A 57671-nucleotide genomic window follows, 5' to 3' on the forward strand; every position below is an offset into this window, starting at 1 on the left:
AACGAACCCTTCGGGGACGACCCTTACCGAAACGCCCCCCGATCAGTGCCCCACATCAGCCGCCGCAGGCGCCTCCCGTGCCGGCGGACGCCGCTCCCCCACCGGTGCCGGGAGGGCCGACAGCCAGTCGGACAGTTCGGCGGGCGTCAGCCGCTCGGTGCGGTGGATGGCGGCTCGTGACGCGGTGAGCCACGCGTCCGACTTGGTCTCGAAGGAGATGCCGAACAGCGGGGTCTCCTCGGCCACGGCGTAGATCTGCGCGTGCAGCCGCATGGCCACGACGCCGGACGCGGAGCCGGCCAGTGCCTTGGCCACCGCGGGGTGCAGTCCCGGGCCGGCGAGCCGGGCGCGGGAGCCGGGTGCCGTGAGGTCGAGGCCCGCGCGTTCGGCCACCCGGCGGGCGAGCGACGCGTCGGACACCGCCTCGCCCAGCCCGTAGTCGCCGCGGTCGGACAGGCACAGGAAGACCACCGGCCGGTCGTCCTGCCACGCTCGCAGGGCGGCGGCGACCGTGTCGGTGACCCGGTGGAGCGCCGCCAGGTCGGGCATCGCCTTGAGGCTGACCACCAGGGGCCGGCGGGCGGGGTCGACGCCGGTCTCGGCGCGGACCCGGTCGGGCGGCGCGGCGGTGAGGGACTCGGCGGGGTCGGCGACCAGCGAGGGCCGCGTCCAGCGGGCGGGACCGCTGGACAGCACCTGCCGGGTGCGCGGATCGCGTACGGTCACGCAGGCCGCGCGACGGCAGACCGACTGGAGCAGCCGGCGGGTCGGCTGCGGCGTGTCGGGGTACGCCCCGATGGCCACGATGTGGATCTCCTTGCCGAGCAGCCGGGCGGCCAGCAGGACCGCGGGCAGCACGCGCACCAGTGGAGGCAGGCCGCGCCCGAACATCCCGCCGCCGCCCACCGCGATCGCGTCGGTCCGCAGGAAGGCGCGGACCCCTTCGGCCGACAGGGTGCGCACCGCGGCCAGGCCGTGCAGCCGGGCGATGGTGTCCGGGTCACGGCCGACGACGGTCAGCCGGTCGCGCCGGTCGCCGGCGAGTTCGGCGAGCCGGGCCAGGATGGACTCGTCGCCGGTGTTGCCGTTGCCGTAGTTGCCGATCAGCAGGGCGCGGCCCGGCCGGCGGCCGCGGTCGCGCAGCAGGTACCGGATCTGGCGTCCGGTGTCGGCCGGCCCGCTGAGCGCGGCGTCCGTCCCGCCCGCCGGGTCGTGCGGCGCGGGCTCGGTCATCGCGTCGGTGACGGGTCCCGACGCCGCGCGGTAGACGGCGAGTTGGGCCTCGGCGATCCGGTCCCAGTCGAGCCGGCGCACGGTGGCGGGGCCGGCGGCGCCCAGTGCGGCGCAGCGTTCCGGGTCGTTGCCGAGTGCGGTCAGCGCGTCCGCGTAACCGGTCAGGTCGCCGGTCGGCACCCGCTGTCCGACGGTGTCGCCGACCAGGGCGCTCAGGCACGCGATGTCGAAGGCGAGCACCGGGGTGCCGGTGGCCAGCGCCTCGGCGGCCACCATGCCGAACGTCTCGTACCGGCTGGGCATGCAGACCAGCCGGGCCCCGGCGAGCAGGTCGAAGCGGGCGTGGCCGTCGACCCGGCCGAGCCAGCGGACCCGGTCGGCGATGCCCAGTTCCGCCGCCAGCGCCCGCAGCGTCCCCTCGTCCGGGCCGTCGCCGGCGATGTGCAGGTCGGCGTCGAGGCGTCCGGCCGCCGACGCGTAGGCACGCAGCAGGAGGTCGAGGCCCTTCTGGGCGATCTCCAGGCGGCCGAGGTAGAGCAGGTGCTCCCGGGCGCCGCCGGGGCGCGGGTCGAACGCGGCCGGGTCGAGGCCGTTGGGCACCACGGTGACCCGGGCGGCGGGATTGCGCCGGGACAGTTCGGCGCCGAGGTCGTCGCTGACGGCGACGAGCGAGCGGTGCGAGCCGACCCCGAGGCGTTCGACGGCGCCGAACGGCAGCTTGTACTGCCGTGCCTTGTCCCGCGCGAACAGCCACTGCACGACCCCCACCACCGGGCGCCGGGTCAGGTACGGCACGCAGGCCGACGAGATCGGCGCGGCGAAGTCCTCGACCACGATGTCGGGGTCGGTGCGCCGCACCAGCAGCCACAGTCCGCCGAGCACGGTGGCGAAGTAGCCGAGCTGGGCGCTGAACCGGATCCGGCCCAGCGGTCCGAGGCGGGGGCCGACGGGCAGGTAGCGGACCTCGTCGACGACCGCGGGGGCGGCGCCCGGCCAGCGGGCGCAGACCACGGTGACCTCGATCCCGGCGGCGGCCAGCCGCCGGTTCACCTCGTGGGTACGGACCGAACCGCCGCCGGCGCCCGGCTGGCGCGGGTCCTCGAAGCCCAGGTGCAGCACCCGGTACGGTCCCGGCCGGCGCCGGCGCGGCCGGGCGGCCCGGCCGGCCAGCGCGCACACGACGACCGCGCCGAGCAGCCAGGCCACCGGGTGGTGGCGCAGCGCCGAGAGCGCGGCCCAGGCCAGCACGCCCGACGCCAGCGGAATCGCGGCTCCGGTGGCGGGTCCGAGCCCGGTCACCCGGCGGCGGACCAGCGCCAGCAGCACGAGGGCGGCGGCGCCGAAGACGGCCGCGGCCGACCAGGCGAGGGAGGCCGGGGCGGCACTGGCGGCGGCGAAGGCCGCACCGCCGAGCAGCGCGGCGCCGCCGAGCACGACCAGGGCCCGCCGGACCGGACCCCACGCCTGGAACAACGTGGTGACGAGGTTGACGGTGCCGGCCGCCAGCCCCGCCAGCCCGAGCGGCAGCAGCAAGGAGGCGGACGCGGCGTAGCGGGCGGGGAGCAGCAGTTGCAGCAACTGCTCCGGGCAGGAGGCCACGACGGCGGTGACGGCGAACGCGGTGACCCAGTGCAGGCGCAGCACGGCCCGGAAGTCGCCGCTGGGCGCCGGTCCCGGCCCGGTCGGCCGGGCGGCCGCCAGCCGGGGGAAGACGACCATGGCGAGCGCGGTGGCCAGGAAGACCGGCACCCGGGCCAGGACCAGCAGGGCCTGATAGGTCGCCAGGTCGGCCGAGGCGCCGCGTACCGCGGAGGCGACGGTGACGTCGAGGGTGATCAGCACCGACACCAGCGTCTGGATCCCGCCGATCGTGGCGGCCTGCCGCCACAACTCCCGCCGGTGCCCTGCCGCTTCCGCCTCTTCCTCTTCTTGCGCGAGGTCGACCGCGCCCGCTTCTACGGTGGGGTGGGCGGCTTCTCGGGCGGGGTCCGGCTGCGCGAGGCGGTCCGCGGGGCCGTTCAGCTGACCGGGGCGCGGTGCCGGGTCGACGCGTGGCGTCGGCTCACCGGAGGACGTCAGGTCGCGGCGCATGGCGAGGAGTCCGGCGGTGGCCGCGACGCCGGCGCCGACGGCGAAGGCGCCGACCACTCCGGCGGCGCCCCAGCCGAGCAGGGCGGCGGTCACCGCGGCGGCGATCCGGACGGTGACCTCGGTGACGCGCAGGGCGCCGAGCCTGCCGAACTCCTGGCGGCCCTGGAGGTATCCGGCGCCGGCCGAGCAGAGCATGATCAGCCCGCAGGCGACTGCCAGGACCGCGAGCAGCGGCGTACCGGCGTACCGGCTGACGGCGGCGCAGGCCGCGGCGGCGCACACCGCTGCCAGGCCGAGGGTGAGCCGCAGGCAGGAGCGCAGGGCACGCCGGCGCCGCATGCTGCCGGGCCGGCTCACCACCACCTCCCGGGCCAGGATCCACGGCACGGTGGCGCCGGCCAGCGTGCCGATGGTCAGCAGTACGGAGGCCACCGCGCCGTAGGTGGCGTAGACGGAGGTCGGCAGCAACCGCACCAGGACCAGCGACAGCCCGTAGTTGGCGGCGCCGACCAGCACCGTGGAGGCGGTGAGCAGCGCGGCGCCCCGGTTCAGGCGCGGCGGGACCTCACCGGTGGACGGGACCTCGCCGGCGGACGGGACCTCACCGGTGGACGGGACCTCGCCGGCGGACGGGGTGGTGGCGGCCGGGGTGACGGAGGCCGCGGACGCGGCGCCCGGGTCCGCGGGGGCGGGGCCGGTGAACGCGGCGACCGGTGCGGCCTGCGGGGCAGCGGCCGGGGCGGTTCGCGGGCCGTCCGCCCGGTCGGCGGTGCGGCTCAACGGGGCTTGCGCGTACGGCGGTTGCCCGGTGCGCTCCTCGGCGGCGCCGGGCGCATCGGTACGGCCGGATTCGTAGGTGGACGCATCGGTACGGCCGGCGCCATAGGTGGACGGTTCGGTGCTGCGACCGGGCGTCATCGGGTACCGCCCTTCGCGTCGTGCACGGAGGTGGCGGCGACGATCGGGCGCACGTCGTACACCCGCAACTGGCCGGTGGTCGGGCCGGACTCCGCGTGCAGCAGCCGGCCGCGCCGCTTCAGCTGTCCGAGCAGCGCCGGATCGATCCGGGAGTACCCCTGGTCGACCAGCTGGGTCGACATCAGCAGGTATTCGGCGTGATTGCGGTCCAGCGCGCCGACCGTTCCCCAGGTGCCCAGGTGGACGCCGTGCATCAGGAACTGGGCGCTGCCCTCGGTCACGTCCACCGTGCTGCCTTCCGGGATGTGGGTGCTGGTCCAGGCGATGGTGCGCCGGTAGGTGTCGTCCCGGCGGGTGTGCACCACCGCCCAGACCCCGCCGTCGACGGCCAGCGCCAGCGCCGCGACCACCACGGCCGCCACCACGGCCCGGGGCGCCCGCCGCCGGGACCGCGCGCCGTGACCGGCGCCGGTACGACCGGGGTCGGCGTGACCGGTGTGGACAGCACCGGTGTGGACGCGACCGGCCGCAACACGACCGCCGTCCGCGCGTCCCACCGGAAGGACGAGGTCGACCGCCAGGGCGAGGGCGGTGAGGCTGGTGACCACCAAGGGGTAGAACATCTGCTCCTCAAGGGTGCCGAACGCCCCCGCGTACAGCAGGAAGGCCAGCGCGCCGGCGGCCCAGGCCGTGATGACCGAGCGGACCGGCGCGTCGGCGAAGACCCACGGCCGGCGGACGCGCCGCACGAGCAGCCAGACGGTGGCGGCGGCCCCGACGACGATGACCGTGTAGGAGACGCCGAACTGGCCCAGGTCGGCCAGCAGCCGCGCGGAGAATCCGGCCGCCGGTGCGGCGCCCGCCTGGTGGAAGCCGGTGATCTGGCGGGTGCCGACCGCACGGGCGACGCCGGCGCTCTTCTGCGTCCACCACGCGGACCACTCGCCGCAGGCCGCGGTCACCGCCACGTACACCGCGTATCCGGCGACGGTGGTGGCCGCCGCGATCAGCCGCATCCGCCGCACCGGTCCGCGGCCGGCGAACGCCAGCAGGGCCAGCGGGGCGAAGGTGACGAGCGCGTACAGCTCCTTGGTGGTGATGGAGACGGCGAACATCAGGCCCGCCCCCACCGCGGTGCCGACGCGCGCGCGGGCGGTCGCCGGGGTGCGGGCGAGGATCAGCATGCCGATCGACGCGGCCGCGGTGGCCGGGGCCTCCAGCATCAGGCGGCTGTCGAACCGGTTGAGGAACGGGTCGCAGGCGAGCAGCAGTCCGGCGACGAGCGCGATCGGGGTGCGCACGGTGCGGCGCAGCAGGGCCGTGACGGCGACGACGGTCAGCGATCCGGCGACCGCGTCCACCGGCCGCAGGTCCATCACCAGGCGCAGGATGTCGCCGTGCTGACCGGTCACGCGCAGGACGGCGGCCAGCAGCGCGAAGAACGCCGGGGGGTGCAGCGCGAAGAGGTGGCCGTAGAGGGTGAGGCCGTGGCCGGTGGCCAGGTTGCGGCCGACGGTGGCGTAGGTGATCTCGTCGATGAACAGGTCGTAGGAACGCTGGACGAAGCACAGCCGCAACGCCAGGGCGAGCGCGAACAGACCGACCAGCGCGGCCGGTTGACGCATGCGGACGATCGCGGCGCCCGGCCCGGAGCGGGCGGTGGGCGCGCGGTGCGACGCGGGTGGGGGCACGGGCGGGGACGCCGGCTGGACCGCCGCCGGCCGGCCGTCGGTGCGGTCCTGCGGCGAGGCGCTGCGGGCGGGCGGGTGCTGTCGCCAGCCCAGGGCGTCGGAGTGCCGCGCGAGCCGGATGGCGACGAGGCCGTCCCGGCCCGCCCGGTCCGGCGCGTCGAACGCCGCTTCCCGCGACTCCCGCACATCGGCGGTCGCGTCGTCACGTACACCCACGTCAGCGGTCGCGCCATCGCGTATACCCACGTCAGCGCTCGCGTCGTCACGTATACCGTGGTCAGCCGTCACACCGTCGCGTACGCCAAGGTCAGCGGTCGCATCGTCACGTACACCGTGGTCAGCCGTCGCGCCATCACTTACACCCCGGTCAACGATCTCGTCGTCACGTATACCGTGGTCAGCCGTCACACCATCACGTACACGCAGGTCGGCGGTCGCATCGTCACGTACTGCCGCGTGGGTGCCGAGGTGCCCGGCGGGGACGCCGATGCGGGCGAGTACCGTCTCCGCGTCGTGTTCGTCGGCGCCCACCAGCAGCAGCGCGGCGTCCGGTCCCGAGGTGTCCAGCAGGTCGGTGGCGCGCAGGGAGCTGAGGTCGGCGGTCGCGAGGAGTGCCGCGGGCAGGGTGACCAGGGCGGAGGCGTCGGTGACCGAGCGGTGGTGCGCGGTCAGGTGCAGCAGCCGGTCGCGTTCGGCGGTGAGCGGGGCCAGCAGGTGGCCGGCGGTGGCGTCCCAGCCGTAGCGCGCGGCCCAGCGGCGGCAGCGACGCGCCCATTCCTCCGCCCGGTGCGGCGTGTTCACCGCCCGCAGGGCCGTGGCGAGCGTGTCGGTGAGGTCCTCGCCGGGGGCCGCCAGCCAGCCGGTGTCGCCCGGCCGGATGGTGTCGCGCAGGCCGGGGACCGCGTAGGCCACGGCCGGTACGCCGAGCGCGGCCGCCTCCATGACCGACAGCCCCCACCCCTCGCCCATGGACGCGGTGGCGGTGATGGCGGCGGAGGCGACGAGCCGGTCGCGTTCCTCGTGGGTGACGCGGCCGTGGAAGACGACGGCGTCCGTGATGCCCAGCTCCGCGGCGAGCTTCTCCAGCTCCGGCCGCGTCTCGCCGTCGCCCACGATGTGCAGGCGCAGGCCGGGGAACTCCGCCCGCAACGGCGGTACGCAGCGCACCAGCCGGTCGACGCGCTTTTGCGGAACGAGCCGTCCCACGCAGACGATCCGCGGCCCGGGTTCCGGCGCGGCGGCCTCCGGAGTGGTCGGGGCGGCCGGAGTGGTCGGGCCCGGGGCGGGGAGGTGCTGGCCGCAGGGGGCGAGGTGGACCGGGCCGCGCAGCGAGAGCCGGGCGCGTATCTCGGCGCGGGAGGACGGCGAGACGGCGGCGATCGCCCGTCTGCCGTAGACCAGCCGGGCGCCGCGGTTCTCCAGCCACCGCCCGAGGGCCGCTGCCGGGCGGGGGAACCAGACCGCGAACTGGTCCTGGTGGACGTGGTGGATCAGCAGCACGGTGGGGGTGCGCCGGCGCAGTGCGAGCGGCGCGAAGAAGGGGATGCCGTTCTGCGAGTCGATCACCCCGTGCACCCGTCCGCGGTGCAGCAGGAGCCACAGCAGGACGAAGGGGTAGACGGTGAACCGTCCCCCGCCGCGCACGACGGTGCCGAACCCGGTCTGTTCGCGGCGGACGGTGCCGCGCGGGCGGGCCGTCAGGTAGGTGACCGCGACTCCCGCCTCCCGCAGTTCGCGGGCCACCTCCTCGCAGTACAGCTCGGCCCCTCCCGCGTCGGGGTGCCGGCCGTCACGCCAGTTGCAGATCACGACGTGGCGCCCGCGCCACTCGGCGACGCGGGGGAAGGAGTCCGCCAGGGTCACCGGACCACCTCGGCGGACAGCGGTTCGTGGAGGGGCAGGACCGGGTGCGGCACCGGGCGCAGGCGGGAGACCGAGCGGTGCAGCCGCCACAGTTCGCCGGCCACCCGCAGCCCGTCGGAGACCGGCCGGAAGCTGGACCCCTGCTGGTCGCTCCAGGCGACCGGGAACTCCTCCAGGCTCAGCCCGAGCGCCCGGGCGCGGGCGATCACCTCCAGGTCGAAGGCGAACCCGGCGGTGTTGATGTCGGAGAAGATCCGCCGGGCCGCGGCCGCCTCGAAGAACTTGAAGCCGCACTGGGTGTCGGCGACCGGACCGGAGAAGCGCCGGGTCGCCATCCGGAAGCCCGCGCCGCCCACCCGGCGCAGCAGCGGCTGACGGATCGTCAACTGGGCGCCGGCGCACCGCCGGGAGCCGATGGCGACGTGCCGGCCGCCGCGCAGCAGCGCGAGGGCGTCGTCGAGGGCGGCGGCGGGGGTGGCCAGGTCGGCGTCGCAGAAGCCGACCCAGCGGGCGCGGGAGGTGACCATGCCGCGGGCCACCGCGGCGCCCTTGCCCTTGCGCGAGCAGCCGGTGACGGTGACCGGGATGCCGGCGGCGGCCAGTTGGTCGGCGCACTCCGCGGTGCGGTCGCTGCTGCCGTTGTCGATCACCCGCAGGGCCGTGCGCAACGGCATCCGGCCCAGGTGGTCGGCGAGCGCGATCAGCGTCTCGGACAGCCGGTGTTCCTCGTTGTAGGCCGGGACGACCACTTCGAGGTCGGCCGGCGTGAGCCCCGCCCGGCGCGACGCGGCGCTGCGGACCTGGGCGCTCCGGACCGGCGCGACATGGACACGCCCGGCGGCGGCGCTCCACGGCGGGGGTACGGCACCCGGCGCGAGGGCGGGGTCCGGGGCGAGAACGGTGTCCGGAGTGGAGACGACGTTCGGCGCGAGGAGCGCGTCCGGAGCGACGGTGATGTCCGGGGCGACGGTGGCACCCGGGGCGAGAACGGTGTCCGGCGCGAAGGCGGTGTCCGACGCGAGGAGCGCGTCCGGAACGCGGACGGCGGCCGGGGTGGAGGCGATGTCCGGGGTGGAGACTGCGTTCTGTCGCGAGGGCAGGGTGGGGGGACGCAGTGAAGTCATCGGTATCCCAGTTCCAGGTGAACGGGCGCGCCGAGGCACAGGCCGGAAATCGTCCTCCCGGTCCGGATACGCGCGTTGCACGGGGTCGGGGTGCCATCCTCGTCGTGGGGAAGAGGGGCGGCTGGATGGTTGTCGGCTCTGCGGCGGGGCGTTGCTCTCCTCGTCACTCGACGCCCGTACCACGTGATGGGGGTGACTGGCCGGCAGCCGGCGCCCAGCTGTGCCCGACTGCGGCGCGGCTTCCTGTCCTGCCCGCGCTACGTTAGCGAGCCCGCGCACGCTCAGACGATTCTCATGCGTCATTTTACTTATTGGTATTAATGCAGTTCTCTCCTGTAACGAACGAGCGCCGATAACCGGCCGACCGCCCGGTCGAAATCAGCGCCCACCGGCAGCTCGACAACGGCCGAGTGATCGAGAAATACCACCCGGAATACCGAAAAGAACGTCGCGTTCCATGTGACGCCGTGCCCGCGCTCTACGAACTCTTCGTCACGCTTGAGGTTTTCCCGAGGTATCCGTGAATTTCTCGTGACCCTCCGGTGATCCGCCCACCGCGCGCACCGAACGTCCACGGGAACGGCACCCGCCGGCTACGCCCGCACGCCGAACGGCTTCCACCCGGTGCGGTCGCCGGCGCGGACGTGGTCGACGGCGCGGACGTGGTCGACGGCGGGGACGTGGTCGACGGCGCGGTGAAGTCGCCGCCTCCGTGCGGTCGCTGACCCGGTGCGGTCGCCGGCGCGACCGCGGTCACCGTCACCGTGAAGTCGCTGTCACCGTGAAGGAGAAGGGCGGGACGGTCGCGGTTCCGGGGGTGGTGGGAGGGGGATCGGGCGCCCCGGAGGGAGGTGCGGGTCGGTGCTAACGTACCCGGGGACCCGGCTGTGCGGGGGGATATATCGGCAACCGTCGCCATCTCGCACGTGGTTGCGCCGGTTCGAGAGCGACGCACGCGGGCGCTCCGCGAGCGGCGGGTCGTACGCTCCGGCAGCGGTGGTCAGAACGCTCCGCGGGCGCGGGCCCGGCCGCTGGGCGGGCGGACGGTCTGAGACGAGGGTTCGAGATGACGATGTGCAACATTGCCCCGCGCAGCGTGAACCTCCAGGGCATCTGCCTGGTGGACGGCGCGCACGGGTGGGCGGTCGGCGACGGCGGCATGATCCTCGTGACGCACGACGGCGGCTCGCGGTGGATCCCGCAGGGGCGGACGGAGAAGGACCTGCGCGCGGTGTCGTTCGCCGACACCCGGCGCGGCTGGGTCTGCGGACGTGACGGAACGATCCTGCGGACCGTGGACGGCGGTGAGCACTGGCAGGAGCAGGAGTCCGGCACCCCGAGGAACCTCTACGGGATCTCGTTCGCACCGTCCGGGCGGACGGGGTGGGCGGTGGGCGACACCGGGACGCTGCTGGCGTCGTTCGACGGCGGAGTGACGTGGCAGCCGCAGGAGTCCGGTGAGGAGACCCACTTCACCCGGTGCGCGGCGGTGGACGACCGGGTGGCGTGGATCGTCGGCAAGCACGGGCGGATCCTCGCCACGACGGACGGCGGGGCGACCTGGGTGGCGCAGGACAGCACCACGCGGACCGACCTGCGCGGCGTCTTCGCGGTCTCCGCCGACGTGTGCTGGGCGGTCGGCCGGGCCGGAACCCTGCTGTGCACGCGGGACGCGGGGACCACCTGGGTGCGGGCGGACAGCGGGACCGGCCTCGACATCTACGGCGTGTGGGCCTCGCCGGACGGCCGGCGGGCCAGGGTCTCCGGTGACGACGGCCTCGTCCTCGGCTCCGACGACGGCGGCCGGACCTGGTCGCCGCAGCCCAGCGGCACCGGCAAGGACATCGTGTCCGTCGCCTTCACCCCCGACGCCCTCCAGGGGTGGGGGGTCGGCGACGACGGCATCATCCTGGCCACCGCGGACGGCGGGCGGACGTGGGCGCCGCGGCTGAACGGCATGCACCGCGACCTCGTCGGCCTGCACGGCGCCGGTTCGTCGCGGTGGGTGGTGGGGCAGCACGGCGCCGTCGTGGTCACCGCCGACGCGGGCGCGACCTGGCAGGGCGGCGGCACCGGGACCGAGGAACTGCTCTGGGGCGTGCACTGCCTCCAGGACGGCACGCGGGGCTGGGCGGTCGGCACCGGCGGCACGATCCTTGCCACCCATGACGGCGGCACCACCTGGACGCGGCAGGACAGCACCGCCACCCAGCACCTGTTCGGCGTCCACTTCACCACCGACGGCGACCACGGCTGGGCCGTCGGCGCCCACGGAACCATCCTCGCCACCCATGACGGCGGCACCACCTGGACGCGGCAGGACAGCACCGCCACCCAGCACCTGTTCGGCGTCCACTTCACCACCGACGGCGACCACGGCTGGGCCGTCGGCGCCCACGGAACCATCCTCGCCACCGACGACGGCGGCACCACCTGGACGCGGCGGCGGTCGCCCGCGGCGGTCAACCTGACGGGCGTGCACGTCGTCGACGGCGACCGGGGGTGGATCGTCGGCCGGGAGGGCACGATCCTGGCGACCGGGGACGGCGGCGCGACGTGGTCGCGGCGGGACGGCGGGACCGGCGCCGACCTGTGGGCCGTGTCGTTCACGGCGTCGGGGGACCGGGGCCTGGCCGTCGGGGAGTCGGGCACGGTGCTCGCCACGGCGGACGGCGGCGCGTCGTGGAGCGCCCGGGAGAGCGGGGGCTCCAACAGCCTGAAGGACGTGTGGATCTCGCCGGACGGCGTAAGCGCGGCCGCCGTCGGTGACGGCAGCCTGATCCTCGCCTCCGCGGACGGCGGCGAGACCTGGCAGCCGCACGTCTCCGGCACCGGCAAGAACCTGTACGGCGTCCACGTCTTCGCGGACGGGCGGGATGGCTGGGTGGTCGGCGACGGCGGCACCGTCCTGTCCTCGCGCGGCGGCGAGCGGTGGACCGCGCGGCCGAGCGGGATCGCCACGAACCTCTACACGATCGCGGCGGCCGGCGAGGGCACGGCCTGGGCAGTGGGCCGGGGCGGCACCATCATGGTCACCCGGGACGACGGCGCCTCCTGGCAGGCGCAGGACAGCGGGACGGACAAGGACCTGCTGTCGGTGCACATGCGCCCGGACGCCCGCACGGGGTGGGCGGTCGGCGACCACGGGACGATCCTCGCCACGCTGGACGGCGGCGCCACCTGGCGGCCGCAGGAGTGCCCGCGATCCGGCATCTCCTTGTGGGCGGTGGACTTCGCGGACGAGCGGACCGGGTGGGCCGTGGGCACCGAGGGCAGCGTCCTGGCCACCCGGGACGGCGGCGCGACGTGGCAGTTGCAGGACAGCGGCAGCACGGACGACCTGCTGGGCCTGCACGTCGTCGACGCGCGGACCTGCTGGGCCGCCGGCGACCGCGGCACCATCGTGACCAGCCAGGACGGCGGCGGCAGTTGGCAGCGCCGCGACAGCGGGACGACGCAGAACCTCAACGCCGTGCACTTCGGCCCCGACGGCCGGCTGGGCCGCGCGGTGGGGCGCAGCGACACCGTCCTGACCTCGGGCGACGGCGGGCTCACCTGGCAGGCCGGCGCCACGGGTTCGGGCATGTCGCTGTGGGCGGTGCGCGTCGTCACGCCGACGACGTCGTGGATCGTGGGCGACGAGGGGACCGTGCTGTCGACGTCCGACGGCGGGGCCACCTGGGACCAGCACTTCTACAGCCCGGAGAAGGATTCCACCGTCCGCCGGTAGAGTCCCGCGGGCTCCGGACGTTCGAAACGACTGTGCCCGGCCCGCCTTCGCGCGGGAGGGGCACCGATGGAAGGAAGACCATGAGCGACGTCAGCGGCTTCAGCAGCATCTCCCCGACCACCCTGGCCGACATCCTGGGCCGCGGGCAGGTCATGGACACCGGCATCCGGCCGCTGTGGTCCCCCACGCCGCGGGTCGCCGGCCCCGCGTTCACCGTGCGGTGCCCGCCGGGTGACAACCTCATGCTGCACGCGGCCATCCACCGCGCGGAGCCCGGCTCGGTCATCGTCGTCGAGGCGGGCGACGTGGACTTCGCGCTCGCCGGGGGCAACGTCTGCGCGGTCGCCCAGCGCCGCGGGGTCGCCGCGTTCGTGCTCGACGGGGTGATCCGCGACCTGGCCGAGATCCGCGCGATGGGCTTCCCGGTCTTCGCCCGCGGCGTCATCCCCGTTCCCGGCACCAAGAAGGCCGTCGAGCCGCTCAACGCCCCGGTGACGGTGGGCGGGGTGACAGTGAACGCCGGTGACGTCGTGGTGGCCGACGAGGAGGGCATCGTCGTCACACCGCACGCCCGCCAGGAGCAGGTGCTGCTCGACGCGCGGAAGAAGGCCGCCAAGGAGGCCGCCGAGACGCTCGACATGTGGGAAGAGGCGCACAACACCCGCATCAACGAGCTGCTGAGCGCGAACGGCTTCGAAGGCTGACGCGACGCTCACAACGACCGGGCCGGCGAGCACGCGACACCCCGCGGCGCCCGCCGGCCCCGTCCGCTTTCCGGGGCCGGCCGGCCCCGGACGCGCCGATGGCCCCGTCGGCCCCGGCACTCGGCACCGGCGACCGGCTGCACACCTCCGGCCCCGGCCCGCTGGAACCCGGCTGCCCCGGCCGCTCGTACGCCGGACGCCCCGGCCGCACCGGACGCCGGACGCCACGACACCCTCCGCCCGGCCGGCGCCGACCGCGCCCCGGCCGGTGTTGCGCCGTCAACTCCCCGTTCGCAGCGCGGAGTTCACCCGGGTGCCGTCATCTCCTCCGGGGCGGCCGGTTCCGCGGTGCGGGCGCGCATGCGCAGGCCGCGGGCGACGATGGGCGGCATCGCGGCGCCGAGCAGGGCGAATCCGACGGCCAGCACGATCCACCCGGTCGGCCCGTGCCCCAGCACCAGCCAGGTGAACAGCGCCGGAGCGAACATCTTCCCCAGGTCGGCACCCATCGCCTGGGTGCCCTGGTACTGGCCCTGGGCGTCGTCGGGGGCGAGGTCGAAGGAGATGCTCCAGCTGCCCGCCGACTGCCGCACCTCGCCGAACGCGTGGGCCACCGCGCCCAGCACCAGGCACAGGCAGGAGACGAAGAGCGAGGCGCCGCTGCTCAGGGCGTAGACGACGCAGCCGACCGCGATGAACACCGCGCCCTGGAAGGTCACCCGCGCCGCGGCGGTCGGGGTCTCGGTGCCGCGGGCGGCCCTGGTCTGGACGACCACGACGAAGAGCGTGTTGACGATGAGGATGACCGCGCTCATCCAGCGCGGCGCGCCGGTGTGGTGCAGCACCCACAGCGGCAGCACCACGTCGAGCAGGCTGCCGTGCGTGGTCAGCATCCCGTCCAGGACGGTGAAGAGCAGGAACGGCTTGTCGCGCAGCACCGCCAGCGCGGGGCCGGGCTTGGGCGGGACCGGCGGGACGGCGGGTTCGAGGATGGTGAGCAGGCCGGTGGCGAGGAAGGCCAGGGCGCTGATCGCCACGGCCCCCTGGTAGCACAGCCGGGTTCCCACCGCGAGGGACAGGCCGGCCACCAGCGCGCCGACCGTGTAGCCGCCGTTGCTGGCGGACCGCACGAAGGCCATGATCCGCACCCGGTCGTCGGCCGGGACGAGGCCGGCGATCATCGCCTTGCGGGCGCTGCGGCCGCACCGGTAGGCGATGGACTGGACGGAGACGGCGGCCAGGTACGTCCAGAAGCCGTTGGCCAGCAGCACGCACAGGGTCAGCGGGGTCAGCACCAGGTACGACCACATCTGCACGGTGCGCGGGCCGGCCCGGTCGGCGAGGTGGCCCAGCGGGATGCTGCACAGCAGCACGATCGCGGCGGCGACGCTCACGCTGAGACCGAGCTGGCTCGGCGTCAGGTGGACGACGGTGACCGCGTAGATGGCGCTGATCGCCAGCCACAGCCCCTGTCCCACCGACATGACCGTGGTGATGACGGTGAGCAGCCGGGCGGGGCCGGGTGGGGGAAGAATACGGTTCAGCACGGAACATCATCCTGTCGCATCATGCCGGCCGCGTCACACCGTTCCGCTGATGTGGGCCCGGGAGCGCACGTGGAACCCGAGGTGCCCGACGCCCTGCTGGGCCGCCGCCACCGCCTCGCGCGGGGTGGCCGCCAGGGCCCGTACCGCCGCGACGCGGGAGTCCGACGACGCCAGGCCGCCCAGGGCGGTCCCCGGCCGGGCGGTGACCTGCACGTCGGTGACACCGGCGGTGGCGCGTGCCTCGGCGGTGCCGGAGACCTCTTCGAGCACCCCGGTTCCCGGCAGCGCGGCGAACCAGATCGCCGAGGCGACCCGTTCACGCGGTGCGGCCAGCAGTGCACGGACCCCGGGCAGCACCTTGTCGCCCAGCGTCTGGCGCACGACGCAGTCCGACAGGTCGACGCCGGTGACGTCGAGGGTCAGGCCGGGTATCTCGTCGCCGCCGACCCGGACGTGGGTCTCGATCAGCCGCGGGCCGTGGTCGCCGAGCACGATCTCGGTGTGGGTGGCGCCGAACTCGACGCCCAGGGCGTCCAGTACCCGCGTGACGTACGCCTCGGCCGCCGCGCGCTGCGCGTCGCTCAGGCCGGCCGGCACCACGTGGCCCAGTTCGACGAAGGTGGCGGGGTCGGAGAACTTGCGGGTGATGGAGACGATCACGTGCTCGCCCGCCTCGGAGAGGCCCTCGACGCTGAACTGGTCGCCCTCGTGGTACTGCTCGACGATCACCCCGGCGCCGGTGATCCCGGTGTGGTCGCCGCTGGCCCGCCGCCACGCCGCCGGGACGTCCGCCTCGGTGCGGGCCAGCGCCACGCCGACGCTGCCGGCGCCGGAGACCGGTTTGACCACGCAGGGCCCGCCGTGGGCGCGCAGGAAGGACCGCACGTCGTTCTCACCGGTGGCGATCGTGTGGGCGGTGGAGTCCAGGCCGGCCGCGACGAGCCGGTCCCTCATGAGGTTCTTGTCGTGCACCAGCGCCACGGTCTCGGGGCTGTGGGTGGGCAGGCCCAGCGCGGCGCCGATGGCGGCGCACCGGTCCTGGTCGCGCTCGCCGACGGTGGCGATCCGGGTGAACGGCTGGTGGGCGTGGACGGCGGCCGCCAGCGCGATCCACTCCTCGTCGTCCGCGCGTTCGCGCAGGGCGATGACCCGGGCGTTCTCGTGGGCGTCCCGCACCTTGTGGACGTACTCCACGCGGCACATGACCGTGGTGACGGTACCGGGGCTCGCCGCGCGGACTCGGCCCGGGAACTCCCGGCCGGTACCGACGACGAGGACATGTTCGGGCACAGCGGTCTCTTCTCTCACTGGTCGGGGGTCACTTGGTCGGGAGGTCACTTGGTCGGGAGGTCACTGGTCGGGGGCCACCTGGTCACCGGCCGGGGGCGCCGGCCGGCGGGGTACCGGCCGGGGGCCGGGTCACGAGCCGGCCCGGGGGCCGTCGAGGAGGGCGGCCAGCGCGGCGGCGGTCACGGCGCCGGGCTCGCGGTGGCCGCGGGCGCTGTCGTTGGCGGCGCGCTGCAACAGCTCGTTGACCGGGGTGGGCACCGCGTGCTCGCGGCCGAGCAGGACGATCTCGCCGTTGAGGTGGTCGGTCTCGATCGATCCGGCGCCGCGCACCAGGCTCTGCCACGACGAGCCGAGCGCGCGTTCGCCGTCGCCCAGCGGCCGTACCTCGACGGCGTCGCGGCGCAGGTCGGCCAGTTCCGCCCCGCCGGTCGCGGCGATCCCGGCGGCGGCCAGCACGGCGGCGCCCTCCGCCTTCGCACGGGCGGTCAGGTCCCGCGCCTCGGCGCCGGTGTCGCGGCCGCAGACGGCCTCGACGGCGTTGGCGAGGTTGCCCAGCAGCTTGCCGTACTTCCAGCGCATGACGTCCGGTACGACCGGGGCAAGGAAGGCGGACTTCTCCAGGCCGGCGGCGATCCGCCGGGCGGTGTCGTCCGCGCCGGCCGGGTAGCGGCCGAGGACCAGCGCGCCGGTGTACGGCCCGCAGGGCGCGGCGATCGCCCCGGGCGTCAGGAAGGTGGAGGGCAGCACGACGCACATGCCGTACACCTGCCGGAAGCGGCGCAGCGCCAGCCGCTCGTTCTCCACGCCGTTCTGCGCGCAGACCACCGGCAGCCGTTCACCGGCGGTGCCGCCGCCGGCGACCGGGCGGGCGGCCCAGGTATCCAGCGCGGCCACGCTGTCCTGGGTCTTGACGGCGAGGACGAGCACGTCGCCGTCGCGCAGGCCGACGTCCTCGGGGCGGTCCACGACGGGCACGTCGAGCTGGAGCGTCCCGGCGGGGGTGGTCAGCCGCAACCCGTGCTCGCGCAGCGCCCGGTGGTGCGCGCCGCGTGCGACCAGGACGACGTCCTGGCCGGCCTCGTGCAGCCGGCCGCCGATCGAGCCGCCGACCGCGCCGGCGCCGATGATGATGTAGCGCATTCCCTTACCTCACTCGTTGCCCGGCCGGCCGGGCGCGGCCGCGGACCGCGCCCGGTGCCGGCTTCGGCCGCCGTCTCGTCCGGCCGTCGTCATGTGGTCCAGCGGACCCCGGCCGCGTACCAGTCGGCGAGCCGGCCGGCGTTGCGTTCCACCTCGCCGGCGTCGGCTCCGGTCACCGTGTAGCCGGCCAGGTACATGCCGGACTTCTCGCCGGCCCGGTACGCGCTGCCGACGGTACCGCGCAGCCGTTGCTCGGCGACGAAGGACGGCGGATCGCCGGGCAGGGCCGCCAGGGTGCCGGTCTCGGGGTAGAAGACGACCCAGCCGGCGGTGCGGCCGGGTTCGGCGCCGTCGAAGCCGCGGGCGGTGGCGGGCTCGCCGACCTGGGCCCTGAACCACTCCTGGTCGAGGTCGTAGCCGGTGGCGGCCCGGATCGCGGCGGTGGTCAGCGCGCCGCCGGTGCGGCTGGCGACCTCGCACAGCACGAGCTCGTCGCCGGGGGTGCGGAAGACCTCCAGGTGGATGGTGGTGCACCGCGGGGTCGGCAGGGCGGCGAGCACCCGGCGGGCGTAGCCGGTCAGCCGGGCCACCAGCGGGTCGTCGCGGGTGAGCTGGACCGAGCCGAGGTGGGTGCCCGAGCGGTAGGACAGGCAGTCGTTGAGGTAGCGGGAGGCGAAGGCGTCGACCAGTTCACCGTCGGCGACCAGGCCGTCCACCACGTACATGGCACCGTCGACGAAGCGTTCGACCTCGGCGTGTTCGGGCAGTCCGGCCCGCAGCAGGTCCGCCAGGTCCGCCGGGCCGCGCAGCACCTGGGTGCCGGTGGAGCCGGAGCCGTAGGCGGGCTTGACCACCACGGGGTAGCCGTTCTCGCGGACGAACGCGAGCAGGTCGAACACCACGCGCACCGGGGCGAACCGCGGCACTGCGAGGCCCTGGTCGCGCAGCAGCGTCTTCATCAGCACCTTGTCGCGGAAGGCCAGGGCGCCGGCGAAGTCCTGCCCCGGTACGCCGAGCAGTTCGCGCAGCCGGGCGGCCCGCAGCACGTCGCTCTCCATCCGGGCGAGCACGGCGTACGGCCGCCGGCGGCCGGCGCTCTCCAGCGCGGCCTGCTCCACCGCGCCGCCGTGGGCGTAGTCGGCGAAGGACCGCGCGCCGGGCACGTGGCGGTACTGCGGGAACTTCGCCTGCGACACCAGCAGGTGCAGCCGCACCCCGGTGCCGGCCGCCCACGTGTCGTAGGGGGTGTCGGCGTGGTCGCTGTTGACGAAGACCAGGACGTCGCGCGGGCCCGCGGCCTGCTCCGATTGCGTTGTCACCGGCGCTTCTCCTTGAACCAGCGGCTCCCTTTCGCCCGGCGGGGCGACTCGGTTGCAGGCTAGGTCAGCGCGCCCGGACCGGCGGCGTTCTGGCCAAACTTCGGCTTTACCGGGAAAAGATTGTTCTGCTCATTTTGAGCGTGGTACACAGGGCCGGTCCGCACTGCGGCGCAGCCGTGGCGCAGGACACATGGGCGCAACGTTGATCTCACTCAACGGCAATGGTTTTGTTACCCCTTTGGGGACGAAGCGAGCACGGGGGCGCAAATGGGGATTCCATGACCGATTCGCCTCCTCGGCCGGCCCACAGGCCGTTCAACTGTTGACGAATTCCGGCGTTGCCGGGCGGATTCCGCACGCAACCAGAGCCATGGATCACAAGGTTGGACACCCACCGCATTCTCGCCGGGCCCCCGCGTCCTCACGGCCACGAGCACGAGTACGCCAACTTCCTGCACACCCTCGCAGGGCTGCTCGAACTCGAGATGTACGACCGGGCACGCCAGTTCATGGACGACGTGGCCGGCGCCCGCGCCCGCCCGGCCGGCGGGCTGACCGAGCGGGTACGCGAACCGCTGGTCGGCGCCCTGCTGCTCGGCAAGAGCGCCGTCGCCGCCGACCGCGGCGTCACGCTGCGCATCGCCGAAGGAACGTATCTTCCGCACACCGCTGCCGCCCCCCGCGACCTGGTGACCGTGGTGGGCAACCTGGTCGACAACGCGCTCGACGCGGTGGCCGCGCACCGGGCGGCCGACCCCTTCGTGGAGGTCGAACTGCGGGCGGAGGGCCGCACCGCCGTCGTGCGCGTCGCGGACAACGGCCCCGGCGTGCCGGCCGGCCGGCGCGAGTCGGTGTTCGCCGAGGGCTGGTCGACCAAGCCGGCCGCGTGCCCGGCGGGACGCGGGCTGGGCCTGGCCCTGGTGCGGCGGGTCGCCGAGCGGTACGACGGCGAGGCCACCGCGTGCGACCGCGCCGGCGGCGGCGCCGAGTTCACCGTGGTGCTGCCACGGGCACTGGTACCCGACGGAGGCAACCGATGATCGACGTCCTCATCGTGGATGACGACTTCTACGTGGCGGAGATCAACTCGGCGTACCTGTCGCGCATCCCCGGCTTCCGGGTCGTCGGCCAGGCCCACACCGCCGCCGAGGCGCTCGCGGTCATCGAACGCGGCGGCACCGACCTGGTGCTGCTCGACCACTACCTGCCGGACGAGACCGGCCTGTCGCTGGTGCGGCGGCTGCACCAGCACCACCACGAGGTCGACGTGATCATGGTGACCGCCAGCCGGGACGCCGCCGACGTGCGGGCGGCGCTGCGCTGCGGGGTGCTGCAGTACCTGCTCAAGCCGTTCACCTTCCAGACCCTGCGCGCCAAGCTGGAGGCGTACGCGCAGCTGCGCACCGCCCTGGACGGCATCGAGGAGTCCGAGGAGCTGGGGCAGGACAGGATGGACGGGATCTTCGGCACCTTCCGCGCCCCGGCACGCGTCACGCCCCGCTCCAAGGGTTTTTCGGCACCGACCGCCGAACTCGTGCGCCAGGTGCTGCTGCGCGCGGCGCAGCCGCTGTCGGCGCGGGAGGTCGCCGACCGCGCCGGACTGAGCCGGTCCACCGCGCAGCGCTACCTCAAGCACCTGGAGAAGACCGGCTGCGCCCGGCTGACCCTGAAATACGGGGACGCCGGGCGACCGGAACACCACTACGAGTGCTGAGCAGCGCTCGTATACACTTTCGGCGGCGATCGGCTCACTGTCCGTAGCGAAATCAAAAGAAGCAAAACGGGATTTCCGCTATGAAGCCGCAATGTGCTCACAACGGTGGCACGGCCCCCGCCCTCATCTAGTGTCCTTTTCGAGCCGCCCGGGGGGGTGGGCGGATGGGACCGAGGGGAACGACAAAACCGACTCCCGGCCAGGTTTTCCGTGGCCGGTATGTGCTGCTGCCCAGCGCCGCCACGGCCCCGGCCGTCGTCCACCGCGCCGAGGCGCCAGCGAGTACGCCATCACCAGCGAGGGGATTCCCATCATGGGCGCGAACCGCCGCATGCTCCGGCTCGGAGCCTTCCTCATAGCACCCGGCTACCACGTCGCCTCCTGGCGCCACCCGACCGCCCACGCGGACGGCGGCACCGACTTCGCGCACTACCGCGACCTGGTACGGACCGCGGAGCGCGGCAAGTTCGACATGGTCTTCCTCTCCGACGGGCTGGGCATCCGCACCCCGTACCGGGACGAGGAGGAACTCAGCCGCTGGGGCCGGTTCGCGCAGTTCGAGCCGCTGAGCCTGCTGTCCGCGCTGGCGGTGTCCACCGACCGGATCGGGCTGGCCGCGACCGCCTCCACCTCGTACAACGAACCGTTCCACCTCGCCCGGCAGTTCGCCTCGCTGGACTTCCTCAGCGGCGGGCGGGCCGGCTGGAACGTGGTCACCTCCGTCACCGACGCCGAGGCCCGCAACTTCAACCGCGACACCCAGCTGGACCACGAGACCCGCTACCACCGGGCCCGGGAGTTCATGGACGTCGTCACCGGGCTGTGGGACAGCTGGGAGGACGACGCGTTCCTCTACGACAAGGAGTCGGGCCGCTTCTTCGACCCGGCCAAGCTGCACATCCTGCACCACAAGGGCGAGCACTTCTCGGTACGCGGCCCGCTCAACGTGGCCCGCCCGCCGCAGGGCTACCCGGTGCTGGTCCAGGCCGGCGCCTCCCCCGACGGCCAGGACTTCGCCGCCCAGTGGGCCGAGGTGGTCTTCACCGCCAACCAGCGGCTCGACCAGTCGCAGGCGTTCTACCGCGGCATGAAGGAGCAGGTCGCCGCGCACGGGCGGGACGCGGAGCAGATCAAGATCATGCCGGGGGTCTTCCCGGTGATCGGCCGCACCCGCGCCGAGGCCGAGGACAAGTACGCCGTGCTCCAGGAGCTGGTCGACCCGGTGGTGGGCCTCGGCCTGCTCACCCAACTGCTGGGCGACGTGGACATCTCCGGCTACCCGCTGGACGGCCCGCTGCCGGAACTGCCCGCCACCGAAGGCTGCACCAGCCGCCAGCAGCTCGTCTGGGACAAGGCGCGCCGCGAGGGGCTCACCATCAAGGAGCTGTACCGGTCGGTGTCCGGCGGCCGCGGCCACCGCATCATCATCGGCACCCCCGGTGACGTGGCCGACGAGCTGGAGGAGTGGTTCACCGCCGGGGGCGCCGACGGCTTCAACGTCATGCCGCCGGTCCTGCCCGACGGGCTCGACGACTTCGTCGACCTGGTCATCCCCGAACTCCAGCGCCGGCAGCTGTTCCGCACCGAGTACGAGGGCGGCACGCTCCGCGAGAACCTCGGGCTCGACCGGCCGGCCCACCGGGCGGCCTCCTCCGCGCCGGCCGGGCACTGAAGACAGGAGCCGCACCATGCCGTCCTTCGGTAGGACGTTGCGGGAGATCCCGCCTTCGCCACTCGTCACGGTCGAGCGGCTGCTGCGTTCCGGCGCCCACGAGGCACCGGTGGGACTCCAGCAGGGCAGGACCGTCTTCGAACCGTGCGCGCGACCGCGCGCCTGGGAGCGGGCCGAGTTCGGGATCAGCGCGCACGAGCACGCGCCGCCCGGCGGAGTACCCGCGCTGCGCCGGGCGTTCGCCGAGGCGGCGACCGCACGGCGCGGCACCCGCGTCGACCCCGAACAGGTCCTGGTGACCTCCGGCGCCACCCACGCCATCGCGGTGGTGCTGCACGCGGTGCTGCGGCCGGGCGACGAGGTGCTGGTCCTCTCCCCACAGTGGCTGTTCGCCACCGGCCTGGTGTGGGCGGCCGGCGGCGTACCCCGGGAGGTCCCGGTCTTCCTGGAGCTGTCGCGCGACCCGGGGTTCGACTTCACCGCCGCCATCGAGCGGGCGGTGGGCCCGCGCACCCGGGCCATCTACTTCAACAACCCCAACAACCCGACCGGCTTCCGGCTGGACGAGCCGGCGCTGACCCGGCTGGCGGAGCTGGCCGAGCGCCACGACCTGTGGCTGATCGCGGACAACGCCTACGAGAACTACGACTTCTCCGACGGCGGATTCATCGACATGGCGACCGTCGGCACCGCCGCGGAGCGCACCTTCTCGGTGCACAGCTGCAGCAAGACGTACGCCATGCCCGGCACCCGCGCCGGGCATCTGATCTCACCGCCGGGTTCGGAGGAGGTGCTGACCAAGTGGTCGCTGCACACCCTGTACTCGGTCTCCACCGCCGCCCAGTTCACCGCGTTCGAGGCGCTGGCCACCCCGGCGGCCGAGCTGGCGGCGCGCCGCGAACGGGCGGCGCACGCCTGGGCGCTCGCCGACGAGGCCCTGGAGATCCCGCACACCGCGGTCGCCGGCGGGCTGTACACCTTCGTGGACCTGCGGGCGTACGGCGACGGTGAGGAGTTCGTCCGCCGGTGCGCGCGGGCCGGTGTCGGGCTCGCGCCGGGCCGGGTGTTCGGCGAGCACTGCGCGGACTGGGCCCGGATCTGCTTCACCGCGGCGGCACCGCGGTCGGTGGTCGAGGCGATCGGCCGCGTCAACACGATCTACCGGGAGGGCAAGGGTGAGCGCTGAGGTGACCGCGCCGGCGCCGGGCTCCACGCTTTCGCCGTACCTGTGGCGGTACGACGCGCCGGCGCAGATCGGGCTGAAGGTCAACGTCTACCGGGGCTTCGAGGTGCGCGGGCTGGCGCAGGCGCTGCGCACCCCGGACCTGGCGGCCAGCCCGGTGGAGTGCCTGATGGTCGGCGACTCGTACTTCATGACCCACCTGGGCCGCCCCTCCACGGCGATGGACGGCCGCGGTGAGCAGGAGTGGGCGCTGCACACGCTGACCGGCCTGGTCGGCGAGGTGCGCGAGGCGATGGACGCCGAGTTCCCGGCGGACCGGCGGCCGTTCCTGCTCGCCGACCTGCCCGACGGCGCGACCCGCGACAGCGGCGCGGCCCGTGAGGCGGCCGACCGGTTCGTCGCGGCCGGCGCGGACGCGGTGAAGATCGAGGTGGCCGGCGCGCGCGAACTGGACTGCGTCGCGGCGGTGGCCTCCAGCGGGGTGCCGACCCTGGCGCATCTCGGCTACACCCCGCAGCGCGGGGTGCTGGGCCGGCACGGCGACGCGGTGGACGAGGCGTTCGCGCTGTTCGCCCAGGCACGCCGGGTCCGCGACGCCGGGGCGTGCGGGCTGATCATCGAGATGGTCAGCGAGGCGGTGAACCAGGCGCTGAGCACCCCGCACCCCGAAGGGCTGCCGCTGTACTCGGTGTTCAGCGGCCGGGCGCGCTGGGGCGGCCAGAGCCTCAACCTGTGGGACGCCGTCGTGCGGCCGTCCCGCGGCGCGAAGTACTTCCCGCCGACCTCGGTGCTCGACGCCGCCGAGGTGCCCGCCTGCTACGGCCCCGAACTCATCGCCGACCGGATGCGCGAACTGATCCGACTGACCCTGGCGGGCTGGTTCCCGCTCACGCCGCGCACCGCGCTGAGCCCGCGCGAGTTCGGGCAGGTCGCCGACGCCGATCCCTGGAGCACCTCATGACTGTCACCGAGCCGGACACCACCGTCTTCGACGACCTCGAATCGGCCGTCAGGACCTACTGCCGCCGGTTCCCCGCGGTCTTCACCCGGGCGAGCGGGCACCGGATGTGGGACGAGGAGGGCCGCGAGTACACCGACTTCCTGTCGGGTGCCGGCGCCCTCAACTACGGGCACAACCCGCCGGCCGTGCGCGGCGCCGTCGTGGACTACCTGCTCGCCGACGGCCCGGTGCACGGCCTGGACCTGCACACCACCGCCAAGGCCGCCTTCCTGCGCCGCCTGCGCGACGTGGTGCTGCGGCCGCGGGGGCTGGACTACCGGGTGCAGTTCACCGGCCCCACCGGCACCAACGCGGTCGAGGCGGCGTTCAAAACCGCCCGCCGCGTCACCGGGCGCACCGACGTCATCGCGTTCACCGGCGGCTTCCACGGCCTGTCGCTGGGCGCGCTGGCCGCCTCCGCCACCTCCTTCAAGCGCGGCGCCGCCGGCGTTCCGCTCGGCCACGTCACGCGGATGCCCTACGAGGGGTACGCCGGGGACGGGGTCGACACCGTCGACTACCTCACCCGCATGCTGGACGACCCGGGCAGCGGCGTCGACCTGCCCGCCGCGATCGTGGTGGAGACCGTGCAGGGCGAGGGCGGCCTGGCGGTGGCGAGCGCCGAGTGGCTGCGCCGGCTGGCGCGGGCCGCCCGGGAGCGGGGCATCCCGCTCATCGTCGACGACATCCAGGCCGGCTGCGGCCGCACCGGAACCTTCTTCAGCTTCGAGGAGGCCGGCATCGTGCCGGACCTGGTGTGCCTGTCGAAGTCGATCAGCGGCTACGGCCTGCCGATGGCGCTGGTGCTGGTCCGGCCCGAGCTGGACCAGCTCGGCCCCGGCGAGCACAGCGGCACCTTCCGCGGCAACAACCTGGCCTTCGTGGCCGCCGCGGCCTGCCTGGACTTCTGGGCCGACCCGCGGTTCGCCGAGGGCGTGCGGCGCAACGCCGCCGAGCTCGACGCGCTGCTGACCGGCCTGGCCGCCCGGTTCACCGACCTGGGCTGCGTGCCGCGCGGTCGCGGGATGATCCGCGGTCTGGCCTTCACCGACGAGGCGCTGGCGGACCGGGTCTCGCGGGCCGCCTTCGACCGCGGGCTGCTGGTGGAGACCTCCGGGGCGCGCGGGCAGGTGCTGAAGATCATGCCGCCGATCGTCACGGGCGCGGCGGAACTCGCCCTGGGCGTCGCCACACTCGCCGACGCGATCGCGTCGGCGGCGCGGCAACCGGCACGGGAAGCAGCACCGGAACCGGCACCGGACACAGCACCGGAACCGGCACAGCGAGCAGCACAGGAGGAGGGACACAAGTGAGCGTCACCGATCACGAGGGCAGCCACGGGTCCGGACACGACAGCGTCATCGACGAGGCGGTGCTGCGCCGGATCGCCGACTCCTGGCCCCGGCGCGCCACCATCCGCACCGACATGGACCGGATCGCCGAGCCGGAGGAGTACGACCACGCGCTGCCGGACTACCCGGTACGGCTGCTGCCGTTCGCCGAACACCCGCTGTTCCTGGCGGCCTCCCCCGAGCAGCGGCAGCAGGTGCTCACCATGGCCTGGCTGGTCTACAACGAGCGGGTCGTCGCGGCCGAGGAGCGGGTCGCCAACCCGACGTTCGCCATGGTCATCCGCGGCGACTTCCCCGGCGCCGAGGGCGTCCACCTCAAGCGGGCCGTCCAGCAGACCCACGTGGACGAGGTGTGGCACACCTACATGCACATGATCGCCATGCAGCGCACCCGCGAGGTACGGCAGGTCACCGGTGAGCCGGAGTACCCGCACACCGTGATCTACCGCAGGCTGCTGGAGGCGGAGGCGCGGACCACCGAGAGCTGGGAGCGCGACCTGCTCAAGCTGGTGTGGACGACCGTCTCCGAGGTCAGCGTCAACGCCTACCTGGAGCTGCTGTCGCGCGACGAGACGGTCCAGCCGCTGCACGCCCTCGTCCCGCGGCTGCACGCCAGGGACGAGTCCGCGCACTCCTCGGTGGTGGTCGAGGTCGCCAAGGCGCTGTACGTGCACATGAACGCCGAGCAGCGCCGGGTGTTCGTCGACGCGCTGCCCAAGGCGCTGAACGCCTTCGTGGCCCAGGACTTCGCGGTGTGGCCCGGTGTGCTGCGGGCCGCCGGCTTCGAGCGGGCCGACGAGATCGTCGCCGACTGCCGCGCGCAGGCGGGCAACAACCTGCTGGTGCGCGACTTCTCCGGGGTGCGGCGCATCGTGCGCGAGATGGAGCTGGACGACCTGGTCGACTTCGACTTCGGGGCGGAATGACGTGCGGCTGGACATGAAGCTGACCGCCGGTGGCCGCCGGCTGGCCGTCGCCGCGCTCGTGCAGTCCGTCGGCATCGGGCTGTTCATGGCCAGCTCCATGGCGTTCTACACCCTGAAGATCGGCCTGAGCGCCAACCAGGTCGCCCTGGGCCTGGCCACGGCCGGCGCGGTGGCGCTGGGCATCTCGCTGCTCGGCGGTGTGCTGGCGGACCGCTACGGCGCGCGCCGGGTGGTCGCCGCGGTCTACCTGGGCCGGGCGGTGTGCTTCGGCGCGTACGCGTTCGTGCGGACGTTCTGGGAGTTCCTGGTGGTGACGCTGTTCGCCGTGGCGTGCGACCGGGCCGGGCCGCCGGTGCTCCAGGCGCTGGTCGCCGCCGCGGTGCCGGAACCGCACGAGCGCACCCGGCTGCTGGCGGTGATCAACGCGGTGCGCAACTTCGGCACCGGGCTGGGCGCGATGGCGGCGGGCGTCGCGCTGACCACCAACACCATGCTGGCCTACCGCGTCACGCTCAGCGGCATCGCGGTGGCCTTCATCGGCGGCGCGGTGCTGGTACTGCGGGTGCCGGAGGAGGCGCCGGCCGAGCCGGTCCCCCCGCAGCCGGGCGAGCGGCGCTCCGCGCTGCCGGACCGGCGGTACCTGGTGCTGACCGGCCTGAACTTCCTGCTGTCGTTCTTCGACGGACTGCTGCTGGTGGCGATGCCGGTGTGGGTGCTCCAGCACACCGACGCGCCGCGGGCGACGGTCTCGGCACTGTTCGCCTCCAACACGGTCCTGGTCCTGCTGCTCCAGATCCCGGTGAGCCGGTTCGCGGTCGGGCGCCGCAGGACCGCGCGCATGGTGACGTACGGCGGCGGGGTGATGGCGGTCTCCAGCCTGTTCTTCGCCACCGCCGGCGGCACGGTGGGCTGGTACGCGGTGGGCTGGCTGTTCGCCGCGGTGGTGGCCCTGTCGCTGGGGGAGGTCGTCATCAACTCCGCCGTGTGGGACCTGTCGATCTCCCTGGCGCCGCCGGCGGTGCGCGGCCGCTACCTGTCGTTCTTCAACCTGGGCATGGCCGGGCAGCGGGTGCTGGGGCCCATCGTGATCACCGGGCTGCTGCTCGGCTCGGGCACCGTGGGCTGGGTAGGAGCCGCGGTGGTGTTCGTGCTGGCCGGGGTCGCCACCGAACGGGTGGCGCTGGGCGCCGGCTCGCGCACCGCGACGCTGGTCGATGCCTGACCCGCGCGGCGCCCGGGCCGGCCGGGCGGCGAACGCCGGGGAGCCGGCCGGCACATGACGAGAGAAAGGGACCGGAACGTGCGTGTGGGATTTGCGGGACTCGGAGCCATGGGGGGCGGCATGTGCCGCCGGCTCGCGGACAGCGGATTCGAGGTGCTCGCCTTCGACCTCGACCCGGACGCCGTGCGGGCGGCCGGTGAACACCCCGGTGTCACCGGCGTCCCGGACGCCGCCTCGCTGGCCGCTCCGGTCGTGGTCACCATGCTCCCCGACGGCTCCGCGGTGCGCCGGGTGGCCGACGCGCTGCTGCCCTACCTCGCACCGGGATCGCTGCTCGTCGACTCCGGGTCCAGCGCGCCGGACGGCACGGTCGAACTGGGCCGCGCGGCGGCCGCGCACCAGGTCGACGTGGTGGACGCGCCGGTGTCGGGCTCCCCGGCCGCGGCCCGCGCGGGGGAGCTGACGCTGATGGCGGCGGGCGCGGCGGGGCCGCTGGACCGAGCGGAGCCGGTGCTGTCGGCGCTCGGCCGGGTGCACCGCGTCGGACCGGCCGGCGCCGGCCACGCGCTGAAGGCGCTCAACAACCTGCTGTCGGCGATCAACCTGGCGGCGGTCGCCGAAGTCATGCTCGCCGGGCGGGAGTTCGGGCTGGAGCCCGGCGTGATGCTGGCGGTGATCAATGCCTCCACCGGCCGCAACCACGCCTCCGAGACCAAGCTGCCGGACCACGTGCTGTCCGGCACCTTCGACTCGGGCTTCGCCCTGCGGCTGATGCTGAAGGACATCCGGATCGCCACCGCGCTCGAACGGGCGGCGGGCGGCCCGGCGTCGTTCGGCCGGGCCTGCCAGGAGCTGTGGGAGAAGGCGGGGGCCGAACTGCCCGGCACCGCCGACAACGTCGAGGTCGTGCGCTGGCTGGAGCAGGCCGCGGGACAGGAGTTGCGGGCATGACCACCACCCCCTCACCGCGGATCGCGGTCATCGGCGGCACGGTCGCCACGTTGCGCAAGGCGCGCGCCGCCGGGTTCGACGTGGTCTGGATCCACGGCCCCCACGAACTGGACCGGGCCGGCCTGGAGTTCGTGGCCGAGGCCCACCTGACGGACTACCGGGAACCGCGGGCCGTCGCGGACCTGCTCACCGCGGTCCACCGCATCAGCCCGCTGGTGCGCGTGGTGTCGATGATCGAGGACGGCCTGGAGTCCGCCGCCGCCGCGACGAGCGCGCTCGGGCTGCCGGGCAACGGGCTCGACGTCGTGCGGGTGCTCCAGGACAAGCTGGCCTTCCGCACGCTGCTGGAGGAACGCGGCGTCGAGGGCGTCACCGCGCGGCTGGGCCACACCGAGCAGGACATCCGCGCGTTCGTCACCGAGTTCGGCCCGGCGGTGATCAAGCCGCGCTACGGCTCGGGCAGCATCGGCGTGCGCATGGTGCCCGGCTTGGCCGCCGTCACCGAAGTGGCCGCCTGGGCGCGGGAGTTCGGGCTGCATACCTTCTTGATGGAGCGGTACCTGCGGGGCGCCGAGCTGAGCGTGGAGACCTTCACCTTCGGCGGCCGGCACACGGTGATCGCGCACACCGCCAAGGAGATCCTGGACTCGTTCGTGGAGATCGGGCACGTCCAGCCCGCCGGCCTCGACCCGGCGGTCGCCGCCGAGGTCGACGCGCTGGTCGTCCGGATGCTCGACGCGGTCGGCTTCCAGGACGGTCCCGCCCACACCGAGGTGATCGTGACCGACGACGGACCGCGGCTGGTGGAGTCGCACAACCGCCGCGGCGGCGACCGGATCGCCGACCTCGTCAACGTGGTGCACGGCGTGGACACCGACGCGCTGGCCTTCCTGTGGTACGCGGGCCGCACCGCGCCGGTGACGCCGGGTCCGCCCCGCGGCGGCGGGGCCATCCGGTTCCTGACCGCCGAGCCGGGGATCGTGGAGAGCGTGGAGGGCGCCGAGCAGGTGCGCGCCGACCCGCACGTGGTCGACCTGCAGATCGGCGTCGCACCGGGCGACACGGTCTCCCCCATCGCCTGGTCCTACGACCGCTCCGGGCTGCTGCTGGTACGCGGCACGGACGCGCAGGACGCCCGGCGGCGGGCCGTCGACCTGGTGTCGCGCATCACCATCCGCACCCGGCCCGACGAGAACGGGCCCCGGGTGCGCACGATCGCGGCCGTGGCGCCCCGACCCGACCGGCTGCTCGGCGCCGCCCCCGAGCCGACCCTCTGAGTGACGGACGACATGACGACTGCCACGAGTGCCACGACCACCGCACCGCACCGGAGCCTGGGCGCCGGTTTCCTCCAGCACGCGCGCACCCGTCCCGACCGGATCGCGCTGACCATCGGCAAGCGCGCGTACACCTACGCCGAGGGCGCCGACATCGCCCTGCGGTGGGCCGCGCGGCTGACCGACGCGGCCGGCGGGCGGCCCCGGCGGGTCGGGGTCTTCGCCCACCGCAGTGAGGCCTCCTACTTCGGCACGCTGGCCGCGCTGTTCGCCGGCGCCGCGTTCGTCCCGCTCAACCGGCGCTTCCCGGTGGAGCGCACCCGCACCATGCTGGAGCGGGCCGACCTGGACGCGCTCATCGTCGACGAGAAGTCGCTGCCCCAGCTTCCGGAGCTGCTGCGCGGGCTGGCCCGGCAGCCGGCGCTGCTGCTGCCGTCCGCCGACGGGGAGTCCCTCGCCGTCGCGGGCGGCGGGCCGGTGTTCGGCGCGGCCGACCTGGCCGCCGCCGCACCGCTGGGGCAGCCGCCGGCCGTCCCGCCCGGCGACCCGGCCTACCTGCTGTTCACCTCCGGCAGCACCGGGGTGCCCAAGGGCGTGCCGATCACCCACGCCAACGTGCGGGCCTTCCTCGACGTCAACCAGGACCGCTACCGGCTGACGGCCGCCGACCGGCTGTCGCAGACCTTCGACCAGACCTTCGACCTGTCGGTCTTCGACCTGTTCATGGCCTGGGACGCCGGGGCCCGGGTGTGCTCCATGGACCCCATCGAACTGCTCGCGCCCTACTCCTACCTGGAGCGTGAGGAGATCACCGTGTGGTTCTCGGTGCCGTCGGTGGCGGCCGTGCTCGCCCGGCGCGGCAGCCTGGCGCCGGGGAGGATGCCGACGCTGCGCTGGAGCCTGTTCTGCGGCGAGGCGCTGCCGTGCGGGACCGCGCAGGCGTGGCAGGCCGCCGCCCCGCACTCGGTGCTGGAGAACCTGTACGGGCCGACCGAACTCACCATCGCCTGCACGGTGTTCCGCTGGGACCCGGTCACCGGCCCGGCGGACTGCGTGCACGGCAACGTGCCGATCGGGCAGCCGTACCCGGGGATGAGCGCGCTGGTCGTCGGCGAGGACCTGGCGCCCGTCGCGGACGGCGGGACCGGTGAGCTGTGCATGGCCGGGCCGCAGACCTCGCCCGGCTACTGGCGGGCGCCGCAGCTGACCGCCGAGCGGTTCTTCGAGCGGGACGGGCGGACCTACTACCGCACCGGCGACCTGGTGCGCCGGCAGCGCGACCACTACGTCTGCCTCGGCCGCGACGACCAGCAGGTGAAGGTCGGCGGGTACCGGATCGAGCTGGGCGAGATCGAGGCCGAACTGCGCCGGGCCGGCTGCGAGCAGGCCGTCTGCCTGCTGTGGCCCGACCCGGCGACGATCACCGCGGTGGTGTGCGGCGCCGACGGCGATCCGCAGGAGCTGGCCGGGGCGGCCGCCGGGCGGCTGCCGGCCTACATGGTGCCGAAGTCGGTGCGGGTCATCGACGAGATGCCGGTCAACGGCAACGGCAAGACCGACCGCAACGCGCTGCGCGCCTGGCTCGACGACCGGGCGGCCCTGGTATGACGCGCTCCGCCGACCGCCCGACCCATCGCAAGACCGACTGCCTGCCGGAGGGGAACCATGAGCAGCGTTGACCAGCTCATCGCCCGCACCCTGGGGATCGACGAGGGGAGAGTCACCGAGGACCTGGAGTACCAGTCCATCAGGGAGTGGGACTCGCTCGGCCACGTGTCGCTGATGGTCGCGCTGGAGGGCGCCTACGGGGTGACCGTCGACGACGAGCTGACGCTCGCGCTGCGCACGGTCGGCGCGATCCGGGAGTTCGCCGGCGGCGACCGCTCCCCCGGGCCGCCGCCGGCCGACGCGGAGAGCGCCAGGACCGTTGTGCACCGCGGGCTGGAGGGCATCCGCTTCGACCACACCACGGTCACCCGCATCGACGGCGCCGAGGGCGTCCTGGAGTACCGCGGCTACAGCATCCACGACCTGGCCGAGCACGCCTGTTTCGAGGAGGTCGCCCACCTGCTGGTCAACGGTGAACTGCCGGACGCCGCCGCCCTGGAGGCGTTCGGCAAGGAGCTGCGCGCCCACCGCGAACTGCCCGCGCCGGTGCTGGAGCTGGCCCGTTCGCTGGCGCACGCCCACCCGGTGGAGGCGCTGCGCACCTGCGTGTCGGCGCTCGGGGCGTTCGGGCCGGCCCGCGCGCGCGGCACCGACGAGAGCCAGGAGGAGGCGCGCGCGGCGGGCGTCGCGCTGATCGCCCGGATCCCGATGCTCGTCGCCGCCCACCACGCCTTCCGCAGCGGGCGCGAACCGCTGGTGCCGGCCGAGGACAGCTCCTACGCCGAGGCGTTCTTGACCGTGCTGCTGGGCGAGCGGCCCACCCCGGCGGCGGTGCGGTTCATCAACAAGGGCTTCATCGTGCACGCCGACCACAGCTCGAACGCCTCGGCGTTCACCGCGCGGGTCGCCATCGGCTGCCGGGCCGGGATGACCGCGGCGCTGACCGCCGCCATCGCGGCGTTCGCCGGCTCGGTGCACGGCGGCGCGGCCGAGCGCGTCGTCGGCCTGATCGACGCGGTGGGCTCGGCGGACCGGGCCGAGGAGTACGTCGCGGCGTTGCAGGCCCGCAACGAGCCGGTGATGGGCTTCGGCCACCGGGTGTACCGCACGGAGGACCCGCGGGTGCGTCATCTGCGGTCCACCGTCGTGGAGTTGAGCCAGGAGCGCGGCGACACCGCCGGCCTGGACATCCTGGACGCGGTGGCCGCCGCCATGCGCCCGTACGGCCGGCACGGCGTCGCGCCGAACGTCGACCTGTACGCGGGGCTGGCCTACCGGCTGCTGGGGCTGCCGGACGACCTGTCGGTGGCGATGTTCGTGGTCGGCCGGACCGCGGGCTGGGTGGCGCAGGCGCTGGAGCAGCAGGCGAACAACGTGCTGATCCGGCCGCTGCTGGACTACGTCGGCCCGCGTTCGCGCCCCTACCCGGGGGCCGCCGGGGCCGGCGCGTGAGCGGTCGCCCGCCGCTGGGGGCCGCGCGGGCCCGGTGCGACGGGCGGTGGTGGGCGCCGGAGGGGCGGGACGTTTTGCCAGGACGAGGAAAGTGAGTTCCACGTGATCAGCTGGGAGCAGCTCGCCGGGCGCGAGTGCGGGTTGTACAGCCTGCCGCGGTTCGCCGCGGACAGCGGGCTCGACCTCGCCGCCGTGCCGTACACCGGCCGGGTCCTGCTGGAGTCGCTGCTGCGGGCCGGTGAGCCGGAGCGGGCCGCGCTGCTGGGCGAACGGCTGGCGCGCGGTGCGGACCCCGACCTGGAGATGGCGTTCCGGCCGGCCCGCGTCCTGGTGCAGGACTACACCGGCATCCCGCTGCTGGTGGACCTGGCGGCGTTGCGCAGCCGGGTGGCGCGGCCGGGCCGGGTCAATCCGGCGCTGCCGGTCGACGTGGTCGTGGACCACTCGGTGCAGGCGGACTGGGCGGGCCGGCCGGACGCGCTGGCGCTCAACGAGGCGCTGGAGCTGGAGCGCAACCAGGAGCGGTACGCGTTCTTGAAGTGGGCGCGGCACGCGTTCGACGGGCTGCGGGTGATCCCGCCGGGCCGCGGCATCGTCCACCAGGTGAACCTGGAGCAGTTGGCGACGGTGGTGGCGACCGGCCCGGACGGGCTGCTGTCGCCGGACACCGTCATCGGCACCGACAGCCACACCACGATGGTCAACGGGCTCGGTGTGCTGGGCTGGGGCGTGGGCGGCCTGGAGGCGGAGGCGCTGATGCTGGGCCTGGCGCAGCCGATCCGGGTGCCGCCGGTCGTCGGGGTGCGGCTGACCGGCGCGGTACGCCCCGGCACCTCGCCCACCGACGTGGTGCTCACCCTGACCCGCCGGCTGCGCGAGGAGAACGTGCGGGGCGTGCTGCTGGAGTTCACCGGTCCCGGGGTGGACCAGCTGTCGGCGCCCGACCGCTGCACGGTGGCCAACATGGCCCCGGAGTACGGCGCGATGGCGGCGTTCTTCCCGGTGGACGGCGAGACGCTGCGCTACCTGCGGCAGACCGGCCGCCGCGAGCGGGACGTCGCGCTGGTGGAGGCGTACTGCGCGCACCAGCGGCTGCTGCGCGAGGGCGACGGGCCGCGCTTCGGCCGGACCATCGAGTTCGACCTGGGTGGGGTCGGGCCGAGCCTGGCCGGCCCGAGCCGCCCGGACCAGCGGATCTCGCTGAGCGAACTGCCCGGCTCCTTCGCGGAGTTGAGCCCGCGGCCGCCGCGCGGCACGCCGCTGGTCGCGGAGGGCGACATCGTCATCGCGTCCATCACCTCGTGCACCAGCACCTCCAACCCGAAGGCCATGCTGGCGGCCGGGCTGGTGGCCCGCCGGGCCGTCGAGCGCGGCCTGACGGTGCCGGGACACGTCAAGACCAGCCTGTCGCCCGGGTCGCGGGCGGTCACCGAGTACCTGCGGAACGCGGGCCTGCTGGCGGACCTGGAGACGCTGGGCTTCCACGTGGCCGGCTACGGCTGCATGACGTGCAACGGCGGCAGCGGCCCGCTCAACGAGGGGGTCGGGGAGGCGGTCGACCGGGAGGGGCTCGCGGTGTGCGCGGTGCTCAGCGGCAACCGCAACTTCGAGTCCCGGGTGCACGCCCAGGTGCGCGCCGGGTACCTGGCGTCGCCGGCCCTGGTCGTGGCGCTCGCGCTGGTCGGCCACGTCCGCGTCGACCTGGACCGCGAGCCGCTGGGCCACGACCGCGACGGCGTGCCGGTGCTGCTGCGCGACCTGTGGCCGGACGCCGCCGAACTGGCCGCGCTGGAGGCCCGGTTCATCACGCCGGAGCTGTTCGCGGCCGGGCCGGGGCCGGAGGCGGGCTGGGAGGCGATCGGCGCGCAGCAGGGCGAGGTCTTCGACTGGGACGAGGCGTCCACCTACATCCGCAACCCGGTCTACGTCGACGCCGCCGCCACCGGCGCGCTGCGCGGGGCCCGGGCGCTGCTGGCGCTCGGCGACGACATCAGCACCGACCACATCTCGCCGGTCGGCGCGATCGCGGCGGACTCCCCCGCCGGCCGGTACCTGAGCGAACGCGGGGTGCGCGACTTCAACTCCTTCGGTTCGCGGCGCGGCAACCACGAGGTGATGGCGCGCGGCACGTTCGGCAACCCGCGGCTGCGCAACCACCTGCTGGACGACGGTTCGGGCCCCGGCGACAGCGGCGGCGCGACGCTGCACGTGCCCAGCGGTGAGCGGCTGCCGGTCTTCGAGGCGGCCGAGCGGTACGCGCGGACCGGCACGCCGCTGATCGTTCTGGCCGGGCGCAGCTACGGCATGGGCTCGTCGCGGGACTGGGCGGCGAAGGGGCCGTGGGTGCTGGGGGTGCGGGCGGTGCTGGCCGAGAGCTTCGAGCGCATCCACCGCGCGAACCTGTGCGCGATGGGCATCCTGCCGCTGCTGCTGCCGGCGGGCCGGTCGTGGGCGTCGCTGGGCCTGACCGGGCACGAGGAGTTCGACCTGGCGCTCGACGGGATGCGTGACAGCGGCGAGGTGGGGGTGCGGGCCGGCGCGGTGGCCTTCACCGCCCGCGCCGAGGTGCAGTCGGCCGGTGAGTGGGACGTGCTGCTGGCCGGCGGTTCGCTGCCGTACCTGCTGGGCCGGCTGGACAAGCTGGAGAAGGAGGAGCAGCGGTGAGCGAGCGCATCCTGCGGGAACTCGGCCTGAGCGCGGTCGCCGGCACCGACGAGCTGGCCGCCCGGGCCAAGAGCTTCTCCCCGGTGCACCTGGGCACCCAGGACGTCCGCATCGGCACGCTGCTGGACCTGGTGCACCGCGAGGAGGGACTGCTGCCGCCGCGCACCGGGCACCTGGGCAACTGGGAGGACATCGCGCTGGGGCGGTCGGGGCCGATGGACTTCAACACCGCGGTCTGCGGCGCCGGCCACGGCTACCCGCTGATCTACGGCTTCACCCGCACCGAGGCGGACACCGAGGGCGGCGACGACGTGTACCTGCCGGGTTCGCTGGTCGAGGGGGGCGTGCGGCGGATGCTGCCGCTGTACACCTGGGACGGGCGCCGGTTCGCGCTGCGCGACCGCGGCCGGCCGCTGTTCTGCCCGCTGGTGCAGACCGACGTCGACGGGCAGCTGACCCCGCTGGTCGACGTGCACTGGCAGCGCATGGTGTCGATCACCGGCTACCGCTTCGAGCAGTGGGCCACCTCGCTGGTCGCCAACGCCCCGCTGCTGGTCGACATGCTCTGCGCGCTGTTCGCGCAGGCGGCCGCCGAGGACAACCCGGCGCGGCTGCTGTCGGAGCTGATCAGCCACGCGGTGCGGCTGGACGGCGAGGTGGGCCGCTGCGACCTGGTGCCGGACGGCGACGGCTACCTGCTCGACGGCCACCGCTACCCGTCCGCCCGGGCCCTGGCGGAGGCGGTCCTGCTGCCGCTGCGGGCGCTGACGGAACCGCGGTGGTTCTTCTCGCAGATCGCCACGATGCCGCCGGTGCTGCCGGTGGTGTCGCTGCTGCTGACCAACGTGCTGTTCGCGCTGTTCGGCGACCACCGCCCGGACGAGAGCGGCATCCCCGCCGAGGGCCCGTTCATCACCCATCTGCACTGGGGCGCGCGGGCGATGGCGGGCTGCCCGCCGCGCCGCAGCGGCTACTTCGGGCGGCGTTCGCGGGTGCGGCCGATGCGGTCGATCACCACGCCGCTGGTGCGCGACTTCCCCGAGGTGAGCCCGATCTGCTTCGTGCTGCTGCCGGCACCGGTGTTCATGCTCTGCCCGCCCAGCACGTCCCCGAAGGACGCCGAGCTGCTGGCGGGGCTGTTCCGGTCGGTGCGCGCGGTGCGGCCCGAGGCGGCCTACGACACGGCGCTGGCGCAGCTCGCGTCGCTCGGTGGTCTGTCGGACTACCTGCTGGGCCGGTTCCGCACCGGCAGCGGCGTGCCGCACACCGGTGAGCCGCGCGAGCCGGCGGTGCCCGTGGAGCCGGAGGGCTTCCGCGATCTGACGTTCCGTCAGGCGTCGTCGATCGTCGCCGCGTTCGAGGAGGTGACCGCGTGAGGTTCGCCCACCGCCCGCTCACGGTGACGCTGGCCGAGCCCTTCGTCAGCAACCGCGGGGTCGTCACCGAGGTGCGCCAGTCCCTGGTGACGCTGTCCTGGCAGGGCCTGACCGGCTACGGGACGGCGCTGGCCGCCGAACCGGCGGAACTGGACGCCTGCGCGCCCGCGCTCGACGGCGCCTCACCGCACGCGCTGCGCGGCGTGCTGGCCCGGCTGGCGGCGGCCCGGGTGCGGCCGAACGTGGCGGCGGCGGTCGACATGGCCCTGCACGACCTGCTCGGCAAGGCCGCCGGGCAGCCGCTGCACCGGCTGCTGGGGCTGGCCGGCCTGCCGCTGGCGCCGACCGCGCTGTCCATCGGCGCCTGCCCCGACGACGAACTCGCCCGCCGAGGACGGCAGTTGGCGGACTGGCCGGTGCTGAAGCTCAAGATGACCCCGGCGGACGACGGCAGCCGCGCCGGGGTGCTGCGTTCGGTCTACGGCGGGCGCATCTGGGTGGACGGCAACGGCTCCTGGTCCCCCGAGGGGGCGGTGCGGGTCGCGCGGGAACTGCACCGGCACGGCGTCGAACTCCTCGAACAGCCCATCGCCCCCGGCGCCCTGGACGACCTGCGCGGCGTGCACGAGCGGTCGCCGGTGCCGGTCTTCGCCGACGAGGACTGCGCCGGACCGCAGGACGTCCTGCGGCTGCGCGGGCGCGTCGCGGGGATCAACGTCAAGCTGACCAAGTGCGGCGGGCTGCACGCCGCACGGGAGATGATCACCCTGGCCCGGCACTGCGGGCTGCGGGTCATGCTCGGCTGCAAGAACGAGAGCGCGCTGGGCGTGACGGCCATGGCCCAACTGGGCGGCCTGGCCGACCACCTCGACCTCGACGGCCATCTCGGCCTGGCGGACGACCCGTTCACCGGCACCACCGTCACCTCGGGGGCGATCACCGTGCCGGACGGCCCCGGCCTGGGCGCCAGCACCGGCGAGGCCCGCCCGGGAGAGCCGGGGGCGCTGCCATGAGACCGCGCCGCGCCGCACCGGCCGGCTTCCGGCCCGCGGCTGCCCCGGCCGGGCGGCCACCCCTCACGGCCGCCGGGGGCATCGCGGCCCGCCCGGCGGGCTCCCCCGTCCGCCGTCCCCGCTGACCCCGTCCGCCCCACCTCGTACGATCGGAGAGAATCCACCGTGAGCGCGCACCGCCGCATGATGAAACTCGGCGCCTTCCTGCCCGCGCCGGGCCACCACGTCGCCGCCTGGCGGCACCCCAACGCACGCCCGGACGGCGGCCTCGACTTCGACTACTACCGCTCGATCGTGCAGACCGCCGAACGCGGCAGGTTCGACATGGTCTTCCTGTCCGACGGCGCGGGGGTGCGTACCCACTACAAGGACGCCGACGAGCTGAGCCGGCAGGGCCGCATGGTCCACTTCGAGCCGCTGACCCTGCTGTCCGCGCTGGCGGTGCACACCACCCACATCGGCCTGACGGCGACCGCGTCGACCACGTACAACGAGCCGTTCCACATCGCGCGCAAGTTCGCCTCGCTGGACTTCCTCAGCGGCGGGCGGGCCGGCTGGAACGTGGTCACCTCCGTCACCGACGTCGAGGCGCAGAACTTCAACCTCGACAAGCAGCCCGACCACGCGGCCCGCTACCACCGCTCGCGCGAGTTCATGGACGTCGTCACCGGGCTGTGGGACAGCTGGGAGGACGACGCCTTCCTCTACAACAAGGAGTCGGGCCGCTTCTTCGACCCGGCCAAGCTGCACATCCTGCACCACAAGGGCGAGCACTTCTCGGTACGCGGCCCGCTCAACGTGCCCCGCCCGCCGCAGGGCCACCCGGTCATCGTGCAGGCCGGCTCCTCCCCCGACGGCCAGGACTTCGCCGCCCAGTGGGCCGAGGTGGTCTTCACCGCGCAGCAGACGCTGGAGCAGGCGCAGACCTACTACCGCGGCATGAAGCAGCAGATCGCCGGCCACGGCCGCAACCCCGACGACGTCAAGATCCTGCCCGGCGCGTTCATCGTGGTCGGCCGGACCAGGGCGGAGGCGGAGGACAAGTACGACACCCTCCAGTCGCTGGTCGACCCGGTCGTCGGGCTCGGCCTGCTCACCGGCCAGCTCGGCAACGTCGACATCTCCGGCTACCCGCTGGACGGCCCGCTGCCGGAACTGCCCGCCACCGAGGGCAGCACCAGCAAGCAGCAGCTGATCTACCAGCAGGCCAAGCGGCAGGGCCTGACCATCCGCGAGCTGTACCTGAAGGTGTCGGCCGGCCGCGGCCACCGCTTCCTGCTCGGCACGCCGGAAACCATCGCCGACGAGCTGGAGGAGTGGTTCGTCAACGAGGGCGCCGACGGGTTCAACATCCTGCCGGACTACCTGCCCGACGGTCTGGACGCCATCGTCGACCTGCTCGTGCCGGAGCTCCAGCGGCGCGGGCTGATGCGCACCGAGTACGAGGGCCGCACGCTGCGGGAGAACCTGGGCCTGCCGCGGCCGTCGTTCACCACGACCCCGGTCGAGCCGTGACCATCGACGGGCCGGCGCTGCGCGGCGTGCTGAGATCGCACGCCGCGGGCGTCGCGGTGCTCACCGCCGCCGGCCCCGACGGGCCCGCGGGGGTGACCATCACCTCGTTCACCTCGATCAGCGCGACCCCCGCGCTGGTCTCCTTCGCGCTGGCCGACACCTCCACCACCTGGGCCCGGATCAAGGACAGCCGGTGGTTCGGCATCCAGCTGCTCGGCGCGGACCAGGCCGAACTGGCCGCGCGCTTCGCCACCTCCGGCGCCGACCGGTTCGCCGCGCCCACCCGCTGGCACACCGGGCCGCAGGGCGTGCCGCTGCTGGACGGCTGCCTGTCGTGGCTGGTGTGCTCCCGGCACGACCAACTCCGGCTCGGCGACCACCACCTGGTCGTCGGTGCCGTGGAGCACGCGCAGGCCGGCGAGCCGGGCGACAGCCTGGTGCACCTGCACGGCGCGCTGCGGCCCGTCGCAACCATCCATCCCGCGAGGACCTGACCATGCCCAAAGTTCTGCTGTTCTCCCGCCAGCCGCTGGCCAAGCGCCCGCTCCACGAGTGGCTGGACGCCACCGGGGACAGCGTCGTGCTGATCACCACGCCCAAGGCGGTCGCCGGCTGCGAGGACCTGCTGGCCGAGCGCTTCCTCGGCCACCGGCTGGTGGACGACTACCACTCCTGGGCGACCGAGCGGATCGCGGAGGAGGCCGCCCGGACCCACGGCGTGGAGCTGATCGCCAGCACCAGCGAGAGCGACGTGCTGCGGGCCGCCCGGCTGCGCGAACGCCTGGGCCTGCCGGGCCAGCACGGCGACTCCGCGACCGCCTACCGCGACAAGGTCGCCATGAAGCGGCTGGCGCGCGCCGCGGGGCTGGGCGTGCCGTCGTTCACCGCCGTCGACGGGCCGATGGACCTGCTGGACTTCGTCGAGGCCGAGGGCTACCCGGTGGTGGTCAAGCCGCGGGCCGGCTCCGGTGCCGAGGACGTCGCCATCCTGCACGGCCCGCGGGACCTGGACGCCTTCCTCGGCCGCCAGCGGCAGTCGCCGGTGCTCTACCTGCCCGGCCAGTGGATGGCCGAGGGCTTCGTGCGCGCGCCGTTCTTCCACGTGGACGGCATCATGGCCGGCGGCCGCGTCGTGCACGGCTGGCCGTCGCAGTACAACGGCGGCATGGCGGAGTACGCCCGCGACGAGTCGGTGCTCAGCACCCAGCTGCTGGCCCCCGGCGACGAACGCCGCGCCACGCTCATGCGGCTGACCGGCGACCTGGTGGCCGCGCTGCCGGCGTCCCCGCTGCCGATCGCCTTCCACCTGGAGGCGTGGATCGGCGAGGACGGCCGCGCGGTGCTGTGCGAGATCGCCTGCCGGGCCGGCGGCGGGCTGATCGCCGACACCTACGAGCGGGCGTTCGGGGTGCACCTGGCCAAGGAGGGGCTGCGCGCCCAGTGCGGCTCGGCGCTGTCGCTGGCCGAGCAGCCGCCGGCCCCGGCGCGTCTCGGCGGCTGGGCCTACTTCCCGCCCGGCCACGGCACCTTCGTGGCGCCCGCCGAGCGGTGCCCGGTGCCGGGCGCCGACCTCACCGTCCACCGGGAGTCCGGCGCGCGCGGCGACGGCATGGCCAGCGTGGTCGACGCGGCGGCCAGCGTCCTGGTCACCGGGGACAGCGCCGGCGAGGTGCGCGAGCGGATGGCCGCCGCCGTCACCTGGTGGCACGGCAACGCCCGCTGGGTCTGACCCCGCCGCCGCCTCCCCGGCGGACCCGCCGATCCGGGTTCCGGGACCCCGCCGTCCGGCGGCCCGGGACCCGGCCGCCCCGAAGCCGTATCCGAACGGGAAGCGAACCAGCTCATGGGCAAGTTCTACGACGTCCTCACCCCCGCCCTGCGGGAGTTCATCGCGCGGGCGCCGCTGTTCTTCACGGCCACCGCACCGCTCGCGGCGGACGGCAGGGTCAACGTCTCGCCCAAGGGCGGCATGGACACCTTCGCGGTCCTCGACGACCGCACGGTGGCCTACCTGGACCTGATCGGCTCGGGCGCGGAGACCATCGCCCACCTGCGGGAGAACGGCCGCATCACGCTGATGTTCTGCTCGTTCGAACGGCAGCCGAAGACCCTGCGGCTGCACGGCCGGGGCCGCTGCGTCTTCCCCGGCTCCCCCGAGTGGGACGCGCTCATCGGCCGGTTCGGCGACCACCCCATCCCGCGCTCGGTCGTCGTCGTCGACGTCACCCGCATCACCGACTCCTGCGGCTTCACCGTGCCGGAGATGACGCTGGTCAAGGAGCGCGACCTGCAGGACCAGTGGGGTGCCCGCAAGTCCCCGCAGGAACTGGAGGACTACATGCGGCTGAAGAACACCCGCAGCATCGACGGCCTCCCGGCCCGCCCGCACCGGCCGGTGACCTCCCCGGCGCCGCTGAGCTGACGCGGGCGCGGGGAGGCGCCGGTGCGGCGGGGCCGCTTCGTTTGGGGCCGGGCGGGGCCGGTCCCGGGGCGGTCGGTAGCGTGGCGCGGGACGGGTGGGCGGACCTGCGGCGGGCCGCCCGGCGGACAGTGAGGAGCGTGCGCGGTGGATGCGCAGTGGGCGGTGTTCGACCTGGACGGGACCCTGGCCGACACCCGGCACCGGTTGCGGTTCGTGGCGGGCGCCGCCCGGGACTGGGACGCGTTCTTCGCGGCCGCCCCGGACGACCTGCCGCTGGCCGAAGGCGTCGCCCTGGTGCGGCGGTTCACCGGGGACGGCCACCGGATCGCCTACGTCACCGGCCGGCCGGAGCGCTGCCGCGCCGACACCGTCGACTGGCTGCGCCGGTACGGCCTGCCCGACGGCGACCTGGTGATGCGCGGCGCACGCGACCGCCGGCCGGCCCGCGAGACCAAGCTGGAACTGCTGCGCCGGCTCGGCGGCCCGGCCCAGGTCGCCGTGGTGGTCGACGACGACTCCCAGGTCTGCGACGCCTACGAACGCGCCGGCTTCAGCGTGGTGCGCGCCACCTGGATGACCGCGTCGGCCACCTTGGCCCGCGCCCAGCACGACGACGGCCGCACCTGACGCGCCGGGGACGACCGCGCCCCCGGTCCGGCCGCCGTGACGGGGCCGGGCCGGGGGCGTCGCGCTGACGGTGCGTCAGGACTCCGGTTTCCAGGACTGGTTGGCGCTGCCGGTGCAGGACCAGATCTGGGTCTGGGTGCCGTTGGTGGTGGACTGGCCGGTGTCGTCGAGGCACTTGCCGGACTGCGGGTTGAGCAGGGCGCCGTCGGACTGGGGCTGCCAGACCTGGGCCCCGGTGCCGTTGCAGGTGTAGAGGTCGACGAGGGCGCCGTTGGCGGTGCCGCCGCTGACCACGTCGAGGCACTTGCCGTCGGCGTGGATCGCGCCGTTGGTCTGCTCGCTCCACTGCTGGCCGTTGGTGCCGTTGCAGCTGTAGACGGCGACCGCGGAACCGTCGACGTTGCTGTCGGAGGTGACGTCGAGGCACAGGCCCTGGTAGCCGACCAGCGGGGTCGCGGTGGCCCCGGTCGGGGTGGGCGCCACCGTCCACAGGAAGGTGGCGGTGTCGAGCGCGCCGGCCGCGTCCTTGGCGGTGACGGTGACGGTGCTGGTACCGGCGGTCTTCGGGGTGCCGGTGATCAGGCCGGAGCCGGAGATCGAGGTGCCGGACGGCAGGCCGGAGGCGGTGAAGGCCGGGGTCTGCCCGGACGTGGTGTCCTTCGCCGCCACCTGGAGCGACACGGCGGTGCCGGCCAGGCCCTCCTGCGCGCCGGGGCTGGTGACGGTCACCGGGTGGCCGAGCTGCGCCGAGGTGACCGACAGCGTCCCGGACAGCGGCAGGGAGGTCTCGGAGTCGCCGACCTGGACGGTGTACGAACCGGTGCTGGTGGCCCAGGCGTTGCTGGTGGCGTCGTAGTACCGCAGGTTCTGCTGGGTCAGCGGGAAGGTGACCGTCCGGCTCGCGCCGGCCGCCAGGGTGACCCGGCTGAAGCCCTCCAGCTGCCGAGACGGCTCACCGGACGCCGCCGGGTCGGTGACGTACAGCTGCGCGACGTCCGAGCCGGACCGCGACCCGGTGTTGGTGACGGTGGCCGTCACCGTGGCCTGCCCGCCGGCGGTCAGCGGGTTCACCTGGAGGTTGCTGTAGGAGAAGCTCGTGTACGACAGGCCGTAGCCGAACGGGAAGAGCGGGGTGAGGTTCTTCGCGGTGTACCAGCGGTAGCCGACGTCGAGGCCCTCGGAGTACTGCACGGTCCCGCCGGTCCCCGGCCACTGCGCGGTGGTGCTGGCCGGCACCTGGGAGATCGAGGTGGGGAAGGTGACCGGCAGGTGGCCGGAGGGGTCGACGTCGCCGTACAGCAGCGCGGCGGCCGCGGTGCCGTCCTCCTGGCCCGGGTACCAGCCCTCGATGACGCCCTTGACGGACGACAGCCACGGCATGGTGACCGCGGAACCGGTGTTGAGCACCACGACCGTGTTCGGGTTGGCCGCGGCGACGGCGGATATCAGCGAGTTCTCGGCGCTGGGCAGCACGATGTCGCTCAGGTCGCTGCCCTCGGACTCGAAGTCGCTGACGAACACCACCGCGACGTTCGACGCGGCGGCCAGCGAGGCGGCCGACGAGGTGGACGAGCCGTTGTCGTAGCTGACGGTGACCCCGGAGCCGGCCCGCGCGGTGATGCCCTGCAACGGGGTCACCGTGCCGCTGGAGTCGACGCCGGCGCTGCCGCCGCCCTCGGTCTGCGGGCTGTCGGAGGCGTCGGCGCCGATGACCGCGATGGAGTGGGTGGCCGACCCCAGCGGCAGGACGTTGCCGCTGTTCTTCAGCAGGACCGCACCCTCCTCGGCCAGTTGGGTGGCGTCGCTCTGGTGGGCGGAGCTGGTCGCCGGCTCCTTGGGCGAACCGGTGGGCTCCTTGTCGAACAGGCCGAAGGCGAACATCTCGGTGAGGATGGGGGTGACCATCGAGTCCAGGGTGGCCTTGCTGACGGACCCGGCGGTGACCGCGCCGCCGAGCGCGCTGCCGAAGTAGCCGTCGTCGCCCGGCATGTCCTGGTCCAGCCCGCTGTTGGCGGACGGCGCGGTGGAGTGCGTGGCGCCCCAGTCGGAGGTGACGAAGCCGGCGAACCCGAACTGCTGGCGCAGCACGGTCTGGAGCAGGTACGGGTTCTGGCAGGCGTAGCTGCCGTTGACGGTGCTGTAGGAGCACATCACCGAGGAGGCGGCGCCCTGCTGGACGGAGTCCTGGAAGGCGGGCAGGTAGATCTCCTGCAAGGTGCGGTCGCTGACCACCGCGTTGTCGGAGCTGGTGTTGCGGCTGGTCTCCTGGTTGTACGCGGCGTAGTGCTTGACCTGCGCCATCGTGCCGGTCGACTGCACACCGACGATGTCGGCGGCGCCCATCGTGCCGTTGAGGTAGGGGTCCTCGCCGATCGACTCGAACGCCCGGCCCCAGCGCGGGTCCCGCACGATGTTGATGGTCGGGCCCAGGTCGACGGTGGTGCCCTTGGCGGCCTGCTCGGCGCCGATGGTCTGGCCGTAGAGCTGCTCGGCGCCGGTGTCCCAGGTGGCGGCGATGTCGACGGGCGCGGGCAGCTGGGTGACGTCCGGCAGGCCGTCGCCGACGCCGGCCGGGCCGTCCTGGAGGTTGACCGCCGGCACGCACAACGAGCCGATGGCCGGGGTGAAGCCGACATAGCTGGAGCCGCCGGAGCCGGTCAGCAGCGAGATCTCCTGGGTGTTGGTCATCTTCGCCAGCAGCTGGCTCACGCGCTGGGCGACCGGGGCGGTGGAGTCCACCCATGGACAGGCGGCGGGCGCGGCCCGCGGGGCGGGCGCGGCCTGCGCGGCGGCCGGCAGGCCGGTCGCGCCGATCGCCGCGGCCGCGGCGGCGAACACCGCGAGCAGCCGTGTTCTTCGTTGACGTGCCGACGTGATGGAACAGCGCATGATGCCTCCCGACACCCGCCGCACCGAAGCGCCTCCGGCACGGTCGCGCCGGTGCGCCTGACAGCCTCGCGCCGCCGGCGTGAGGTCCGTTCACCGTCGGGCCGCCGCGTCCGCCGTGGTGGGCGGCTCGGCTGCTCACGGGCCGATCATGTCTCCCCGGGGCACCGCGCACACCGCTGACCGTGCGGGAAGTGCCTCCGTCGTGCCGTGCGTGGAGCGCCCGGGCACCAGTGCCGGGAATGTCATCCGGAATCCGTACGTTCCCGGATGTCGTCCGGGATCCAACACCTGAGGAGCCGTCACTGTCAATGCTCCCGACCGGATCGGCCCGGCCGGGTGAGGCTGCGGTGACATGCCGCGTTCGGCGCAATGGGACGGACGGGGGCCGCCACCGGGACAGACTGGGGCATCGGGATCGGCTCAGGGGCGTGGTGTGGCGGAGAACAGGCAGTCCCTGGACCGGCTGACGGCGTTCAGCGACGGTGTCTTCGCCATCGCCTCGACGGTACTGGTCCTGCAGATCACGGTGCCGGGACTGGGCGACCACACCTCCGGGGCCCGGTTGCGGTCGGAACTTGCCGGGCAGTCGGGGCAGTTCCTCAGCTACGCGGCCACCTTCGTCGTCATCGCGGCGTTCTGGCAGCAGCACCGCCGGCTGTTCCGGCTGGCGGTCCGGCACGACGAGTGGGCGGCGCGGCTCAACTCCGCGTTCCTGCTGCTGATCGCCTTCCTGCCCTTCCCGTCCGCCCTGGTGGGCCGTTACGGGACCAACACGACCGCGGTGGTCTTCTTCGACCTGTCCGTCATCGCGGTCGGCTGCGTCTTCGTGGTGCTCCTGCTGCGGCTGCACTTCGCCGGGCACCTGGGCGGCCGGCTGCCGCCCGCGTACCGCGACTGGATCATGGTGCGCACCCTGTCGGTGTGCGGGGTGCTCGCCGCCTCCGCCGCGGTCGCCCTCGTCAGCCCGAGCGCGGCCACCTACCTGTGGCTCGCCATTCCGCTCGTGCTCGTCGGCGTCAACCTCCGCTACCGGTCGGTGATCCGCCGGGCCGCCGTGGCGCAGGACGATCCGTCGGGGTGACCCCGGGCGCCGGGTGATGGCGTCAACGGTACGGCGGCGGGGCGAGGTCGGCCGACGGCGTCCGGTGATCCGCTCCCGGGGCCGGCGCGGGTTCGCCGGGCGCCGCGGGTTCGACGAGCGCCGCGGGCACGACAGGCGCCGCGGGCACGACAGGCGCCGCGGGCACGACAGGCGCCGCGGGCACGGCAGCGGTCTCCCCCGGCGCCGTGCGCAACGAACGGCATTCGCGCGGCGCGGCCCGGGGTGCCGTACGCGGGACCGCCGCCGGGCGTCCCCGTCGCGCGGGTCCGTGCCCGGCGGCGGGGACGCGTACGCGGCGTCCTGGGGGCGTCAGCCGGTGTAGTCGACGATCTCCTGGGCCCGGCCGCCGGTGGCCTTCGCGACCCAGGCGGGGTCGCCGAGCAGGGCGCGGCCCAGGGCGATGACGTCGAAGTCACCGCGGTCGAACTGCTCGGCCAGCAGGCGCAGCCGGTGCGCCCGGGAGTCGGCCAGCGGGGCGCCGTCGGAGCGGAACTCGGTGTCGACGCCGACCGATCCGACCGCGATCACCGGGGCGCCGGTGAGCTTCTTGACCCAGCCCGCCAGGCCCAGCCGGGCGTCCTCACCGGTGAACTCCGGCTGCCAGTGCCGCCGGGTGGACGGGTGGAAGACGTCGACGCCGGCCTCGTGCAGCGGCCGCAGGAACCCCTCCAGCTCGGCCGGCGTCCGCACGATGCGGGCGTCGTAGTGGCCGGGCTTCCACTGCGAGAAGCGGTAGACGACCGGGAAGCCGGGGCCGACCGCGGCGCGGACCGCCTTGACGACCTCGACGGGGAAGGTCATGCGGGCCGCGCTGCCGTAGCGGTCGGTGCGGCGGTTGGTGCCGGACCAGACGAACTCGTCCAGCAGGTAGCCGTGCGCGCCGTGCAGCTCCAGGCCGTCGAAGCCCCACTGCTTGGCCAGCGCGGCGGACTCGGCGAAGTCGGCGATGATCGAGTCGATCCCGGCGGTGGTCAGCTCCTCGCCCAGCGGCGCGCCGTCCAGGTCCACGCCGGAGGGGCTCTTGGACGGCACGTCCGGGTGGCTGTCCGGCGACGCGCCGCGCAGGACGCCGTTGTGCCACAGCTGCGGGATGATCGCGGCGCCCTCGGCGTGCACCGCCTCGACGACCGTGCGCCAGCCGGCGCCGGACTGCTCGCCGTGGAAGCGCGGTATGCGGCTGCTGACGCTGGAGGCGGGGTCGCGGACCACCGTGCCCTCGGTGATCAGCAGCCCGGTGCCGCCGGCCGCCACCGCCCGGTAGTGATCGACGCTCCACGGGCCGGGCACGCCGTCGGGCGAGCGCTGCATGGTCATCGGCGCCATGGCGAAGCGGTTGCGCAACGACAGGCCGGCGGCGGAGAACGGGGTGAGCAGCGGCGCCAGGGCCTCGGCCGTACCGGCGGCTTCGGCTGCGGAGTACGCGGACATCAGTGACGGTCCCATCGGTTCGACAAGTGAGCTACGGCATCGTGCGGCGGGCGGGGCCCACCAGGGACGACGCTCCGGGACCCGCCGGTATTCCGCGCCGCCGAGCCGTTCGCACAGCGTTCATGTACGACCACCGGCCGCCGTGCAATCGCCACCGCTGCGGCGGCCTCGCCGCCGCGTTCCTGCCCCGGCGCTCCCGCCGCGCTCCCGTCCCGGCGCTCCCGCCGCCGCTGCCGCCGCGCCCTCGCCACCGCGCGCTCGCCGCCGTGCTCCCGTCCCCGTGCGCTCGCTCCGACCGCCCTACGGCCCGGCGGCCCGCGGTCACCGGGCGCGGGCGTGCCGGAGAACCGACCGCAAGCGGGCCCGGAGAACGACCGCGGGCCGGCCCGGCGGCCGTGAAGGCGCCGGACCGGCCCGCGGGCCGGGCTGTGTCAGTTGCTGCTGACCTTGCCGGCCGGGCCGGTGGCCAGCGCGGCGCCGGGCGTCTCCAGGGAGACGGCCTTGACGATGCCGGCGTGCAGGTCGGCCGCGGAGATGCGCGTCGCGGAGCACAGCGGCTTCGCGGCGGCGTTGGCCGCGGGCGCGCCGGCCGGGCCGGTGGCCAGTACGGCGCCGGGCGTCTCCAGGGAGACGGCCTTGACGATGCCGGCGTGCAGGTCGGCCGCGGAGATGCGCGACACGGAGCACATCGGCTTCGCGTCGGAGTGGACGGTGGCGGCGTCGGCGGAGCCCGCGGCCACGATTCCGGCGGCCAGGACGGTGGCGGCGACGACGGCGGCGCGTGCGCCGGTGGAGTGCTTCATGGTGTCCCTCACAATGTCGGTGAGATCAACTCAGCTGACCGGTGCCGTCTGCCGGCCCGGGTGGAACCGTCGGACACGAACCGGGCGCCCGTTCGAACGGGCCCCCGGCACGGCACTGTAGAAGAAGCCGTCCCCGGCCGCGAGGCTCCTGGCCCCAACCTGCCAGCAGCGGCGCCCGGTTGGGGCCCGTATCGCCGCCGCGGGGGCCGTGGCGCCGGGCGCAGGAGGGCGGGTGGCGCGGTGCGCCGGCAGGCCGGCGCCCGCCCGTTCCCCGGTCGTGCGCGCCGGGGAACGGGCGGGCGCGGTGTCACGGCCCGACGGCCGCGCGGCGGTGGGGCGGCAACGCGGTGCTGCCGTGCCGCCGTTGTACTTGACGTGCCGTCAGGTCAGCGTCCAGCGCTGGGCGGTGGACGCGTTGCAGGTGTAGAGCTGGAGCTGGGTGCCGGTGGTGGTGGAGGAGTTGGGGTCGTCGAGGCACTTGCCCGACTCGGGGTTGACGAAGGAGCCGTTGTTGCCGGGGTTCCAGACCTGGGCGCCGCTGCCGTTGCAGGCGTACCACTGGACCTTGGTGCCGTCGGCGGTACCGCTGTTGGCGGCGTCCAGGCAGCCGCCGAGGGTGCGCAGGGTGCCGTCGGCGCCGGGGGTCCAGTTCTGGGCGGCGGAGGCGTTGCAGGTCCAGATCTGCACCGGGTTGCCGCTGGTGGTCGAGGAGTTGGCGTCGTCGAGGCAGAGGGTGGAGGCCAGGCCGGAGACGACCGGGCCGGCCGCCGGGGTGCCGCCGAAGCCGACGGCGAACACGTGCAGTCCGCCGGCGGAGGCGTCGGAGGGCAGCCGGACCGACGACACCGTCTTGCCGGAGGCCAGGGCGACCGGCGCGGTGGCGAACAGGTAGGTCTTGACGCTGTCGGAGGACGCGCCGGCCTGGTTGCGGTAGGCGGCGGTCGCCGCGACGGTGTTGCCGGCCGCGGCGGACGAACCGCCGCCGTTGAGCGTCCAGTCGGACAGCGTGAACTGGACGTTCTGCGTCGTGCCGTCGGTGTAGGTGACGGTCGCGGTGCCGGTGGAGGGGCCGTTGTTGGCGGCGCCGAGGAAGGAGATGGCCCCGGTGCCGGAGGCGGTGACGGTCTGGCCGTTGGCCTCGTAGTTGTCGGGCTTGCCGGAGGCGACGTTGGGCCAGGTGAAGCTCACCCCGGCCGCGCTGACCTTGCCGCCGGGGGTGACGCCGGCCGCGGACAGCGCCTGCGCGGAGTAGCTGAAGCCGCCGCCGTCGAAGTTCGCCGCCGAGGAGTTGCTGTCGTCGGAGACGCCGGCGTCGCTGTAGCCGGGGTTGCCGGCGTAGGACGGCGGGGCGGCCGACGTGGCGGACGCCCACGAGGTGTTGGCGCTGGTGCCCAGCGTGAAGCCGAGGGTGCCACCGGAGGTGACGGCCGCGGCGGGCGCGTAGGCGTTGTTCCAGGCCGAGCCGTTCCAGCTGGCGGACTGCACGTAGGGGGCGTTGTCAGCGGCGTTGGTGCCGTTGACGGTGAGGGTGTTGCCGGACGGCAGGGTGACCACCGACTGGGTGAACATCGGGCTGCCCAGGGCCAGATCGGCGGTGCCGGGGGTCTCGGGGTACATGCCCAGGGCCGACCAGACGTACCAGGAGCTCATCTCGCCGAGGTCGTCGTTGCCGGCCAGGCCGGACGGGGAGTCGGTCCAGATCTGGTCCTGCACCTGCCGCACCACGCCCTGGGTCTGCGACGGGTGGCCGATGTAGTCGTACTCCCAGGGGATGTTGAGGCTGGGCTCGTTGCCGAGGTCGGTGTAGCCGTTGGCGCCGGTCAGCGAGGACAGGTCGGTGTTGAGGAAGGTGTCCAGGGCCGCGTTGCCGCCCATGGCGCTCGACAGGCCGTGCAGGTTGAACGGCACCATCGGGGTGTACTGCCAGGAGTCGCCCTCGACGAAGTTGTCGCCGGAGGTGGCGGAGAAGCCGGAGGTCCAGGCACCGGAGGCGTCACGCGGCTGGATGAAGCCGCTGGCGCTGTTGTAGAGGTTCTTCCAGTCCTGCGCGCGGGAGGCCAGCGCGCTCTGGTCGGCGGTGTCGCCGAGCGAGCCGGCCAGCGCGGACAGCGCGAAGTCGGCGCTGTCGTACTCCAGCGTGGTGGAGGCGGGACCGTAGAAGTTGCAGCAGCCGTAGGAGCCGTTGGACGGCAGGTAGCCGACCTGTTCGAGGTAGTTCAGGCCCGGCCGGTTGTTGTTGGTGTTGTTCGCCTCCTTGACCAGGTCGGTCAGGGCGGTGGCGGTGTCGAAGTTGCGCGCGCCGAACGCGTAGTAGTCGGCGATGATCTCGTCGGCCGGGTCACCGACCATCACGTACGACTCGCCGTTGTCCTCCGACCACTTGGGGAACTGGCCGGTCTGCGTGTAGTCGTCGACCATCGACTGCGCAGTGTCGGAGGCCACCGTCGGGTCGACCAGCGCCTCCAACTGGGCCTGGGAACGGTAGATGTCCCAGCCGGAGTAGTTGGCGTACGCCGCGGTGTGACCGGAGTCGACGGTGTGGGTCTTGCCGTCGAAGCCGTAGTACTGGCCGTTGGTGTCGCTGATGACGTTGGGGTGCAGCAGCGAGTGGTAGAGCGCGGTGTAGAAGGTGGTCTGCTGGGCCGCGGTGCCGCCGCCGATCTGGACCTTGCCGAGCAGCGAGTTCCAGGAGGTCTGCGCGGCGGTGCGGGTGGAGTCGAAGTTCCAGTTCGGGTTCTCCGCCGTGCGGTTGGCGACCGCGTTGGCCGTCGAGACGTAGGAGACGCCGACCTTGGCCTGGACGACCTGGTTGCTGGTGGTGTTGAACGTCAGGTAGCCGTTGTTGGCGGCCGTGGCGGGCTTCACCGACTTGGCCGACTTCGCCGCCTTCGGCGAACTGCCGTGCAGTACCGGCTTGTTCGCCTTCTCGGCCGCGTTCTTGGACACGCCCGTACGGTGGGCCGCGGGTGAACTCTTCACCGCCGCCGTGCCGTTGGAGCTGAACGGCTGGTCGAAGACCATGTCGAAGTAGACGGTGTAGGTGTTGCCGGCGCCGCAGAACTTGCCGCTGGTGACCTGACCGCTGACCTCGGTGTTGCTGGCCACGTTGAACTGCGTGTTGGAGTCGCCGTTCTGACTGCCCGCCAGCTTGAAGATCAGGTTGGCCTGGGTGGTCGACGGGAACGTGAAGCGGGCCATGCCGCTGCGGGTGGTCGTGGTCAGCTCGGTCTTGACGCCGTTGTTCAGCGACACGGTGTACGCGCCCGGGCTGGCGGACTCGTTGCTGTGCGAGAACGCGTCCGTGGCACCGGTGTTGACGCTGCCGACAGTGGGCAGCACCGGCACGTCGCCGCCCGCGCCGCAGCCGGGGCCGGCGATGTGGGTGAGGCTGAAGCCGGTGATCGAGGAGTCGTTGTACTCGTAACCGCCGCCGGACGGGCGGGAGGGGGTGTCCGGGCTCCACTGCACCATGCCGAACGGGCTGTCGGCGCCGGGGAAGTCGTCGGCGGCGTGCGAGGTGCCGATGAACGGGTTCACCAGCGACGCCGGGGAGGTCACCAGCGCCGGTTTCGCGTGGGTCGCGGCCAGCGCCGGGACTCCGGCGGCGCCGGTCACCGCCATCGCGGCGGCGGTCAGCAGGGTCAGCAAACCTGTGCGGTACGGACGTCTCAGCCGTGCCATCGTGGTCCTACCTTCGTGGGCGGGGGATGTGGCGGGTCGAACGGCGGAACGCGCGCTGTTCGGATGCCGTCCGCGGCGTTGCGCTGGTGCGGGCGGTGCGGTGCCTGACGGTGCGGGGGGTGCCGTGCCCCGGGTGCGGGGCGCCGTGCCTGGTGGTGCGGGCGGTGCCGTGCCTGGTGGTGCGGGGGTGCGCTGCCGTGCGATCGGTGCGGTGGCCCGGCTGGGCCCGGAGGGCTTGCGGCGCGGGCCTGACACCGTTGTCGGAACGGTGGCTTTCCGCACTTTCGCGGTGCCGCGCCGGAGTGTCAAGGGAGTGGGCGGCGTTGATGCCGCCGACCGGCGGACACCGCAGAGATTGACGGGTTCTGGTCACCCGGGAGGGGACGCGGCGGGGCCGGCGGGGGGAGGATGGCCGGATGTCGGACGAACAGATGACGCCGCGACACGTCGCGGACGGGTACGTGGACCGGATGGCGGCACTGGACCCGGAGACCGGGCTCGCGCTGGGGATCGGGGCGGTCGACGACCGGCAGCCGGACCTGACGCCGGACGGGTTCGCGGCCCGGGAGGAGGTGGCGCGGCAGACGCTGGCGGCGCTCGACGCCCTGCCGGCCGCGGCGGCCGACGCGCCGCAGGAGGCGGCCTGCGCGCGCCTGCTGCGCGAGCGGCTGACCGCGCGACTCCAGTGGTACGAGGCCGGCGAGCACTACCGGCAGGTGCAGAACCTGTCGTCGCCGGTGCACGGCGTGCGGCAGGTGCTGACGCTGTCGGCGACCCGGACCGACGAGGACTGGGCGCTGGTGGCCGGCCGGCTGCGCAACGTTCCGGCCGCGCTGGACGGCTACCGCGTCACGCTGGGCGAGGGGATCGGGCGGGGCCTGCTCGCCGCGCCCCGGCAGGCCGAGGTGATGCGCGAGCAACTGGCCGCCTGGACCGGGCTGGACGACGGCGGCCCGGGATGGTTCGCCGGCCTGGTCGCGCCGGGCCCGGAAGGCATGCGGGCCGAACTCGACGCCGCCGCGGCCCGGGCGACCGAGGCGGTCGTGGCGTTCCGCGCCTGGCTGGGCGAGGTGTACGCGCCGGCCGCCGAGGGCACGCCCGACGCGGTGGGCCGCGAACGCTACCGGCGGCACGCCCGCCAGGCGACCGGCGCCGACCTGGACCTGGACGAGGCGTACGGGTGGGCGTGGGCGCAGTTCCACGAGAACCTGGAGCAGATGCGCGGCGAGGCCGGGCGGGTGCTGCCCGGCGCGTCACCGCTGGAGGCGATGGGCCACCTCAACGCCCAGGGGCACGCGATCACCGGCCGGGAGAACGTCCGCGTCTGGCTCCAGGGGATCATGGACGAGGCGGTCGGGGCACTGGACGGCGAGCATTTCGACATCACCGGGCCGCTGCGCCGGGTCGAGTCCTGCCTGGCGCCGCCCGGCACCGCCGCCGCGCCGTACTACATGGGCCCCAGCCTCGACTTCGCCCGACCCGGCCGCACCTACCTGCCGGCGATGGGCCGTGAGCGGTTCCCCACCTGGCAGCTCGTCAGCACCTGGTACCACGAGGGCGTGCCCGGCCACCACCTGCAGATCGCGTCGTGGACCGCGTCGGCCGGCTCGCTGTCGCGCTACCAGGTCACGCTGGGCAGGATCAGCGCCGACGTCGAGGGCTGGGCGCTGTACGCGGAACGGCTGATGAACGACCTGGGCTACCTCACCGACCCGGCGCGCCGGCTGGGCTACCTCGACAAGCAGATGCTGCGGATCATCCGGGTCATCGTCGACATCGGCATGCACCTGGAACTGCCGATCCCCGCGGACTCCGGCTTCCACCCGGGCGAACGCTGGACCCCGGCGCTGGCCGAGGCGTTCATGGCCGCCCACCACGGCAGCCCGGCCGGGCGGCGCAGCAGCGAGATCATCCGCTACCTCGGCCGGCCCGGCCAGGCCATCGGCTACAAGCTGGGCGAACGCGCCTGGCTGACCGGCCGCGAGGCGGCCCGCCGCCGCCACGGCGCCGCGTTCGACCTCAAGACGTGGCACATGAAGGCACTCGTCCAGGGCTCGTTCGGCCTGGACGATCTGGCGGACAACCTGGCGTCGCTGTAGGGAGCGTCCCCCCGGGGGTACGCGGGCGGAGGCGGCGGGGCTGCTGCGGTTGCGGCTGCCACCGCAGGATGCGCGGGCGGACGCGGCGGGGCGGCGGCCGTGCGGGGGCGTGGCTCCCGGCGGGGCTGCTGCCGCACGGGCACGCGGCCCCCGCCGTGCGCGGCCCCCGCCGGGTCGGGCGCCGCGGGCCGCCGCACGGGTGCCGCCCGTTCCGGCTGACGGCGCCGGCCGCCTCCGGGGGGGCGTGGTCAGTCGCCGCGGGCCACCGCCGCACGGGTCGGCCACGGCCGGGTCGGGCGTCGGCGGTACGGGGGATGCCCCCAGGCGGACCCCGACGGGCGTGGCGGGGCCATCGCCGCACGGGTGCGCAGCCACCCGCCGGGTCAGGCGTCCGCGGTACGGCGGCTCACCCCGGCGGACGCGGCGTCGACCGCCGCACGTGCGCTCCCCCGCCGGGTCAGGCGTCCACCGTGCGGCAGGCGGGGTGGCCCCAGCCCTGCGGGTTCTTCGCGATCTGCTCGCCGGCCGCGTAGGGGGTGCCGCAGCGGCAGCGGCCGGGGAACTTCGCCTTGAGGGTGGCGCCGCCGGACCCGCCGGACTTCGCGGCGGAGCCGGTGGCCGCGCGCTTGGCGGGGCGCTTGGCGGCGGCCGGGCGGCCGGTGGCGGAGGCCGGATCGGGCACGGGGGGTTCGGCGGCGCCGTGCCGGGTGCCGGCGGCCCGCTGGGTGACGGCGGCGTCGCTGGCGGCCTGGTCGGCGACCGCGTTGAGCGGGTCGCCGCCGACCTGGTGGGCCGCGACGTGCACGAACTCCACCGGGCGGCCGGTGAGGGCCTCGTCGATGCGCACGATGAGGTCCTGGTTGGCGACCGGGGAGCCGGAGGAGGTCTTCCAGCCCTTGCGCTTCCAGCCGGGCAGCCACTTGGTGACGGCGTTCATCGCGTACTGCGAGTCCATCCGGACCTGGAGCGGCGCCGAGGGGTCGGTCGAGTCCAGCAGTTCGGCCAGCGCGGTCAGCTCCGCGACGTTGTTCGTGGCCGTGCCGAGCGGGCCGGCCTCCCACCTGCCGGGGCCGCCGTCGGGTCCGGCGACCACCCAGCCCCAGCCGGCCGGTCCCGGGTTGCCCTTCGACGCGCCGTCGCACGCGGCGATGATCTGTTCCACCATGGCCCCGATCATGCCAGCCCCGGCCGGGAGCGCCGAACGGCGCGGCGCCGCCGCCGTCGACGCCGCACACCACCGCACGTACCCGCACCCGCACACCGCACACCGCACGTACCCGTACCCGCGCGCGTACCCGCGCCCGCCGCCGACGTGCCGTGGGGCGGCGGCCGGTACCGCTACCGTGGTCGGCGACAGTCGGTGGGCGCGGGGTCACAACGAGCACGGGGGTGCGGCGATGGTGGACGTCATGTCGGTGACGGCGATCAGCACGGTGCTGGGCGCGGTCGGGTCGAGCGTGGCGAACGAGGCCGGCCGTGCGGTGTGGGAGTCGGCCGGGTCGGTGGTGCGCCGGATCGCCGGGCGGGAGGTGCCGGCGCCGCGTGACGCGGACGAACGCGCCGACGTGGCACGGCTGGTGGCCGACCGGCTGCGGCAGGACCCGGCGCTGGCCGGGGTGTGGGCGCGGTTCGCCCGCAGCGTTCCCGAACCGCGCCCGGGGCTGGCGGAGCCGGACCTGCTGCCGGCCGCGACGCGGTTCTTCAGCGACCGGCAGGACCCGATGCGGGTGATGGACCGGGAGTTGGGCCGCCGGGCCGACGGCACGCCGCGCATCGTGCTGCTGTACGGGCCCGAGGGCATCGGGACCAGTGAACTCGCCGTGCACTGGGGGCAGTTGACAGCCCTGAAGTTCCCGCACGGCCGGCTGTACGCGGACCTGCGCGGCGGTTCGGCGGGCGAGGCGGTCGACCCGGCGTCGGTGCTGCGCCGCTTCCTGCGCAAGCTGGGGGTCGGCGACGACGGCATCCCGCCGGGCCGGGCGGACCTGGCGGAGCGCTTCCGGGCCGAGGTGGCCGGCCGGCGGCTGCTGGTGGTGCTCGACCACGTCCACTCGGCCGCGCAGGCCCTGCCGTTCCTGACCTCGGCGCCCGGGGTCTTCACCGTGGTGGTCGCGCGGCGGCCGCTGACCGGCCTGGACGCGGTACCGGTGCCGGTCGGGCCGCTGACCGACCGGGACGCCAAGCGGCTGCTGACCGACTTGGCCGGCCGGCCGGCGGTCGCGGCGGCGAAGGCCGCGCTGCCGTCGGTGCTGGCCCGGTGCGGCGGTTCGCCGTACGCGCTGCGCGCCGCGGTCCCCCGGCTCGCCGATCCGGTGCGGCCGACCGCGGCGGTGGACGGCGACCCGGTGCGCGCCGCCGCCGAGGACGCCTACCGGGCGCTGGCACCGGACGCCGCGCGCTGCTACCGGCTGCTGGCCTGCCGCCCCTGGCCGCGGATCACGGCCGGTCCGGCCGCCGCCGCGCTCGGGGTGCCGGCGGCCGAGGCGGACCGGCTGCTGGCCGCGGTGGCCGGCGCCGGGCTGCTGGAGGCGGTCGCGGCGGGCGGTCACCGCTACCGTCCGGCGGTGCGCCGGCACGCCGAACTGGCGGCGGTGCGGCAGGACGGCGTGGCGGTCTGCGCGGCGGCGGCCGGGCGGATGGTCGCGTGGTACCTGGAGTTCGCGGTGGCGGCGGACCGGGCGGCGCACCCGGACCGCTGGTGGCTGGGCCCGCGCTACGCCTCGGTCGCGCCCGGCCCGTACGCCGGGCAGAGCGAGGCGCTGGCGGCCGCGGTGTCCGAGGTCGACTGCGTGGTGGAGGCGGTGCGCACCGCGGACGAACTGGGCGACCGGGACACCGTCTGGCAGCTGTGCGAGGCGCTGTACGCCGCCCAGTTGCGGGCCGGGCGGCACGACGAGGTGCTGCCGGCGCTGCGGATCGGGGTGCGGGCGGCCGACGCGGTCGCGCCGGGCACGGAGATCGCCGGGCGGATGCACACCCAGCTGGCGATGGCGCTGACGGAACGGGCCGAGTGGGACGCGGCGGAGAGCGAACTGCGGGCGGCGG

At 74.4% G+C, this 57671-nt stretch carries 37 protein-coding genes (1 of these 37 running past the window's edge); 25 read left to right on the plus strand and 12 right to left on the minus strand.

The window, feature by feature from the left end; all coding sequences use genetic code 11:
• Positions 1–42: 42 nt before the first annotated feature.
• From POF43_RS27980 to POF43_RS27990, 3 genes are read right to left on the minus strand one after another with little or no spacing between them, the layout of a single operon-like run.
• Positions 43–4242, minus strand: a complete 4200-nt coding sequence (locus tag POF43_RS27980; RefSeq protein WP_271324899.1) for a glycosyltransferase — start codon at positions 4240–4242, stop codon at positions 43–45.
• A complete protein-coding gene (locus POF43_RS27985) occupies positions 4239–7796 on the minus strand; it encodes a glycosyltransferase (RefSeq protein WP_282704822.1) in 3558 nt (1185 codons plus the stop codon). The genes POF43_RS27980 and POF43_RS27985 overlap by 4 nt, the downstream gene beginning before the upstream one ends.
• Complete coding sequence (locus tag POF43_RS27990; RefSeq protein ID WP_282704823.1) at positions 7793–8920, minus strand: glycosyltransferase; 1128 nt, start codon at positions 8918–8920, stop codon at positions 7793–7795. Before POF43_RS27990 ends, POF43_RS27985 begins: the two co-directional genes overlap by 4 nt.
• Positions 8921–9992: 1072 nt before the next feature.
• Here POF43_RS27990 and POF43_RS27995 point away from each other — a divergent pair.
• Both POF43_RS27995 and POF43_RS28000 read left to right on the plus strand, forming a co-directional pair.
• Positions 9993–12650 carry a YCF48-related protein gene (locus tag POF43_RS27995; RefSeq protein ID WP_271325057.1) on the plus strand — a complete coding sequence of 886 codons (2658 nt, stop codon included), beginning with the start codon at positions 9993–9995 and terminating at the stop codon, positions 12648–12650.
• Positions 12651–12730: 80 nt separating this feature from the next.
• Positions 12731–13354, plus strand: coding sequence for an RraA family protein (locus tag POF43_RS28000; RefSeq protein ID WP_271325058.1), 624 nt, complete (start codon positions 12731–12733; stop codon positions 13352–13354).
• Positions 13355–13659: 305 nt separating this feature from the next.
• On the opposite strand, the gene POF43_RS28005 is transcribed toward POF43_RS28000, so the two are convergent.
• The 4 genes from POF43_RS28005 to POF43_RS28020 form a co-directional block, all read right to left on the minus strand.
• A complete protein-coding gene (locus tag POF43_RS28005) occupies positions 13660–14901 on the minus strand; it encodes an MFS transporter (protein ID WP_271312631.1) in 1242 nt (413 codons plus the stop codon).
• A 33-nt stretch (positions 14902–14934) separates the two neighbouring features.
• The gene (locus POF43_RS28010; protein ID WP_271322504.1) at positions 14935–16191 is read right to left on the minus strand and encodes an ATP-grasp domain-containing protein; all 1257 of its coding nucleotides are present in this window, start codon (positions 16189–16191) and stop codon (positions 14935–14937) included.
• 129 nt (positions 16192–16320) lie between these two features.
• Positions 16321–17331 (minus strand): ketopantoate reductase family protein, encoded by a 1011-nt coding sequence (locus POF43_RS28015; RefSeq protein WP_271322505.1) that lies wholly within the window; start codon positions 17329–17331, stop codon positions 16321–16323.
• A gap of 89 nt (positions 17332–17420) precedes the next feature.
• Entirely contained in the window at positions 17421–18650 is a 1230-nt protein-coding gene (locus tag POF43_RS28020) for an ATP-grasp domain-containing protein (RefSeq protein WP_271312628.1), read from the minus strand.
• Positions 18651–19033: 383 nt separating this feature from the next.
• On the opposite strand from POF43_RS28020, the gene POF43_RS28025 reads away from it, so the two are divergent.
• From POF43_RS28025 to POF43_RS28120, 20 genes are all read left to right on the plus strand, one after another.
• Complete coding sequence (locus POF43_RS28025) at positions 19034–19690, plus strand: sensor histidine kinase (RefSeq protein ID WP_308217339.1); 657 nt, start codon at positions 19034–19036, stop codon at positions 19688–19690.
• Positions 19687–20364: a response regulator gene (locus POF43_RS28030; RefSeq protein WP_271312627.1), complete on the plus strand. Its 678-nt coding sequence runs from the start codon at positions 19687–19689 to the stop codon at positions 20362–20364. Before POF43_RS28025 ends, POF43_RS28030 begins: the two co-directional genes overlap by 4 nt.
• A gap of 313 nt (positions 20365–20677) precedes the next feature.
• Positions 20678–22036 carry an LLM class flavin-dependent oxidoreductase gene (locus tag POF43_RS28035; protein ID WP_271322506.1) on the plus strand — a complete coding sequence of 453 codons (1359 nt, stop codon included), beginning with the start codon at positions 20678–20680 and terminating at the stop codon, positions 22034–22036.
• Between the two features lie 16 nt (positions 22037–22052).
• Positions 22053–23222, plus strand: a complete 1170-nt coding sequence (locus tag POF43_RS28040) for a pyridoxal phosphate-dependent aminotransferase (RefSeq protein WP_271322507.1) — start codon at positions 22053–22055, stop codon at positions 23220–23222.
• Positions 23212–24180: a 3-methyl-2-oxobutanoate hydroxymethyltransferase gene (locus POF43_RS28045; protein ID WP_271322508.1), complete on the plus strand. Its 969-nt coding sequence runs from the start codon at positions 23212–23214 to the stop codon at positions 24178–24180. The genes POF43_RS28040 and POF43_RS28045 overlap by 11 nt, the downstream gene beginning before the upstream one ends.
• A complete protein-coding gene (gene ectB / locus POF43_RS28050; protein ID WP_271322509.1) occupies positions 24177–25532 on the plus strand; it encodes a diaminobutyrate--2-oxoglutarate transaminase in 1356 nt (451 codons plus the stop codon). The genes POF43_RS28045 and ectB overlap by 4 nt, the downstream gene beginning before the upstream one ends.
• Entirely contained in the window at positions 25529–26497 is a 969-nt protein-coding gene (locus tag POF43_RS28055) for a diiron oxygenase (protein WP_271322510.1), read from the plus strand. The genes ectB and POF43_RS28055 overlap by 4 nt, the downstream gene beginning before the upstream one ends.
• 1 nt (position 26498) lies before the next feature.
• A complete protein-coding gene (locus POF43_RS28060; protein ID WP_271322511.1) occupies positions 26499–27719 on the plus strand; it encodes an MFS transporter in 1221 nt (406 codons plus the stop codon).
• Positions 27720–27773: 54 nt separating this feature from the next.
• Positions 27774–28670 (plus strand): NAD(P)-dependent oxidoreductase, encoded by an 897-nt coding sequence (locus tag POF43_RS28065; RefSeq protein WP_271312620.1) that lies wholly within the window; start codon positions 27774–27776, stop codon positions 28668–28670.
• Positions 28667–29947: an ATP-grasp domain-containing protein gene (locus POF43_RS28070; protein WP_271312619.1), complete on the plus strand. Its 1281-nt coding sequence runs from the start codon at positions 28667–28669 to the stop codon at positions 29945–29947. Before POF43_RS28065 ends, POF43_RS28070 begins: the two co-directional genes overlap by 4 nt.
• A gap of 12 nt (positions 29948–29959) precedes the next feature.
• The gene (locus tag POF43_RS28075; protein ID WP_271322512.1) at positions 29960–31555 is read left to right on the plus strand and encodes an amino acid adenylation domain-containing protein; all 1596 of its coding nucleotides are present in this window, start codon (positions 29960–29962) and stop codon (positions 31553–31555) included.
• 57 nt (positions 31556–31612) lie between these two features.
• Positions 31613–33007: a citrate/2-methylcitrate synthase gene (locus tag POF43_RS28080; RefSeq protein ID WP_271322513.1), complete on the plus strand. Its 1395-nt coding sequence runs from the start codon at positions 31613–31615 to the stop codon at positions 33005–33007.
• Positions 33008–33109: 102 nt separating this feature from the next.
• Positions 33110–35671, plus strand: a complete 2562-nt coding sequence (gene acnA, locus POF43_RS28085; RefSeq protein WP_271322514.1) for an aconitate hydratase AcnA — start codon at positions 33110–33112, stop codon at positions 35669–35671.
• Positions 35668–37047 (plus strand): DUF6025 family protein, encoded by a 1380-nt coding sequence (locus tag POF43_RS28090; RefSeq protein ID WP_271322515.1) that lies wholly within the window; start codon positions 35668–35670, stop codon positions 37045–37047. The genes acnA and POF43_RS28090 overlap by 4 nt, the downstream gene beginning before the upstream one ends.
• On the plus strand, positions 37044–38060 hold the full coding sequence (locus tag POF43_RS28095; protein ID WP_271322516.1) for a mandelate racemase/muconate lactonizing enzyme family protein: 1017 nt from the start codon (positions 37044–37046) through the stop codon (positions 38058–38060). The genes POF43_RS28090 and POF43_RS28095 overlap by 4 nt, the downstream gene beginning before the upstream one ends.
• A 165-nt stretch (positions 38061–38225) precedes the next feature.
• A complete protein-coding gene (locus POF43_RS28100; protein ID WP_308217775.1) occupies positions 38226–39575 on the plus strand; it encodes an LLM class flavin-dependent oxidoreductase in 1350 nt (449 codons plus the stop codon).
• Complete coding sequence (locus POF43_RS28105; protein ID WP_271325318.1) at positions 39572–40069, plus strand: flavin reductase family protein; 498 nt, start codon at positions 39572–39574, stop codon at positions 40067–40069. The genes POF43_RS28100 and POF43_RS28105 overlap by 4 nt, the downstream gene beginning before the upstream one ends.
• Positions 40070–40071: 2 nt before the next feature.
• Positions 40072–41304, plus strand: a complete 1233-nt coding sequence (locus POF43_RS28110; protein WP_271325319.1) for an ATP-grasp domain-containing protein — start codon at positions 40072–40074, stop codon at positions 41302–41304.
• 114 nt (positions 41305–41418) lie between these two features.
• The gene (locus tag POF43_RS28115) at positions 41419–41997 is read left to right on the plus strand and encodes a pyridoxamine 5'-phosphate oxidase family protein (RefSeq protein ID WP_271312611.1); all 579 of its coding nucleotides are present in this window, start codon (positions 41419–41421) and stop codon (positions 41995–41997) included.
• A 144-nt stretch (positions 41998–42141) separates the two neighbouring features.
• The gene (locus tag POF43_RS28120) at positions 42142–42624 is read left to right on the plus strand and encodes a phosphatase domain-containing protein (RefSeq protein ID WP_271316761.1); all 483 of its coding nucleotides are present in this window, start codon (positions 42142–42144) and stop codon (positions 42622–42624) included.
• A gap of 75 nt (positions 42625–42699) precedes the next feature.
• On the opposite strand, the gene POF43_RS28125 is transcribed toward POF43_RS28120, so the two are convergent.
• Positions 42700–45513 carry a glycoside hydrolase family 3 C-terminal domain-containing protein gene (locus POF43_RS28125; RefSeq protein ID WP_271323804.1) on the minus strand — a complete coding sequence of 938 codons (2814 nt, stop codon included), beginning with the start codon at positions 45511–45513 and terminating at the stop codon, positions 42700–42702.
• 433 nt (positions 45514–45946) lie between these two features.
• Between POF43_RS28125 and POF43_RS28130 the strand changes: the two genes are divergently transcribed.
• Positions 45947–46594 carry a TMEM175 family protein gene (locus POF43_RS28130; RefSeq protein ID WP_271323803.1) on the plus strand — a complete coding sequence of 216 codons (648 nt, stop codon included), beginning with the start codon at positions 45947–45949 and terminating at the stop codon, positions 46592–46594.
• Positions 46595–46924: 330 nt separating this feature from the next.
• On the opposite strand, the gene POF43_RS28135 is transcribed toward POF43_RS28130, so the two are convergent.
• The 3 genes from POF43_RS28135 to POF43_RS28145 form a co-directional block, all read right to left on the minus strand.
• On the minus strand, positions 46925–48043 hold the full coding sequence (locus POF43_RS28135) for an oxidoreductase (protein ID WP_271323802.1): 1119 nt from the start codon (positions 48041–48043) through the stop codon (positions 46925–46927).
• A gap of 431 nt (positions 48044–48474) precedes the next feature.
• Entirely contained in the window at positions 48475–48846 is a 372-nt protein-coding gene (locus tag POF43_RS28140; protein ID WP_271315052.1) for a hypothetical protein, read from the minus strand.
• 381 nt (positions 48847–49227) lie between these two features.
• On the minus strand, positions 49228–52527 hold the full coding sequence (locus tag POF43_RS28145; protein ID WP_282704824.1) for a lectin: 3300 nt from the start codon (positions 52525–52527) through the stop codon (positions 49228–49230).
• A 416-nt stretch (positions 52528–52943) separates the two neighbouring features.
• Here POF43_RS28145 and POF43_RS28150 point away from each other — a divergent pair, with 416 nt between their 5' ends.
• Positions 52944–54626 carry a DUF885 domain-containing protein gene (locus POF43_RS28150; RefSeq protein WP_271324603.1) on the plus strand — a complete coding sequence of 561 codons (1683 nt, stop codon included), beginning with the start codon at positions 52944–52946 and terminating at the stop codon, positions 54624–54626.
• A gap of 457 nt (positions 54627–55083) precedes the next feature.
• Here the strand turns inward: POF43_RS28150 and POF43_RS28155 are convergent, their stop codons facing one another.
• Positions 55084–55791 carry a ribonuclease H family protein gene (locus POF43_RS28155; RefSeq protein ID WP_271315055.1) on the minus strand — a complete coding sequence of 236 codons (708 nt, stop codon included), beginning with the start codon at positions 55789–55791 and terminating at the stop codon, positions 55084–55086.
• A 232-nt stretch (positions 55792–56023) separates the two neighbouring features.
• Between POF43_RS28155 and POF43_RS28160 the strand changes: the two genes are divergently transcribed.
• Positions 56024–57671: the 5' portion of a tetratricopeptide repeat protein gene (locus tag POF43_RS28160; protein ID WP_271324602.1), read on the plus strand. It continues 464 nt past the right edge of the window; 1648 of the gene's 2112 nt are visible here — the first part of the coding sequence; it begins with the start codon at positions 56024–56026; the stop codon falls past the right edge of the window.

The organism is Streptantibioticus silvisoli (assembly GCF_027947535.2).
Taxonomy (GTDB): Bacteria; Actinomycetota; Actinomycetes; order Streptomycetales; family Streptomycetaceae; genus Streptantibioticus_C; species Streptantibioticus_C silvisoli.

What these genes read in the sequence shown, in the direction of transcription:
- POF43_RS28065 (WP_271312620.1), top strand. Translation starts at nt 27,774, where the DNA reads ATGACGAGAGAAAGGGACCGGAACGTGCGTGTGGGATTTGCGGGACTC.
- POF43_RS28115 (WP_271312611.1), top strand. Translation starts at nt 41,419, where the DNA reads ATGGGCAAGTTCTACGACGTCCTCACCCCCGCCCTGCGGGAGTTCATC.
- ectB (WP_271322509.1), top strand. Translation starts at nt 24,177, where the DNA reads ATGACTGTCACCGAGCCGGACACCACCGTCTTCGACGACCTCGAATCG.
- POF43_RS28110 (WP_271325319.1), top strand. Translation starts at nt 40,072, where the DNA reads ATGCCCAAAGTTCTGCTGTTCTCCCGCCAGCCGCTGGCCAAGCGCCCG.
- POF43_RS28075 (WP_271322512.1), top strand. Translation starts at nt 29,960, where the DNA reads ATGACGACTGCCACGAGTGCCACGACCACCGCACCGCACCGGAGCCTG.
- POF43_RS28040 (WP_271322507.1), top strand. Translation starts at nt 22,053, where the DNA reads ATGCCGTCCTTCGGTAGGACGTTGCGGGAGATCCCGCCTTCGCCACTC.
- POF43_RS27980 (WP_271324899.1), bottom strand. Translation starts at nt 4,242, where the DNA reads ATGACGCCCGGTCGCAGCACCGAACCGTCCACCTATGGCGCCGGCCGT.
- POF43_RS27990 (WP_282704823.1), bottom strand. Translation starts at nt 8,920, where the DNA reads ATGACTTCACTGCGTCCCCCCACCCTGCCCTCGCGACAGAACGCAGTC.
- POF43_RS28000 (WP_271325058.1), top strand. Translation starts at nt 12,731, where the DNA reads ATGAGCGACGTCAGCGGCTTCAGCAGCATCTCCCCGACCACCCTGGCC.
- POF43_RS28140 (WP_271315052.1), bottom strand. Translation starts at nt 48,846, where the DNA reads ATGAAGCACTCCACCGGCGCACGCGCCGCCGTCGTCGCCGCCACCGTC.
- POF43_RS28030 (WP_271312627.1), top strand. Translation starts at nt 19,687, where the DNA reads ATGATCGACGTCCTCATCGTGGATGACGACTTCTACGTGGCGGAGATC.
- POF43_RS28080 (WP_271322513.1), top strand. Translation starts at nt 31,613, where the DNA reads ATGAGCAGCGTTGACCAGCTCATCGCCCGCACCCTGGGGATCGACGAG.
- POF43_RS28035 (WP_271322506.1), top strand. Translation starts at nt 20,678, where the DNA reads ATGGGCGCGAACCGCCGCATGCTCCGGCTCGGAGCCTTCCTCATAGCA.
- POF43_RS28135 (WP_271323802.1), bottom strand. Translation starts at nt 48,043, where the DNA reads ATGTCCGCGTACTCCGCAGCCGAAGCCGCCGGTACGGCCGAGGCCCTG.
- POF43_RS28070 (WP_271312619.1), top strand. Translation starts at nt 28,667, where the DNA reads ATGACCACCACCCCCTCACCGCGGATCGCGGTCATCGGCGGCACGGTC.
- POF43_RS28155 (WP_271315055.1), bottom strand. Translation starts at nt 55,791, where the DNA reads ATGGTGGAACAGATCATCGCCGCGTGCGACGGCGCGTCGAAGGGCAAC.
- POF43_RS28015 (WP_271322505.1), bottom strand. Translation starts at nt 17,331, where the DNA reads ATGCGCTACATCATCATCGGCGCCGGCGCGGTCGGCGGCTCGATCGGC.
- POF43_RS28125 (WP_271323804.1), bottom strand. Translation starts at nt 45,513, where the DNA reads ATGCGCTGTTCCATCACGTCGGCACGTCAACGAAGAACACGGCTGCTC.
- POF43_RS28145 (WP_282704824.1), bottom strand. Translation starts at nt 52,527, where the DNA reads ATGGCACGGCTGAGACGTCCGTACCGCACAGGTTTGCTGACCCTGCTG.
- POF43_RS28150 (WP_271324603.1), top strand. Translation starts at nt 52,944, where the DNA reads ATGTCGGACGAACAGATGACGCCGCGACACGTCGCGGACGGGTACGTG.
- POF43_RS27995 (WP_271325057.1), top strand. Translation starts at nt 9,993, where the DNA reads ATGTGCAACATTGCCCCGCGCAGCGTGAACCTCCAGGGCATCTGCCTG.